45 protein-coding genes and 1 tRNA gene (2 of these 46 only partly in view) are annotated in these 57671 nt (G+C 43.3%); 5 read left to right on the top strand and 41 right to left on the bottom strand.

Features of this window, described 5'->3' with window-relative positions:
* The 14 genes from ACOOE0_RS09180 to ACOOE0_RS09115 all read right to left on the bottom strand — a co-directional run.
* Positions 1 to 320, bottom strand: the start of a protein-coding gene (locus tag ACOOE0_RS09180; RefSeq protein ID WP_420402169.1) for an ABC transporter permease. The gene continues 910 nt to the left of window position 1, outside the view; the window shows 320 of its 1230 coding nt (coding positions 1-320); the start codon lies at positions 318 to 320; the stop codon falls past the left edge of the window.
* Positions 313 to 1014 carry an ABC transporter ATP-binding protein gene (locus ACOOE0_RS09175; protein WP_420402168.1) on the bottom strand — a complete coding sequence of 234 codons (702 nt, stop codon included), beginning with the start codon at positions 1012 to 1014 and terminating at the stop codon, positions 313 to 315. Before ACOOE0_RS09175 ends, ACOOE0_RS09180 begins: the two co-directional genes overlap by 8 nt.
* Before the next feature lie 97 nt (positions 1015 to 1111).
* Positions 1112 to 2224, bottom strand: coding sequence for an efflux RND transporter periplasmic adaptor subunit (locus tag ACOOE0_RS09170; RefSeq protein WP_420402167.1), 1113 nt, complete (start codon positions 2222 to 2224; stop codon positions 1112 to 1114).
* A 37-nt stretch (positions 2225 to 2261) separates the two neighbouring features.
* A complete protein-coding gene (locus tag ACOOE0_RS09165) occupies positions 2262 to 3521 on the bottom strand; it encodes an ABC transporter permease (RefSeq protein ID WP_420402166.1) in 1260 nt (419 codons plus the stop codon).
* 17 nt (positions 3522 to 3538) lie between these two features.
* On the bottom strand, positions 3539 to 4783 hold the full coding sequence (locus ACOOE0_RS09160) for an ABC transporter permease (protein WP_420402165.1): 1245 nt from the start codon (positions 4781 to 4783) through the stop codon (positions 3539 to 3541).
* Between the two features lie 114 nt (positions 4784 to 4897).
* Complete coding sequence (locus tag ACOOE0_RS09155; RefSeq protein ID WP_420402164.1) at positions 4898 to 5080, bottom strand: hypothetical protein; 183 nt, start codon at positions 5078 to 5080, stop codon at positions 4898 to 4900.
* 85 nt (positions 5081 to 5165) lie between these two features.
* Positions 5166 to 5699: a DUF420 domain-containing protein gene (locus ACOOE0_RS09150; RefSeq protein WP_420402163.1), complete on the bottom strand. Its 534-nt coding sequence runs from the start codon at positions 5697 to 5699 to the stop codon at positions 5166 to 5168.
* A complete protein-coding gene (locus ACOOE0_RS09145; protein ID WP_420402162.1) occupies positions 5699 to 6445 on the bottom strand; it encodes an SCO family protein in 747 nt (248 codons plus the stop codon). Before ACOOE0_RS09145 ends, ACOOE0_RS09150 begins: the two co-directional genes overlap by 1 nt.
* Positions 6426 to 7058, bottom strand: a complete 633-nt coding sequence (locus tag ACOOE0_RS09140) for a hypothetical protein (protein ID WP_420402161.1) — start codon at positions 7056 to 7058, stop codon at positions 6426 to 6428. Before ACOOE0_RS09140 ends, ACOOE0_RS09145 begins: the two co-directional genes overlap by 20 nt.
* Positions 7059 to 7129: 71 nt before the next feature.
* The gene (locus ACOOE0_RS09135; protein WP_420402160.1) at positions 7130 to 7513 is read right to left on the bottom strand and encodes a cytochrome C oxidase subunit IV family protein; all 384 of its coding nucleotides are present in this window, start codon (positions 7511 to 7513) and stop codon (positions 7130 to 7132) included.
* A 54-nt stretch (positions 7514 to 7567) separates the two neighbouring features.
* Complete coding sequence (locus tag ACOOE0_RS09130; RefSeq protein WP_420402159.1) at positions 7568 to 8542, bottom strand: cytochrome c oxidase subunit 3; 975 nt, start codon at positions 8540 to 8542, stop codon at positions 7568 to 7570.
* Between the two features lie 93 nt (positions 8543 to 8635).
* Positions 8636 to 9217: a cytochrome c oxidase subunit 3 gene (locus ACOOE0_RS09125; RefSeq protein WP_420402158.1), complete on the bottom strand. Its 582-nt coding sequence runs from the start codon at positions 9215 to 9217 to the stop codon at positions 8636 to 8638.
* A gap of 4 nt (positions 9218 to 9221) precedes the next feature.
* Complete coding sequence (gene cyoE, locus ACOOE0_RS09120; protein ID WP_420402157.1) at positions 9222 to 10124, bottom strand: heme o synthase; 903 nt, start codon at positions 10122 to 10124, stop codon at positions 9222 to 9224.
* A gap of 248 nt (positions 10125 to 10372) precedes the next feature.
* Entirely contained in the window at positions 10373 to 10612 is a 240-nt protein-coding gene (locus ACOOE0_RS09115; protein WP_420402156.1) for a helix-turn-helix domain-containing protein, read from the bottom strand.
* Positions 10613 to 10935: 323 nt separating this feature from the next.
* Between ACOOE0_RS09115 and ACOOE0_RS09110 the strand changes: the two genes are divergently transcribed.
* Complete coding sequence (locus ACOOE0_RS09110; protein ID WP_420402155.1) at positions 10936 to 11307, top strand: SnoaL-like domain-containing protein; 372 nt, start codon at positions 10936 to 10938, stop codon at positions 11305 to 11307.
* A gap of 111 nt (positions 11308 to 11418) precedes the next feature.
* Here ACOOE0_RS09110 and ACOOE0_RS09105 read toward each other — a convergent pair whose 3' ends face one another.
* The 19 genes from ACOOE0_RS09105 to ACOOE0_RS09015 all read right to left on the bottom strand — a co-directional run bounded on the left by ACOOE0_RS09105 (position 11419) and on the right by ACOOE0_RS09015 (position 40635).
* The gene (locus ACOOE0_RS09105; RefSeq protein ID WP_420402154.1) at positions 11419 to 12123 is read right to left on the bottom strand and encodes an energy transducer TonB; all 705 of its coding nucleotides are present in this window, start codon (positions 12121 to 12123) and stop codon (positions 11419 to 11421) included.
* Between the two features lie 52 nt (positions 12124 to 12175).
* Complete coding sequence (locus tag ACOOE0_RS09100) at positions 12176 to 12577, bottom strand: VanZ family protein (protein WP_420402153.1); 402 nt, start codon at positions 12575 to 12577, stop codon at positions 12176 to 12178.
* Positions 12570 to 12950, bottom strand: coding sequence for a glycine cleavage system protein GcvH (gcvH, locus tag ACOOE0_RS09095; protein WP_420402152.1), 381 nt, complete (start codon positions 12948 to 12950; stop codon positions 12570 to 12572). Before gcvH ends, ACOOE0_RS09100 begins: the two co-directional genes overlap by 8 nt.
* 110 nt (positions 12951 to 13060) lie before the next feature.
* Positions 13061 to 20107 carry a cell surface protein SprA gene (sprA, locus tag ACOOE0_RS09090; RefSeq protein WP_420402151.1) on the bottom strand — a complete coding sequence of 2349 codons (7047 nt, stop codon included), beginning with the start codon at positions 20105 to 20107 and terminating at the stop codon, positions 13061 to 13063.
* Between the two features lie 77 nt (positions 20108 to 20184).
* Positions 20185 to 20766: a Holliday junction branch migration protein RuvA gene (ruvA, locus tag ACOOE0_RS09085; RefSeq protein WP_420402150.1), complete on the bottom strand. Its 582-nt coding sequence runs from the start codon at positions 20764 to 20766 to the stop codon at positions 20185 to 20187.
* Between the two features lie 133 nt (positions 20767 to 20899).
* Positions 20900 to 23200, bottom strand: coding sequence for an NADP-dependent malic enzyme (locus tag ACOOE0_RS09080; RefSeq protein WP_420402149.1), 2301 nt, complete (start codon positions 23198 to 23200; stop codon positions 20900 to 20902).
* A gap of 108 nt (positions 23201 to 23308) precedes the next feature.
* Complete coding sequence (locus ACOOE0_RS09075; protein WP_420402208.1) at positions 23309 to 24607, bottom strand: MFS transporter; 1299 nt, start codon at positions 24605 to 24607, stop codon at positions 23309 to 23311.
* A gap of 147 nt (positions 24608 to 24754) precedes the next feature.
* Positions 24755 to 25672, bottom strand: coding sequence for a tRNA epoxyqueuosine(34) reductase QueG (gene queG / locus ACOOE0_RS09070; RefSeq protein WP_420402148.1), 918 nt, complete (start codon positions 25670 to 25672; stop codon positions 24755 to 24757).
* Entirely contained in the window at positions 25672 to 27000 is a 1329-nt protein-coding gene (locus tag ACOOE0_RS09065) for a cytochrome P450 (protein WP_420402147.1), read from the bottom strand. The genes queG and ACOOE0_RS09065 overlap by 1 nt, the downstream gene beginning before the upstream one ends.
* A complete protein-coding gene (gene ruvB / locus ACOOE0_RS09060; protein WP_420402146.1) occupies positions 26997 to 28022 on the bottom strand; it encodes a Holliday junction branch migration DNA helicase RuvB in 1026 nt (341 codons plus the stop codon). Before ruvB ends, ACOOE0_RS09065 begins: the two co-directional genes overlap by 4 nt.
* A 7-nt stretch (positions 28023 to 28029) precedes the next feature.
* On the bottom strand, positions 28030 to 28869 hold the full coding sequence (locus ACOOE0_RS09055; RefSeq protein ID WP_420402145.1) for a GIN domain-containing protein: 840 nt from the start codon (positions 28867 to 28869) through the stop codon (positions 28030 to 28032).
* Positions 28870 to 28973: 104 nt separating this feature from the next.
* Positions 28974 to 30791 carry a cytochrome c oxidase subunit I gene (locus ACOOE0_RS09050; RefSeq protein WP_420402144.1) on the bottom strand — a complete coding sequence of 606 codons (1818 nt, stop codon included), beginning with the start codon at positions 30789 to 30791 and terminating at the stop codon, positions 28974 to 28976.
* A 41-nt stretch (positions 30792 to 30832) separates the two neighbouring features.
* Positions 30833 to 31891, bottom strand: a complete 1059-nt coding sequence (locus ACOOE0_RS09045) for a cytochrome c oxidase subunit II (RefSeq protein ID WP_420402143.1) — start codon at positions 31889 to 31891, stop codon at positions 30833 to 30835.
* A gap of 27 nt (positions 31892 to 31918) precedes the next feature.
* The gene (locus ACOOE0_RS09040; protein WP_420402142.1) at positions 31919 to 33259 is read right to left on the bottom strand and encodes a quinol:cytochrome C oxidoreductase; all 1341 of its coding nucleotides are present in this window, start codon (positions 33257 to 33259) and stop codon (positions 31919 to 31921) included.
* 15 nt (positions 33260 to 33274) lie between these two features.
* Positions 33275 to 33844: a c-type cytochrome gene (locus tag ACOOE0_RS09035; RefSeq protein ID WP_420402141.1), complete on the bottom strand. Its 570-nt coding sequence runs from the start codon at positions 33842 to 33844 to the stop codon at positions 33275 to 33277.
* Positions 33845 to 33848: 4 nt separating this feature from the next.
* The gene (locus ACOOE0_RS09030; RefSeq protein ID WP_420402140.1) at positions 33849 to 34376 is read right to left on the bottom strand and encodes a DUF3341 domain-containing protein; all 528 of its coding nucleotides are present in this window, start codon (positions 34374 to 34376) and stop codon (positions 33849 to 33851) included.
* A 2-nt stretch (positions 34377 to 34378) separates the two neighbouring features.
* Complete coding sequence (gene nrfD, locus ACOOE0_RS09025; protein WP_420402139.1) at positions 34379 to 36103, bottom strand: NrfD/PsrC family molybdoenzyme membrane anchor subunit; 1725 nt, start codon at positions 36101 to 36103, stop codon at positions 34379 to 34381.
* Positions 36104 to 36136: 33 nt separating this feature from the next.
* Positions 36137 to 39262, bottom strand: a complete 3126-nt coding sequence (locus ACOOE0_RS09020; protein ID WP_420402138.1) for a TAT-variant-translocated molybdopterin oxidoreductase — start codon at positions 39260 to 39262, stop codon at positions 36137 to 36139.
* 32 nt (positions 39263 to 39294) lie between these two features.
* Positions 39295 to 40635 carry a cytochrome c3 family protein gene (locus tag ACOOE0_RS09015; RefSeq protein WP_420402137.1) on the bottom strand — a complete coding sequence of 447 codons (1341 nt, stop codon included), beginning with the start codon at positions 40633 to 40635 and terminating at the stop codon, positions 39295 to 39297.
* A gap of 235 nt (positions 40636 to 40870) precedes the next feature.
* Between ACOOE0_RS09015 and ACOOE0_RS09010 the strand changes: the two genes are divergently transcribed.
* Complete coding sequence (locus ACOOE0_RS09010; protein ID WP_420402136.1) at positions 40871 to 41242, top strand: SPOR domain-containing protein; 372 nt, start codon at positions 40871 to 40873, stop codon at positions 41240 to 41242.
* 524 nt (positions 41243 to 41766) lie between these two features.
* Here ACOOE0_RS09010 and infB read toward each other — a convergent pair.
* From infB to ACOOE0_RS08985, 5 genes are all read right to left on the bottom strand, one after another.
* Complete coding sequence (infB, locus tag ACOOE0_RS09005; RefSeq protein ID WP_420402135.1) at positions 41767 to 44454, bottom strand: translation initiation factor IF-2; 2688 nt, start codon at positions 44452 to 44454, stop codon at positions 41767 to 41769.
* A gap of 43 nt (positions 44455 to 44497) precedes the next feature.
* Positions 44498 to 45730: a transcription termination factor NusA gene (gene nusA, locus ACOOE0_RS09000; RefSeq protein WP_420402134.1), complete on the bottom strand. Its 1233-nt coding sequence runs from the start codon at positions 45728 to 45730 to the stop codon at positions 44498 to 44500.
* Between the two features lie 13 nt (positions 45731 to 45743).
* Complete coding sequence (gene rimP / locus ACOOE0_RS08995; RefSeq protein ID WP_420402133.1) at positions 45744 to 46205, bottom strand: ribosome assembly cofactor RimP; 462 nt, start codon at positions 46203 to 46205, stop codon at positions 45744 to 45746.
* Positions 46206 to 46333: 128 nt separating this feature from the next.
* Positions 46334 to 47917, bottom strand: a complete 1584-nt coding sequence (locus ACOOE0_RS08990; protein WP_420402132.1) for a sulfatase family protein — start codon at positions 47915 to 47917, stop codon at positions 46334 to 46336.
* A gap of 225 nt (positions 47918 to 48142) precedes the next feature.
* A tRNA-Gln gene (locus ACOOE0_RS08985) sits at positions 48143 to 48214 on the bottom strand.
* Positions 48215 to 48422: 208 nt separating this feature from the next.
* On the opposite strand from ACOOE0_RS08985, the gene ACOOE0_RS08980 reads away from it, so the two are divergent.
* Positions 48423 to 51752 carry a DUF2723 domain-containing protein gene (locus ACOOE0_RS08980; protein WP_420402131.1) on the top strand — a complete coding sequence of 1110 codons (3330 nt, stop codon included), beginning with the start codon at positions 48423 to 48425 and terminating at the stop codon, positions 51750 to 51752.
* 24 nt (positions 51753 to 51776) lie between these two features.
* Here the strand turns inward: ACOOE0_RS08980 and ACOOE0_RS08975 are convergent, their stop codons facing one another.
* The 3 genes from ACOOE0_RS08975 to ACOOE0_RS08965 all read right to left on the bottom strand — a co-directional run bounded on the left by ACOOE0_RS08975 (position 51777) and on the right by ACOOE0_RS08965 (position 54176).
* A complete protein-coding gene (locus ACOOE0_RS08975; RefSeq protein WP_036382448.1) occupies positions 51777 to 52073 on the bottom strand; it encodes a thioredoxin family protein in 297 nt (98 codons plus the stop codon).
* Positions 52074 to 52162: 89 nt separating this feature from the next.
* Positions 52163 to 53398, bottom strand: coding sequence for a metallophosphoesterase (locus ACOOE0_RS08970; protein ID WP_420402130.1), 1236 nt, complete (start codon positions 53396 to 53398; stop codon positions 52163 to 52165).
* 55 nt (positions 53399 to 53453) lie between these two features.
* On the bottom strand, positions 53454 to 54176 hold the full coding sequence (locus ACOOE0_RS08965) for a copper homeostasis protein CutC (RefSeq protein WP_420402129.1): 723 nt from the start codon (positions 54174 to 54176) through the stop codon (positions 53454 to 53456).
* A 109-nt stretch (positions 54177 to 54285) separates the two neighbouring features.
* Between ACOOE0_RS08965 and ACOOE0_RS08960 the strand changes: the two genes are divergently transcribed.
* Together ACOOE0_RS08960 and polA are read left to right on the top strand one after the other, a co-directional pair.
* Positions 54286 to 55278, top strand: a complete 993-nt coding sequence (locus tag ACOOE0_RS08960; protein ID WP_420402128.1) for an isoaspartyl peptidase/L-asparaginase family protein — start codon at positions 54286 to 54288, stop codon at positions 55276 to 55278.
* Between the two features lie 152 nt (positions 55279 to 55430).
* A protein-coding gene (polA, locus tag ACOOE0_RS08955) for a DNA polymerase I (RefSeq protein ID WP_420402127.1) crosses the window boundary here: on the top strand, positions 55431 to 57671 show its 5' portion. It continues 600 nt past the right edge of the window; 2241 of the gene's 2841 nt are visible here — the first part of the coding sequence; it begins with the start codon at positions 55431 to 55433; the stop codon falls past the right edge of the window.

The following is a 57671-nucleotide window of genomic DNA, read 5'->3' as shown; positions in this document are numbered from 1 at the left end:
AAATAACGGGTACTGATGTATTCAACATCCTTGGGAAAGCTCTCTTTTATGTATTGGTAATCGTCATTTTTTAGCTGAATCCTTCTTCCTGCTTCAAAACCTCCATAGGCTTGGGCGGTAGTGCCAGGCCTAATAAAAATGGAGTTGGTGGCATCATCATTAAATTGGCTTGTAAATCCGTTCTGCATTCCGTTTACGGAAGCCAACAGCATCACCAAAATAAAGATGGCCCATCCCACAGAAAAACCGGTCAAGAACGTTCTGAGTTTGTTGTTCTTGAGGGTGTGAAAGATTTCTTGCCAAATATCCCGATCAAACATATTGTTGTGCTCTTACCTGCTCTATTTTCTTGTCTTCTACAATAACACCGTCCTTAAGGTGTACAATTCGCTTGCACATATGTGCAATATCCTCTTCGTGGGTCACCACCAAAATGGTATTCCCTTCGTCATTGATTTTTTGGATAAGGTCCATAACCTCGTAGGAAGTGGTACTGTCCAAGGCTCCTGTAGGCTCATCTGCCAACAATACTTTTGGTTCAGCAGCCATGGCTCTGGCAATGGCCACCCTTTGCTTTTGCCCCCCTGAAAGTTCGCTTGGTAAATGGCTTGCCCATTCTTTAAGACCCACTTTTTCCAAATAGCTCATGGCTTTTTCCTGTCGTTCTTTCCTGCCCACTTTTTGATAATACAAGGGCAAGGCAACATTTTCCAATGCCGACTTATAATTGATCAGGTTAAACGATTGGAAGATGAATCCCAAGAACTTATTCCTGTATTGGGCCGCTTTGGTCTCACTTAAGTCCTTGATGGGCACATTATCCAATGTATATTCCCCTGAATCGGCCACATCCAACATTCCCAAAATATTCAACAAGGTAGATTTACCGGAACCCGAGGATCCCATTATGGCCACTAGTTCTCCTGATTCTGCCTTAAAATTGATTCCTTTGAGTACATGAAGGGAATTGCTTCCCACTCTATAGGATTTGTGAAGGTCCTTGATTTCTATCATGATTGGTGCTATTAGCTATCTGGCATTTTAACCTCTGTAATATGACTTACAAGTTGTTAAAATGTTACAAGATTATTTGAAAATTTTTGTTAAATGATTAATTGACAGATTCTTCCTCCTCAACGGCGTTCCATATTTTCACCTTATCCTCGGAATTGAGGCCGGATTTCACCTCCACAAAAATGCCGTCGCTAATACCCAACTCCACATCCTTGCGCTCAAATTGTTGTTCTGAAGTTTCTATTTCCACATAGGGTTCCTTGGTCTCACGATCAAACTGTACCAAAGCTTCCTTTAGCGCCAAAACACTATCTGCGCGAGCCAAAATAATGGATGCATTGGCACTCAAGCCAGCCCTAATAAATACAGAGTCCCTTTTCTTGAGTGTCCCTTTGATTTCAAATTGAATGGCACCATTCTCCTCTTTTCCCTTGGGCGCGATATAATCCAAAACGGCATCAAAAACCTCGTTTTCTATGGCTCCCACGGTAATTTCCAGAGGTAGGTCTTCCGTAATTTTTCCCACTTCGGACTCGTCCACTTTCCCTTCAAAAATCATTTTTTCCACATCTGCGACAGCGGCGATGGTTGTACCCTCATTGAAATTATTGCTTTCAATCACCTGGTTCCCCACTTCCACAGGCACCTCCAATACCATTCCACTCACGGTGGATCGAATCAAGGTGTTGGCTGCATTGCTCAATCCCCGTGTAGTTCCTGTTTTCACAATATCATAGCGTTTATTGGCCGCACCATAAGCTTGTTTGGCCTGATCATAGGTTACTTGGGCACGTTCCAAATCGGCTTTGGATATTACCCCTTTATTGAACAGGGACAGTTGTCTTTCGTAATTTCTTTTTTGATCATCCAAATTGATTTTGGACTCATCAATGGCATTTCGGGCATCGTTAAGTGCATTTAAATTGGGTACAACCTTGATTTTTGCCAAAAGGTCGCCCGATTTAACGTAATCGCCCCCTTCCACATAAATCTCTTCGATGACTCCAGAGATATTGGGTTTGATCAGCACTTCTTCCAAAGGAAGGATGCTTCCAGTGGCCACAGCTTTTTTAACGATATTTTGTTTGGAGGGCTTTTCCGTTTCATAGACTACGGGGTCCTCAGAATTTTTTTGATACAAGTAATACATGGAGCCACCGAATACCACAACGATGAGCAACAAGATGATAATGGTTACTGACTTTTTCATTTTAATTCCTATAGTTATTTGATCGATTCAATTTATTTTAATCTGTTCGAAGCGCTTCAATGGGCCTCACTTTGGTGGCACTATTAGCGGGGATGAATCCAGCCAAAAGTCCAGATACCATGAGAATGACCAGCGCTCCGCTTACCACCCCAACGCTGACACTGGGATTGATAAACATGTCCACAGGCCCTACACTGTCCAAAAGTGAATTGATTCCATAAATGACCAGTGACCCAAAAATAATACCTGCCATTCCCGAAATAATGGTAAGGAAAATGGACTCCATCAGGATTTGTTTTTTAATGGACCAAGGTTGTTCCCCCAATGCTCTGCGAATCCCAATTTCCTTGGTGCGTTCCTTCACCACAATGAGCATAATATTGCTCACACCAATAATTCCGGAAAGCAACACCATAATTCCTACCAGGTAGGCAATGGCCTTTAATCCCACAAACAAGCTCTCTACCCTATTGAACTGCTCGTATAGATCAAAATGACCTATGGCCCGGTTATCCTCTGGATGTACCTTATGCCGTTCCTTCATCACTCTGATAATATCCTCCTTTAAACGGGAAATGGAACTGCCATCGTGAGCCGTTATCGCCATCCAACCCACATCTTCACCTTGGTTAAAGGCTTGTGCAAAAGATGTAAAGGGCACATAAATTTCCTTTTGTGCCTCTTCCCCATCCCCATCGTTATTTTTCTTTTTATAGGTGCCTATGACCATAAAATTGACCCCTTGGATTTTGATATAACTACCAAGTACCTCCTCGCCCTTCTCGTACAATTCGGATTTAACCCCTTGCCCAATCACGGCCACCTTTCTTTTCTCCCGTAGGTCATTATGGTTGATAAACCGCCCAGAGGTCACGGTCATGGGATCTTGGTTGATGATTTCCGGATAGTCCCCATAAACATTATAGGCTCCCACACGAATGCCCCTGATGACATTTCCGCCACCACGGAACCCACCTAATTGATTCCTTGGGGAGACAAACCGAAGGTTGGGCACATTATCCCAAATGGCCTGGACATCACTTACTTTGAATTCAAATCTTCTGTCTTTGGGAAGTCCTTCATAAGGTTTTGTGGTTCTACGGGTCCACATAAACATGGTATTGGTGGCAATATCGCCAAAATCCGCTCGGATTCCATTTTCAAAGCCCTTCCCAGCGGCCAGTAGCACAATTAGGATGAAAATACCCCAACACACCCCGAAAGCTGTAAGAATGGTTCGGCCCACATTACTGGTGAGCACTTCCAAAATTTCCCGCCATCTATCTCGGTTAAACATAGTATTTGGTTTTGAGGTTATTCATCCCGTAACGATTCTATCACTTGAACCCTAGCAGCGCGCAGTGCTGGTACAAGCCCGGCAAGAGCTCCTGCAAAAATGAGCACCATGACCGTAGAAAATGCCACCGTAAAATTCACGGACGGATTCTTTACATATTCAATTTGGACATGGGGGCCTAAAAACTCCAGTATCAACATGCTAAAAATCAAACCTGAAAAACCGGAAATTGCTGTAACAAAAATGGATTCATGCAAAATCATGCCCACAATAGACCAAGGTTTGGCCCCCAAAGCTTTCCGAATTCCAATTTCACGGGTACGTTCCTTGACCACAATCAGCATAATATTGCTGACCCCAACCACACCTGCAATAATGGTACAGACCCCTACAAACCAGAAAAATAGCTTCATGTTATTGGTGATGCCATAGTAGCGCTTGGCCTCCTCCATGGCACTCCAAACCCTCACTCCCGATTCATCTTCAGGGGCTACCAGATGCTCCTCTTTCAAAAATTTTCTGAGGTTATCCTTAAACGCTACCGCTTGGGCTACGGCTTGATCAAAATTTTCAACAGGTGGTAAGGTATAGGTAAGCGTATTCAATTTGTCATCCCCATTGAACACTCTTTGGCCGGTAGTCAGAGGTATGTAAATGCGCTCTTCTTCCCTTTCGTTTTGTTCTTTAAAGACACCGATAATTGTAAACTGGATTCCCGCGATTTCAATCCGCTCTCCAATGGGCGTCACCACATCTTTGAAAACATCGCCCCGAATTTTCTTTCCAATAACGGCCACCTTGCCAAGGGACACTTCGTCCTTGTAGTTGATAAACCGCCCTTCTATAGTGGAAAAACCTTCTATAAACTGAAATTCGGAAGATACCCCTTGAATACCATAGACCAAGGATTCGCTTCCGTAGTTGATGTTGACGTTGCGCACAAAAACACGCGGGGATTCATATTCAATATCCTCCTTGAACATTCTACCAGCGGTTTCATAATCCGCATTTTTGAAACGGATGACCCTTCCCGGGTTGAGTCCTTTGTAGGCTTTTGAAGTCGCCTCGGGCCAAGCCCATACGCTAGTGGTTGCATCCTGTTTGAACTCGTGTTCAATACCATTTTGCATCCCTTGGCCAAAACCCAATAATATGACAAGAATAAATATACCGGAGGCCACGGAAAGCCCGGTCAAAAAAGTACGCAGTTTGTTCTTCCGTATGGTGTCAAATATTTCTTGCCACCTTTCAATGTCGAACATGATGGTTGGTGTTTGATGATTGATGAAATACGCAAACGTATATTCAATAAGACAAAGCTACCATCAAAATGTTACACCTTTTTGCAAAAATTATGTGAAAATTTTAGATTTTTCTTAAGTGCGAAGCTTTTTATACACGAAATAGAACAATCCTCCTATCAAAATATAGGGGATTGCCATTAAATAGACGATGCCGTTGTTGATCCCTTCGGCGGTTTTGCCATCGGCTTCGCTTTCCACCACAGCCCTACACATGGCACATTGGGCTTCGGTGAGTTGAGGGAAAAGGAAAAACATTATTAGGAGAAGCCAAACACCCCATTGCCCCGACCTTAATTTCGGAACATTCCCCGCACTAGACGAGGAGTTAGATTTAATAGGTTTAATGCGCATAGTAGGGTGATATCATGAGATAAACAACAACTCCCGTTACCGCTACATACAACCAAATGGGAAAGGTGAATTTGGCCCATTTTCTATGGCCTTGAAAATCCCCTAGATATCCCTTGGAATAGGTGACCAATACCAATGGAATTACAGCAATAGAGAGGGCAATATGCGTGATCAGAATAAAGAAATACAGGTATTGAATTGCACCGTCACCTCCAAACTTAGTACTGTCCGATGTCATGTGATAGGCCACATACATCACCAAAAAGAGCGCTGAGAGTACAATACAGGTGGTCATCAATTTTTGATGCAAGTCCCTTTTTCCATTTTTGATGGCAATGACGGCCCAAACCAAAAGTATGGCAGTCAATCCATTAATGGAAGCATAAATTGGTGGTAAAAAAGAAAGTGGTTTGGCATTTGGAATCTTATACCCGAACAATAGGGCAACCACTACCGGTATAGCGATTGAAATTATGGTAATCCAACGCTTAAATCTTTTTTCCTTGGCTAAATCATGTTCCATTAGTCCTCGAGCAATAATTTTTGAATGTCTTCCTTGAGCATGGTAATCTGTTGTGCCTCTCCTTCCTTATTTACCCCTTGCTTTTCGGTGATGGTTCCCCGATAATATATCATGGGATTTCCAAATTCGTCATCCCGCGAGCGGATGTAGCCTTCCTTGTCCACCAAAGCAAACATACCCGAATGCTCAAAACCACCTGGAGCATCCTCTGTTTCACTGGCCACAATATAGAAGCCTTCTTGGGCCAAGGTATAAATGGAATCCCTATCCCCTGTCAACAAATGCCAATCTTGATTGGTAATCCCGTACTTGCTTGCATATTTCTTCAACACGGTAGGGGTATCATATCTTGGGTTAATTGTAAACGAAGCCACGCCAAACTCGGGATGCTCGCTAAACGTATCTTGCAATTCCACCAAGTTCTGGGTCATGATTGGGCAAATGGTGGGGCAGGTGGTAAAAAAGAAGTCAACCAGATAGACTTTCCCCAAATAATCCTTGTTGGAAACCAGTACACTATCCTGATTCAAAAAGGAAAAGTTGGGTACCTTCCTCTTCTTGCCATTGCTGATCACATATCCCAGTTTGGATTGTTGGGCAACCCCACTCATCCGATCCGTTTCCACTACAGTTCCCTTTTTTAGGGTTTTTGTAATCTCACTCACCGCGAATATCCCAAAGATCAGGATTATGGCGGATACCCAAACGTAGTTGTACTTTTTCTTCTTAGTTGCTCCTGTCGGCATTGTTTTTCTTTAAAGAAAGGCGATATTCAGCAAGAATGATCTTTACATCATCTTCCATCTTGTTGTTCAGATCCGCTACGGATGTAGTATTGAATCCATATTTGGTTCCCTCATCCTCATCATCTGTTCTTCCCCTTAGGTTACGGTCTTTGTCCACAATAAACACATAGGAAGTACCCAAATCTTCATCCAGGGTTAAATTGGTTTTCAAGCTTCCAAACAGGGATTTTATGTCTCCTTCTGTGCCATACACAAAATTCCATCTGTCGGTTTCGGAAAGTTTGCCCAAATCCTTTCTAAGCACCTCCACCTTTTCCTCTTCACCCTCGGGCACCACCATGATGATCTGAAAATCGGTGAACTTACCAAAGCGCTTATAAATCTTTTGGTTCAGATTAAAGGCATTTCCTTTTTTGTAGTCGATATTGTTCCCCAGAAAGCCTAGAATGGTAATCTTGTTGTTGAGTCTTGCACTTCCATCAAAATTATCCAGTTCAGGTACATTTTGGGTCAAAATGGGCAATCTCCCAAAGTTGTTTACGCCTGAGGCAAAAAACAAATAGGCCACTAGGGGAAAGACGAAGAGAACGATTAGAACAGAGGCCTTTTTCATGATGAATTTGCTGAGTGCAAAAATAAAAAAAGACGGTCAAGAAACCGCCTTTTCATATTGTTAATCCTTTACTAGAAATTCCAGGACATATACCCATCCTTGAACACGTTGTAAATATAATCCGCTTCAAAGAGCAATATAAATATCAGGTAGCAAATCAAGAATATCGGTGTCCAAACAATAGCCCTACGCAAAGAACTTTTCTCATCCCTAAGGTGCATGAAATCCCAAGCAATATAATAGGCTTTCACCAAGGTGAGGATAATAAATATCCAGTTGAGGAGTTTCATTCCAAGGAAGAAGTTCCCTGTCAAAGACGCTGGTTTGGCAATACCCAAGCCTACTTCAACTGCGGTTACCAAGGTTAAAAAAATCAGTACTCCCCAAATCTTTTGGACGTTGGACTTGAACTTTACCAGTCCTCTAAAAATTTCAAGTTTATGTTCGTGCGCCATAATGTGCTTTTATTTTTTCAAAGATTCCTGCTTTCGCAGGAATGACATGTTGCGTTATACCAAATAGAAGAATGTAAATACGAATACCCACACCAAATCTACAAAGTGCCAGTATAGTCCAACCTTCTCCACCATTTCATAATGACCTCTTCTTTCGTAGGTTCCTAAAATGATATTGAAAAAGATAATGATGTTGATCACTACTCCGGAAAATACGTGGAACCCGTGGAATCCAGTAATGAAAAAGAAGAAATCAGCAAAAAGACGGCTTCCGTATTCGTTATGGATAAGGTTTGCACCTTCCACCACTTGAGAGGCATCTGCCAATTTTGCCAACGAACCAGCTCGATCCAAAACCGTCTTTTCGCCATGTTCGTTAATGGTCTCGGTACGAATCAAAATATTTGGCGAAGCCTTGAATCCTTCAATAACTTCATTTAAGGAATAGCTGGTTTTGTAGCCTTCTTGCATAAACCAAACACCCTCGCTCTTTACATGCTTAATCCGATCTTCAGGTAAAGTTTTGGAAAAATCTGCCAAGGCAGCCCTTTCACCAGTTTCGGCATTTACAAATTGAAGTATTCTACCTCCTTTGGTCTCAATAGCCCCAAAGTCCCCTTTTATAAAAGTAGCCCATTCCCAAGCCTGTGAGCCAACGAAGATGGCACCACCGATAATGGTAAGGAACATATAAAGGATAACCTTCTTTTGCATCATTTTATGTCCTGCATCCACGGCCAATACCATGGTAACGGAAGACATGATCAGAATAAAGGTCATAAAGGCCACATAGTACATGGGATAATTACCGTGGAAGAAAGGAACGTGTGTAAATACCTCATCGGCAATGGGCCAGGTTTCAATGAACTTGAACCTGGAAAAACCGTAAGAAACCAAGAATCCAGAGAAGGTCAAGGCATCCGAGACGATGAAAAACCACATCATCATTTTTCCATAACTCGCATTTAGGGGCCTGTTTCCGCCTCCCCAAGTGCTTTCTTCTGTACCGGTAGTCACCGTTGTATCCATATAAAAAGGTCGTTTTAATAAAACTTTAGCAAAAATACATCTTTTGCTGTATTGAAAAAGACAAAGTTGAATGAAAACTACTTCATCAAAAATTTATTTCACGAAATACATAAAAAGTATGAGATAAACCCAAAGGAAATCCAAGAAATGCCAGAAGGTAGCCCCCAATTCCAAGCCCAACAAATTGTCCGGTGAGTATTTCCCCCTAAGCTGCTGAACCAAAACAGTCAACAATGAAATAAGCCCTGCCACCACATGGACAATGTGTACCGCAGCAATCAAAAATACATAGGACATTTTAATGTTACTGGTTGGCCCCGTAAAGTAATAGCCATTCTCCAGCATTTGGGAAAATCCAATAAACTGCAACACAATAAAAGATACGCCCAGCACCAAGGTTCCCAACAACAGGAGCGTTCCTCTTTTTGGGTTGCCAGTGGCTACCGCCTGTTTGGCCATAAAATAAGTGATGCTACTCAATATGATGATCGCCGTGCTCACAAAAAAGGCCTGGGGCAATTCCAGATCACTGATCCAATCCTCCCGTTTGCTGCTCACAATATAGGCACTCGTCCATCCTGCAAAACCCATGATCAGGCTCACAATTCCAAACCAGAGCAACATTTTTTTGGCTCTTTTGTTCTTTACTTCAATATCCACTTCGGTGAAATCCATAGGCTTAACCAATAAACTTATCTATTACGTAAATAATCTGAATCAATGAGATGTAGGTAACGCTGGCCAGCATCAACTTTCTTGCGGCTGGGTTATCCCTTTTTTCGTACAGTTTGAAAGCAAAAACCAGCATCACCAGCCCTGCCAACAACACCAGTACCGCTGCTGGAATGGATAAATACAATCTTCCGGTAAACCCAAATGCGGGCATAATGGAAATTACAATCATCCAAATGGTGTACAGTATAATTTGAAGGGCGGTACCTGCATCTTTTTTTCCTGTGGGCAACATTTTAAAGCCGCCTTTTTTGTAATCTTCGTCCAACATCCAGCCCAATGCCCAGAAATGGGGGAATTGCCAAAAAAACTGGATCATGAACAAGGTTCCCGGCTCAATGCCGAAATCGTTGGTTGCCGCTACCCATCCCAACATAAAGGGAATGGCCCCTGGCAGTGCCCCAACAAATACCGAAAGCGGAGTTTTGGTCTTAAGAGGCGTATAGGCGCTGGTGTACAAGAAAATGGAAATGGCCCCGAACATGGCCGTTTTGGGGCTTAAAATATATAGGGCAATTACGCCAAGGATGGTCATTACGATGGCGATGGTCATCGCTGTGGCCACGGTCATACGCCCAGATGGGATAGGTCGGTTTTTGGTGCGGTTCATGAGCGCATCCAAATCCTTTTCTATCACCTGATTGTACGCATTGGAAGCTCCAACCATGCAATAGCCACCAAAGGCAAGGAGCAACAAAGAGACCAAATCAATTTGATAAGCTCCCAGAAAATAACCCGCAATGGACGAAAACACCACACTTATGGCCAGCTTGGCCTTGGTGATTTCCTTAAAATCGGTAAAAATCAAGGAAAGGGAAGTGCTTTTTACAGAACCTACGGCAGATTTCATCCTCATTTTTTAGTGGCAGGCAAAGATACGGTCGTACTATCTCTTTTCCAACCTATTGTGGGGGTTTTGTTGGAGGGTTGGATTTTTGGATTGAAGGTTGCTTGATGCCCAATGTTGGATGCTGGATGTTAGAAATCAGATATCTGAAGTCTGAAGTCTGAAGTCTGAAATCTGAAGACCCAAGAAACAAGACAAAAGATAAAAGACCCTTGCACCTGAACTTGAGTTTGAACTTGAACTTGAAAAGCCTAATCGTCCAAAAGAAACAAACTGCTCAATGGGATTTCAAGGGCATCTGCTATGCGGCTTAAGGTGACTACACTAGTGTTGCGTTCCGCGCGTTCTATTCTTCCAATTTGGTTGTTGTTTAAATCCGCATCAACACAAAGCTGAAATTGAGACAATCCTTTTTGAATCCTAAGTTGTCTGACCCTCTCACCTAATTTTTTAATAATTTGCCTGTCTCTTTCCGTATAACTAACGTGCATACCCAAAATACTTTTGCTCCCAAAACGGGAAAATTAAACTTAGTTTACAGGGTTATGCTGATGAGATTGAAATGGTTCACTTAGCTGGTAAAATCAAAGCAACAACTAGTCCTTTTGATTTTAGTTTTACTTCAGCAAATCGAGCAGTTGTGATTCCCTCCGTTGCCGCAAGATTCCATCTCGTGACCACCAAAGTAAATAAAAACTACACATTTCACCCAATTAGGGAAATCCATAAAAGTATTCGGGAAAGATCAACAATGAAGTAGGCATCAGCCGCACCTACTTTTGTTTCCAGTTATTAACATCTTAAACATACAGTTATGGAAACTACAATACAAGAGCAAGAATTACTTGCCAAAGCAAACGAGGTAACAGCCCTATTGGCCGAAGGTAAATTCATTGAGGCCATGGAAAATTATCTGGACGACAACGTGCAACTTTTTGAAGGAAACAATCCCGCCAAAGTGGGCAAGGATTTCTGCTTGGCCGAAGAAAAGAAACTATTGGATACGGTAACCGCTTTTCACGGATACACCGTAATTTCCGGGCCAGCCGTAAAAGGAGACACCACTTTTTATGAAGCCGTAATGGAATTTACCACCGATGATGGCACCGACCACAGATTTGAACAAGTGGTACGAACGCAATGGAAAGATGGCAAAATCATCAACGAGCGCTATTATCACGCTTAACCCAGCTACCGCAAGATTGCATCTTTTGGTAACCAAAATGACCAAAAAAAGCCCTGACGTTTCCATCAGGGCTTTTTCATTCCTGCCTCGACAGGAATTGTAAATCTTCTTTTACTGTAGCTTAAAGGTAATTGGAATACTGAAAGGAACCTTTACAGCTCTACCTCTCTGCTTTCCAGGAGTCATTTTAGGAAGCTTTTGGATAATTCTCATCGCTTCTTTCTCCAAGTTTTTGTCCGGCCCACGCATTCTGATGTTTCCGATACTTCCATCCTTTTGGATAACGAAAATTACGTTTACCCTTCCTTGAACTCCCATTTCTTGGGCAATTTCCGGGTAACGGAAGTTTTTACGGATGTGCTTCTGCATCATATCCTGGAAACACTGCTTTTTATTGCTGGCTCCCTCACAACCAGGGAACACCGGTACGTCTTCAATTACGGCAAATGGAACGGAGATATCTTCCTCTACTTCTTCCACTTCAACCTCTTCCACTTCCATAACTTCCTCTTCCTGGCTGGTTTCTGTAGACTCGATTACGGTTTCTTCAACTTCCTCCTCATCTTCAACAACCTCGATAACTTCAGGTGCAGCTGGTGGCGGTGGTGGTGGCGGTGTCTTGATCTGCTCCGTCATGGGCACTTCCTCGTCCAACTGATCTTCAACGTTCATAGAAACGTCATATTCGTTGGATTTGTCATATTTCTTCCACTCCATGGCTCCATAAACCAACCCCAAAACAGCGGCCAACCCTATCACAAAATAGAGTGAACTGTTTTTTCCTACGTCTGCTTTTGGATTCTTTTTTAGTTCCATCGTTCTGAATTTAGTGTTTGCTAATTTAATTATTAATTGATGAAATAAACAATTAAAATTTCCATTTTAACGGCCTTTCTTTGGAAAAATACCATTTAATTAAGAGAACTCCTGCAAATGCTCCCAATGTATTGGCTACTACATCTCCCAATTCGGCCATGCGATCTTGTGTTAGTGCGTACTGTAATACCTCAATAATTATACCGTAAGTTATGGCAGCGATCAATGCCCACTGCATGGCCTTTCCCAGCTCCATTCGGCCTTGGGTTTTCTCGCGTAGCATTAGGCAGGCAAGTACCCCAAAAATCAAATAAAAAATAAAATGGGTAATCTTATCTGCATACGGTATGCGAATGGAACCCGTATCCAGCCCCGAAAAAGAAAATAAGCTGAGTGTTGTTAAAAACAAGACCCAGCCTATAAAAAGTACGGTATAAATATTTTTTTTAAGCACCAATCAATGCTTTGTAATCCGTATCGCTCATTAAATCATCAACTTCAGCAGCAGCACTGATTTTGATCTTGATCATCCACCCTTCACCATATGGATCTGTGTTTACTTTCTCGGGCTCATCCTCCAAAGCTTCGTTGAACTCGATGATTTCCCCACTCAAGGGCAAAAACAAATCAGACACGGTTTTTACAGCTTCAACCGTTCCAAAAACCTCTTCCCTGTCCAAGGTTTCATCCACAGTTTCCACTTCCACATAAACAATGTCCCCAAGTTCCCCTTGGGCAAAATCCGTGATTCCCACAGTGGCAACATCGCCGTCAATCTTGATCCATTCGTGGTCTTTGGTGTACTTTAATTCTGCTGGTATGTTCATTATCAATTTGTATTAGTCCAGTGACAAATGTAACGGATCGGATATAGCTTTTCAAGTAAACTTTGCAACAAAAATATTGGCCTTATAAACAGGCTCAAATTCCGTTGTTTTTAGTTCCCGAAATTGTACCTAAGCGTGAATCCTGCGTTGATGGTAGTCTGTGGAAACGCCGTGGAAACCGCAAATTTGGAGAAGGAATGATCGTAGAAGAACAGGGCATTTAAACTTTTGCTAAGCGCATAATCTGCCGAAAACTTGAAAGAAACCAGTTTTTGACCCGAGGTTATCTGATTGTTGTCAATATCCAGATTTCTGATGATGGTAATATTATCCCGGATTGAGAGATCGCCCTTTAAATTCAAATCGCCCTTAAGTCGAGTTCTTTCACCCCCAATATTGGTCACAAATTTTACGTCCTTGAATCGATACCCCAATCCCAAGGTGTACTTTTTCCCATTGATTTCGGTCATCAAGTTGTTGTCAAAACTTAGGGTCAACACCCTATCTGTTTCCACTTCGGCCAAGAAGCTAAAGGAGTTTTTCATTTCAAAATCAACACGAAGAAGTGGATTAAACTGGTCTGTCAATACCACATTGTTGATGATATTTTCCGGTAACAGGTCTTCAGTCTCTGGATCAAATTGACCGTTTTGGCGTTCCAAATTGCTCTGGATAGAATTGACACTATAAGATGCCCTATAGCCATGGCTTAATGAGAATCGCTTGAATTTCTTTTTGAACCAACGGTTTTTCATCAAACCTGTGTATTTGATGTTCCAATTGGGTATTGGAATTTCGCGATAGGTATCCAAATTCACCCGGTTTACATCCTGACCTGTGTAGGCTGCAAAGAAGGCAGGCAACAACACTTCTTGCTGCGTTTTTCCATAACGTTGCGGGAAACCATCATCATCCAAAGGCCCTGGGGTTTGTCCCCTGTCCGAAACCAGTCTATTGGCAATGGTAATACGATTGGCCTTGAACTGCTCAAAAGTTTTGGAATCAAACTCGTCACTTTTATTAAAAATGGTTCCGATCATGATGGTGGAAATACTGAAATTCCCCAACTCATTGATCAGCCCATCCTGTTGATTGATCCATTCTTCAGGACTATAATTTTCCTGGGAACTACTGGTCAACAAACGATCAGCGGTTAAATCTATGGTAAGGTCTTGTGTAGGTTGTGCGGTCGCTGTAATGTTCAATTGTCGATTGGTGTTTCGCATGTACTGCGAATTAAATTCCGGGAAAGTGGTCAACCACCCATTTCGAGCAGCTTCGTATCTAACATCGGACTGGCTTCCAAAAACAAAGCCTAAACTGGGTCTTGCCGTTCCAATGAATCCAATGGACTGGGTATACCCAGGCAATACGGTTCCGCTATTTCTGCTGTAATTTACATTCACCCGTTTCACCATGGTCAATACATCCACCAAAGTATTGAAACCTTTGCTGGTCTTCTTAATAGGTTTTTCATCCGTTCCCGAAGCTGGGTTCCCAGCCTTATCCCTTCGCTGACGAGCTTGGGCTGCGGTGACTTTGCCATCCCGTTTTTTCAATCCTAAGTAGTCGTAAAAACGTTGCATGGTCAAATTGGCCGTTAAATTATGGGTGCTGGCATTCTGAACCGTGTTGATGTTTTCACCAGCTACCTCAAGAAGGGCATCCCCGCCTCGTTGCCAATCAAAATTACTGGTGTAGCTGTATTGGGCATTGATAAAATTCAAAAACGGAATCTTAGCTGTTGGAAGATCATAGTTCAACTGCATATTCTGCTGATGACGATTGGGTTCCCCAATATCAAAAAATCCATCCCAAAGATCAAGGGCTTCGTTGATTCCTGAATCCGGGTCTGCATCCACATTAAAGTAATTGCGGACAATATTGTTGTTGGAAGCGGTCAGATTCAATCGTAAAGACTTGCTGATACTATAGTTTAATGTGTACTGCCAATTAAAGAGGTAATTACGCTGTTGCAACAAGGGCAATTCCAAAGCATCCACTCCAGGTTCCAACACATCCCTAAAGCGCTGCTGGTTAAAAGAGCGATTGTAATTGGCATTTACCGAAAGACTGGTTGGCAGCAAATTGAAATTCAAATCCTTGAGCCACTGCCAGTACTTGCCCGTCAACAAAGAATCATTTTTGGCGAAGGGTGCCACGGGCGCAGGCTTAAAATTGTGATTGTACACAAAACCAGTGGTGACATTCTGATCACGAAGGTCAGCCACTTCAAAATCCCTGTGGTTGGTTTCGTTATAGGAGTAGTTAAAGGTAAAGTTCTCAACGTCAAAGAAATTCTCCTTGGCCTCGGCTCCACGATTTTTTCGAACCCCGATCAAGTTTATACTCCTTCTTTTGGTATAGTCTTCAGCTTGTTCCTTAATGGTTTCTGCCTCTTCTGCGGTAGTTGCAGCGGCAATTCTATCATCCAATTTAAGGTCGTCGTACACGGGATCAAATTCCGGGGTAATCAAGGTTTCTGAAATTCCATAGTTGAACGGAACCTGGATGCCCCATTTTTTAGGGAGCAATTGGCCCACGTTCACATTGGTGACCACATCATAGGAAATGGCGTCCTCCCTAGATCGCTCGTTGGGCATTTGATCTATGGAACCAAAGCCAGAGGTACTTCTGCTTCCTGTTGCCGTAACATTGGCAAAGTCGGCCATATTGGCATCCATAGCGGCTATGGCAGCCCAACCTCCATTGTTATCCAAACCTGCCAAACGCAGTTCGTTGAACCAAACTTCTCCTCGTGCAGGCAAGTCATCAATATTTTTTATCCCAACCATCATCCCCCGTATACTTCCCAAGGATGGGTTTCCTCGGATACCAATTCGTAACCTGCCCAATGTTCGCGGGGCAAATTCATCTACTGGAACAGCTTCGCCATCCACAATTTCATAATAGTTGATTTGATTTAGGGTCTGTTCCGCAATTCCTCTCGACTTCACCTTGTTCAAATCACTCAGGGCAATATTGATTTGGTTTACATCGGGCCAAATCTCATCTGCAGAGGTCACATTGAACGACGTAAACTGTAGCGGAAGTTCTATTTGGTAGAAGTTTTCCGAAAAGTCCGTTCCAATCCGAAGGAAACCAACCAAAGGCGTATCGTCATCCGAATAATCCCCATTTAAAATCTTTTCGGCGTGCATGAACATTTTGATTCGCTCATATTGTCTCACATCAATGTTGACATTTTTAAACACCCCCCTGGAATCCTGGGATTCCAAATTCTCCACTACAAATGAAAGCGATTGCTCATTTTGGCGAATGATGGTGTTATTGTTGTTCAACTGCTCCCGAACAACGCCCGGAGGCAACACATAAGGAATGGGTTGACGTCCAAAATTCTCTTCAATATTAACAGTGTTCACATCCGTTACGGTACCATCGTCTGAAGGGTCATTATCGATATCGGGCTGCAAGGAATTGGTATAGGTTCTCCAATCCCCCCTTACCAAATCCAAGGTGGCAAAACGCAGGACCATGTCATCTTGAAAACCGGTCATATACATTCGCATAAAACTAATCGAACGGAAATCGGTGATTCCCCCAACGGCTTCTGTAAAATCGCTCAAAGGAATTTTATACTGAATCCATCTTCGGTTCAATTGGGTTCCATTGGGAAGGTCTGGTGTGAGTCCCTCTCTAATATCAGTAACATATTGATCGTTGATATCGGTGTTGGGCCTGATCTGGATACGATATTCGTAATAACTGTTTACCGTGTTCATGGTAAGGTCACGGTCTATATCCTCTACATCGGGCAAGGTGGTCGAACCTCTATTGGTATTGGTCACGGCCACTGGCGAGTTGCCATCTGGGTTGTTAAAATCAAAATAGCGCTCCAAAATACCCCCCTCGCGGTTCAGATAGTATTGATAGTTATCCAAAGCAGGGTCTTCACTGGGGCCATTGTAGATGGCAGCTTCCTCAGCATCATTCAAACCATCAAAACCAACATCCTGTAAAGTTCGATTACTTTCATCAGCATCAAAGGCATAGACCAAAGATTGAGTAGAGGGTACCTGTCCCCAGATAGTGGCTCTTGGGATTTCGTTATTGGTGCTTGCCGGCAATCCATTTTCATATTGTTTGCGGCCATCCTTTAAAATATCTTCAGAAATATTCCCGAGATTGAGCACCAGCTCTCCAGAATTGGCAGGGTTGGCTTGCCCTCCTATATAGGGATCCAACACCCAAAACTGGACAAATTCCACGTTGGATTGCTCAAAATTGGTACTGCTCAAGGGACGCATAATACCTGCCCATTTATCCTGAGGGGTCTCAGCGGCAAAATTGGGATTCGCGTTATATGGCCCTTTATCGTTGGGGTAGTAAACCATATCCAAGGTTCCCTGCACCTGGGTCTGTCCTTGGGCTATATCGGTTTCCGTAAAGACCTCATTGATAAAAACCCTACGGGTTTCGTTTAGGGAAATATCATTATCTGAAATTCCAGAAGGTCTTTGATTGGTATAGAATATGGGGTCGATGGTATACCAAGCCATTTTGGCCCGTTCGTATCCCACGTCAATATCCGTCCTGTCCTGCAAGAATTCCACAGGTGGACTAGCCAGGGACCAACCCAAGCTGGAGCGGATATCAATAAGTGCCTGCGCCCCTTCAAAGTCATCCAAATAGGTGGTTGTTTCACCCTGAAAATCAGCATTTTTAGGTGAATTTGGCTTTAAAAAGGCCACTTCTCCCCGAAGGGATAAATTGGAAGGCACATCCGTATCAATATTGGGCAATTTATTGGCCAAACGGGTCAAGAAAGGTATCTCTGTACTGAAGTTTCCGTTTAAACCAAAAATAGTATTGTTGACTGGCTCTACACCAAAATTGGATTTTTGGGTCAGGGGCCTTTCATTCAGATTGAGAATGGTTCCGCCCAAAACAAACTTGTCATTGAACTTGTGTTCCACATTTACCCCTGTAAATCTTCGGGTCTGCTGCCCAAACACCGCATTGTTCTCAACCGAAATGTTGATCGGCGTATTGGAAGCTGCCAAGCTGGGATCCAAAATCTGAACGGTTCCTGCCTGATAATTCACGGTGTAATCAATTCCTTCTTGAAGCTGTCTCCCTCCAGCGGTGACCCGTACAGAACCTCGTGGAACGTTAAAGGCTCCAATCGGGATACCATTGTTTCCTTCGGATTTGTATCGCCCCTTAATTTGGAAACGGTTCTTTTCGGCATCCTGTAAGGAAGCCGCCTTGGTCTTGGCATACATGTTACGGAACACATACCGCTGCTGATTGGGATTATATCCCTGATCGTTTTCAACATCATAATTCCCTCCTCCCAATTCGTCGAAAAGGAATTCCCCAAAAGGTTCCACCTTGGTAAATATGATTCGTCCACTTTGCGTATCCACGGTGATACCGGGAACGTAATCAAAGAAACCATCCCCACCGGGCTGCACATCGTTGTAGATGTTCAATCGGTCCAGATTAAAGACATCAATCAATATTCTTTCCTCTAACCCAGTAGGCCATCCTTGATTGGGGTCAACAGGTGTGATATAGTTTCGTGGCGTAGGGTCTGAATACAGGATATTTAATTTGAAATCTTCCTGACTCAACTGAAAAGCTCCTGTAGCATAGATGTTTTTCATCATCAAATCCCAAATAGGATCATCCACATTGGTGATATTACTCTTGAGCAATTTCAAGATCAGCGTATTGTTTTCTATAATGGGATTAACCCCTCCAGATACCGTTGTAGCATCTACTCCGCCATTGGCAAATTCCCCTACTTGGTACACTTGGTCCCCAATGGTGTATTGGAAGGCCACCCCGAGCACCTCATCATTGCTCAATCTTTGGTTCAGGGAGATGTACCCTAGTTGGGTATCGAATTGATAATCCCTTCCCTGCTCCAATTTTCTTGCGTTTTCAAGAATGGCATAATCAAATCCTTGGTTTACCGAATAGCCTGGAACATTGAATCCCTGTTCCACGGTAGCAATATCCCTAATGGATTCGGTAAGCGCTCCAGTTCCTATTTGATTGGGGTCAAAATCGTTGGCACCATTCTGTGGAGGTACATCATTTCCAAAAACATTGAAAAAGCCCGCAGGGGCACCCCCCGCAATCCCAATTCTGGTTTTGGGGTTTCCATTTTGTCCCAACTCTGCTTCTCCCAAATCCTGAATGGCCACAACATTACGCACATTCAAGGTTTGTTGGTTTCGGTTGGTGACCCACACCTCCAAACGGGTAATCTGTACTTCGCTCCTAATAAATGGATAGTTGGACAAGGCACGGTCATAATTGTCCCTAAAGTATTGGGCCAAGAAGAAGTGTTTGTCCTCGTCATAATCCAAAGCGGTGAGGGAAAATTCGTTGAGTGTGCCCCCTCCTTGGGCCACAACGGTATTGTTTTGGGATCGCTGTTCGGAGAAAACGGCAGTAACCGTAGTTTTTCCAAATTGCAGTTGCGTCTTGACCCCAAACAGACTTTGGGCACCGGTAATCAGGGAACTATTAAGGGGCATGTTCACATTACCGATCTCAATTTTTTTAAGAATATCATCCTCTGTGGGAGTATAATCCAGTTTGACCAGGTTTTGAAAGTCAAAAGTGGCCTCGGTGTCGTAATTGGCCGTCACTTGGAGCCGCTCTCCTACTTTACCCAAAAGACTTAAGCTAATCCGTTGGTCAAAATCGAAAGACAAATTGGTTCTGTTTCTAGGTGAAAGAGCCGGATTGTCATTTTTCTGCCATAAGATTCCCAAATCCATGGCAACAGAACCTTGCGGAATGACTTCAATGGTGTTTCCTCCAAAAATGGATTCGAAAAAGCTGCTGTTCACATAAAAATTGGGCAATAGGTTTTTACGCGCTTCCTCACTTCCTTCCTTTTTTCCTGTAAACGCATCTATTTTTTCCTTGAAATAGGATTTCATCTGCTCCTTTCGAACCAAATCAAAATATTGGTCGGGAGTCAAAATAATGGGATGGGTTATATCAAAATCCCCGATACTTTCGGTGTAGACATACCTATCTAGTTTGGGATCGTAAGTGTATTTTGCAATTATACTATTGGGGTTTTCCAATATCAACTTACCAAGGGCAACACCTGTTTTAACAGAGTCCTGAACCTGCTCGGTAGTTTCCTGGCCCGTTAAGGTAGTGGCCATCAGAAAACATATATAAAAGAAAAAGTACTTAAATCTCAACGATTTAAGCATCGGTTTTGCCCCTCTTTTCAAACTAGTTACAAATTTTTCAGCGCCAGTTTAATAATGTCCTCAACGCTTAGTGAAGGATCTTCGGTCAGCACCTTGTCCACAACCTTTTCAGATTGTCTCCTAACGAAACCAAGAACCTCTAAAGCAGATAACGCTTCTTCTTTGCTAGTATTGTTTGATTGAAGGGAAACTTCGCCCATATCATAGACTTTTAAAATCTTGTCTTTAAGATCTAAAATTACCCGCTGGGCCGTTTTGGCTCCTATCCCCTTGATTGCCTGTATGGAAGGGACATCTCCATTGGCAATGGCATCCCTTACCTGGGTAGGGGATAAAGAGGATAACATAGTACGTGCGGTGCTTGATCCAATCCCGGAAACGGAAATTAAAAGTCTAAAAATTTCACGTTCCGCCTTCTCCACAAATCCAAACAGGGTATGCGAGTCCTCCTTAACCTGCAAATGGGTAAAAAGTCTGATGTTTTCCTCATCCTTTAAAAGTGAAAAAGTGTGTAGGGATATATTCAAAAAATAACCTACCCCGTTGCATTCAATAATTACATAGGTGGGATTTTTTTCGACCAGTTTTCCGGATAGATGGGTAATCATATTTGGATTGTTGGATTATTGGATTGTTAGCTTTTTAGATGTTTCAATTTAAGTGGCAATACGGATGAATTATAGGGTTAGCGATTGGTTATTGATTATTGATTATTGATTATTGATTATTGAAATATAAGGTTTAATCTTCCCCCTGCATATGAGCCATTCTTCGTTTTTCCCGCTCTTGGGCGTCAATAACGGCAACTGCTGCCATGTTCACCATTTCATCCACGCTGGCACCCAATTGTAAAATATGGGCAGACCTGCGCAGACCCACCATAATGGGCCCAATGGATTCTGCATTATGCAATCCCTTTAAAAGTTTGTATGTAATGTTTGCCGAATCCAAATTTGGGAATATCAAGGTGTTCACTTTTTTTCCCGCCAATTTGGAAAATGGGAAATTGTTATGGCATAAATCCTGATCTAGGGCAAAATCGGTTTGGATTTCCCCATCCACAACCAAATCTGGGTTACGCTCATGTAACATGCGCACTGCTTCCCTAACTTTTCGGGCATTGGGATGACTGGATGAGCCATAATTGGCATAGGACAATAGTGCCATTACCGGATTAAATCCAAAGGTACTGGCCACATTAGCAGTCATTTGAGCAATTTCTGCCAATTCTTCGGCATTTGGATCCACATTGATGGAGGTATCTGCCAAAAACAAGGGACCTCTGTCCGTAATCATAATATTGACCGTGGACGCATTGGTAACCCCTTTGGCTCTACCCAAAACCTCAAAAACAGGTCGTAATACCTTAGGATAAGATCGTGAATAGCCAGAAATCATTCCGTCAGCATCACCTTCCAATACCATCATGGCACCAAAGTAATTTCGTTTGCCCATATTGATTCGGGCACTGTATTGGGTCTCCCCTTTTCTTTTTCTGGATTCCCAAAGTTTCATTGCATATTTGGTCCGGATCTCCTTTGATTCGTCCGATCTAGGGTCTATAATTTCCACCTCAGCTTCAAATTCCAGTTCCTTTTTAAGGTCCTCAATGATTTCCCTATTCCCCAGGAGAATGGGTATGGCTATCCCTTCCTCATGAACTATCTGGGCAGCCTTCATCACATCCAGGAGCTCTGCTTCGGCAAAAACAATCCGCTTGGGATTCATTCTGGCCCTATTGTGCATTAACCGCACTACTTTATTATCGTTCCCTGACCGCTGGTACAGTTCCTCTTCATACTTTTTCCAATCCTGAATGGGTGCCTTTGCAACTCCACTATCCATTGCCGCCTTGGCCACAGCAGGTGGAATTTTGGTAATCAAACGGGGATCAAAAGGTTTGGGAATGATATATTCCTTGCCAAATGCCAATCTAGTGGTATCGTAAGCTATGTTGACCTGTTCTGGTACCGGTTCACGGGTCAAATCGGCCAAAGCCCTAACCGCGGCCATTTTCATTTCTTCATTGATTTTGGTAGCCCTAACGTCCAAGGCTCCCCTAAAAATAAACGGAAACCCTAGCACATTGTTTACCTGATTGGGATGGTCAGACCTTCCTGTAGCCATAATAACATCTTTCCTTGTTTTGCAGGCAAGACCGTACTCAATTTCCGGGTCTGGATTGGCCATGGCAAACACAATAGGATCTTTGGCCATGGACAGCAGCATTTCTGGAGTCATTATATTGGCGATGGACAGTCCAATAAACACATCTGCATCTTTCACTGCTTCTTCCAGTGTATCTATTTTCCTATCTGAAGCAAATTCCATTTTTTCCTGGGAAAGGTTTTCCCGATCCTTTCGTATAACGCCTTTACTATCCAGCATTACAATGTTCTCTGCTTTGGCTCCGAATGCTTTGTACAATCGGGTACAAGATACGGCGGCCGCTCCCGCTCCGCTGACCACAATCTTCACCTTCTCAATTTTCTTTTGGGCTATTTCAAGGGCATTGATCAATGCGGCAGCCGAGATAATGGCCGTTCCGTGCTGATCATCGTGCATTACCGGAATGTCCAGTTCCTCTTTTAGGCGTCTTTCTATCTCGAAAGCTTCAGGGGCCTTAATGTCTTCCAAGTTTATCCCACCAAAAGTTGGTGCGATGGTCTTGACAGTTTCTATGAATTTATCAACATCCGTAGTGTCCAACTCAATGTCCATTCCGTCGATATCAGCAAAGATCTTGAAGAGCAAACTTTTCCCTTCCATCACGGGTTTGGATGCTTCCGGGCCAATGTTCCCCAAGCCCAAAACAGCCGTTCCATTGGAAATTACGGCAACTATGTTTCCTTTAGCTGTATAGCGATAGACGTCCTCCTTGTTTTTTTCAATTTCCAAACAAGGTTCCGCCACGCCTGGAGAATATGCCAAGGCCAGATCGCGCTGGGTGGCATAGGGTTTGGTGGGAACTATTTTTATCTTACCGGGTTGGGGTTTGGCATGATACAATAATGCCTCCCGTCGTTGTTTCTTTTTGCTCATACCTAAAGTTTGAAGGGGTAAATTTATGGCATTCCATTAGAAAACCTATATAAGTTAGGTCTTCTTTTCCCGAGAGTTGAATTGTGGTGGTGCTTTATAGGAAAAACTTTAGTCCTTCTTGACGTTAAGTCGCATAGCCAGTATGGCCGCGATCACAAAACAAGTGCCTGCAAAGAACATGGCGTTCACAGAATTCGCCCCTAACAAATTCTTGAAAATGGGGCCAAAGCTCAGGGTTTGGATTCCCATGGGAATCACAATCATCATATTAAGAATTCCCATATACACCCCTCTTCTTTCCTGAGGTACAATTTTGGAAACCATGCTATAGGGAATCCCCATCATGGCCGCCCAACCGATTCCAAACAAGATCATGGGAAAAAGCACCATGACCGGATCCGATATGTTCGGAATGGCGAATAGTGCCAATCCAGTACCCACTAGACTTAAGGCGTATATTTTTTTACCCCCATACTTTACAGTTAGGGGCACCAAAATTAAAGCGACGACGGCAGTCACAATGTTGTAGGTAGTACTCATTTTGGCAGCCTGTGCCGCCGCTTGGGAGGTATCATATCCCATTGTGGCCCTGAATAAGGGTGTTATAAACTGCCAGTATACAAATAGCGCATACCATTGAAACAGGTATACCGCAGAAAGTCTCCACATAAATTTGGGCATATCCTTGACGGCTTCCGCAATTTCTTTAAATGGCATTTTAAACCGTTCAATAAAAGGTAATCCTTTATGGGCATTTATTTCTTGTAATTCTTCATCTGAAGGAGGTATTTCCGGAGTCTTCAAAACAGACCATAAGATGGTAGCAATGGATAGGAAAGAGCCTATAAAAAAGGAATAGTACAGCCATGTTGGAATGGAGCCAGAGGTTTCTTCCCCGCCGCCAAACCACGACTGAAACAGAAAGATGGAAGCATTCGCCAACAAAATTCCAGCTCCAACAAATAAGCTCTGCATTTGATAACCAATGCTCAATTGACTATCAGGTAATTTGTCTCCAACAAAGGCACGGTAAGGCTCCATGGCCATGTTGTTTCCCACATCAAGAATCCAAAGTAACCCAACAGCAAACCAAAGTGCTGGACTCAAAGGGAATGCGAAAAGACATAAACTTCCCATAATGGCACCTATCAGGAAAAAAGGTTTTCTCCTACCCCACCGAGGTGACCAAGTTTTATCAGAAATTGCCCCAATGATTGGCTGTACTATCAACCCAGTGACAGGACCAGCAATGTTGAGAATCGGCAGTAATTCTTCCGCTGCTCCCAAAAACAGGAAAATAGGATTTATTGCTGTTTGCTGTAAACCGAAACTATATTGGATCCCTAAAAATCCAACGTTCATATTCCAAATTTGCCAAAAACTCAATCGGGGTTTTGTGATCTTCATCATATCTGAGGGAGATTTAATCCAAGGCCAGGTATCGCCTATTGTCTTTAAGTCCCTTCAATATAGTGTTTTCCCTAGAGGATTTATAAAATAACACCACTGAAATCAAGATATCAGCAACGAAAACGTTTGAAATTTTGCAATTCCCTATTTCAGAAATTTAATATTTCGGTTCAAACCTTGAAATTTGGTCCTTTTTACCGCTGATTTTTTGAACACTTTTCTAAAAACCTCCTCTGTAATTTCCTCCCAATCTTGCTTTTCCATCGACAATAATTGCGGATGCGGATTAAACAAAGGTTCCTGATGCGGTTTAGAGAATCGGTTCCAAGGACAAACATCTTGGCATACATCGCAGCCAAACATCCAGTCGTCAAATTGACCCTTGAACTCGGTTGGAATCTCATTTTTAAGCTCTATTGTAAAATAGGAAATACACTTACTTCCATCCACCACATAAGGCTCCACAATGGCCTCCGTTGGACAGGCATCCATACAAGCCGTGCAGGTACCACAATGGTCTGTGGTTGGTGCATCGTACTCCAAATCCAAATCAATAATCAACTCGGCAATAAAGTAAAAAGACCCCACTTGTTGGGTTAATAAATTACTATGTTTACCAATCCACCCCAGGCCACTTTTGGCCGCCCAAGCCTTATCCAAAACGGGAGCCGAATCCACAAAGGCCCTTCCGTGAACTTCTCCAATTTGTTCCTGGATAAACTGTAAAAGGGATTTGAGCTTATCTTTAATCACAAAGTGATAGTCCGTTCCATAGGCATATTTGGAAATCTTGTACGTATCCCCTATTTGATGCTGTTCGGGAAAATAGTTCAGCAACAATGAAACCACAGATTTGGACCCTTCCACCAATTTGGTGGGATCCAAACGTTTATCAAAATGGTTTTCCATGTATTGCATCTCCCCATGCATGCCCTGCTTGAGCCATTTCTCAAGACGTGGGGCTTCCTCCTCCAAAAACTTTGCTTTGGAGATACCACAAGACAAAAAACCGAGGCGATTGGCCTCTGCTTTAATTCGTTTAGTGTTTTTAGCAGCTCCCATTAGCTATTTCTTCTTTCAAAATTCACCTGAATATCCAATGGCTTTAAGGTAATCAAAGGATTTATTTCAACCTTTTCCATTTTGGTGGACAATTTGAAGTTTTTAACGATTTCTGCCACGGTAAGAATCATTTCATAGGTGGCCATGGCATTGCCAATACACATTCTTGGCCCAGCTCCAAAGGGATAAAAATAGTTGCCATACGCTTTGCTGTCCAAGCCCACAAAACGATCCACTTGATATGCATAGGGATTTTCCCAAAATGATGGGTGTCGATGCAATTCGAAAATGGAGAGCAGGATCATACCCCCTTTTTTGATCCTGATCCCATTTAGATCCGTGTTTTCCGTGGCCACCCTATCCATAAAATAAGCTGGAGGGTACAGACGCATAGCTTCTTTAATGCTCGAAGATGTCAGGGGCAGCTTGGCAAAGTCTTCCCACTCCAATTGCGTTTTGCCCAAATTGGTAACCTCTCCCAATATTTTTTCCTGTGCCAATTGATTCTTTGCCAAAAAGAACAAAGTAAAGGAAAGGGCACTGGCTGTGGTTTCATATCCTGCTGTGAACAAGATCATCAATTCGTCCAATAATTGCTTTCTGGGCATGTGCGTTCCATCTTCGTAAGTGGCCTTCAGGAGCATGTCCAACAAATCATCCCTGTCCACATCTTGAGACAGTCTATTTTCCACTAGGCCATTAAGAATATCCCTTGCACGATTACTGAATCCTATGTGTTTGGTGATTTCTCCTGTAAGACGATACCACCATCTGAAATACGGCCTACGCATTTCGGTCACCAACATATTCTGATTGACTTCGGTGATCTGCTTAAGCTCCGTCATGGGTTGCCTAATATCATTGTGGCTAAACAAGGTTTTTGCCACCACTTGAAACGCCAAATCCCCCATCAAGGGGATAACATTCAAGTCTGAACCAGGCTTAATTCTGTCCAGCTCTTCCTGAATGGCAGATCTCATAATTCCAAGAAGTCCCTTGAGTTTTTTCTGATGAAAGGCTGGCTGTATCATTCGTCTATGGGTACGCCAATGTTCCCCGTTCGAGGTCAACAAACCATGCCCAATATATTTGGCCAGATCTCTGGTCTGCAACTTTGATTTTTCAAAGCTTCTATGCTTTTTCTGAAGTACTTGCTTCACCAATTCAGGATCTCGGGTAAAGATTACCCTTCCTTCGGCGGGGATTGATACACTAAAAGTATCCCCCAATTTCTTAAAATTCCTGTGATGGAAGTTTAGCGGGTTTTTCTGGATGGTACGTCGATTGGCAAAAACCTTAAAAGTGGAAATGGAAGGTACCTTCTTCATTCAAAAAGACCGCCTTGAGTTCCTCCTTTGATCTTCCCCAAGTGTTTATAGGCCAATTCCGTGACTTCCCTGCCCCTTGGGGTTCGCATGATAAAACCCTGTTGGATGAGAAAAGGTTCATAAACCTCTTCAATAGTCTCGGCACTTTCCGAAACCGCAGTGGCCAAAGTGGTTATACCAACGGGTCCTCCCTTGAATTTATCAATAATGGTAGAAAGGATTTTATTGTCCATCTCGTCCAAGCCATGGGCATCCACATTCAGGGCTTTCAAACCAAATTTGGAAATATCCATATCAATGTTTCCATTCCCTTTGATTTGGGCAAAATCCCTCACTCTCCTTAAAAGGGCATTGCAAATTCTGGGTGTTCCCCTGCTTCTTCCCGCAATTTCAATGGCTGCTTCGTTGGTAATGGGAACTTTGAGAATATCAGCACTTCGTTGCACAATGGTAGAGAGCAATTCGGTGTGGTAATACTGCAATCGGCTTTGAATACCAAAACGCGCTCGCATGGGGGCGGTCAACAAACCTGAACGGGTGGTGGCGCCTACAAGGGTAAACGGACTTAAATTGATCTGCACCGTTCTGGCATTGGGGCCCGTTTCGATCATAATGTCAATCTTATAGTCCTCCATGGCCGAATACAGATATTCTTCCACAATGGGACTCAGGCGATGGATCTCATCTATAAACAATACGTCCCGCTCCTCCAGGTTGGTCAAAAGTCCAGCCAGATCACCCGGTTTGTCCAAAACTGGACCAGAGGTAACCTTAATCCCAACTCCCAATTCATTGGCCAAAATATGGGCCAGGGTGGTCTTCCCCAATCCAGGCGGGCCATGAAACAAGGTATGGTCCAATGCCTCGCCCCTAAGGTTTGCAGCCTGCACAAAAACCTTAAGGTTTTCCAACACCTGTTCCTGACCTGTAAAATCATCAAAAGTTATGGGTCTCAAAGCCCTTTCAATGTCCAGCTCTTCTTGGGAGTAATTTTCGGATGTTGGATCCAAGTTTTCGTTCATAGGATAGCTATTGTTCCTCCTTTTTTAAAAGTTGTGCGGTATTCAAGAACTCAAGAAGAGTGATGCGGGGATTCCCATAGAGATAGGTCCTCGTATTATCTATTGCGCTGAGCTCCAGTTCACGATATACATTCAAGCGGGCCACGGCACTGTTTTCCAACTTTGCATTGACAGCTGCTGCTTCCAATCTTTCAGCCTTTAATCTGGAGTTGTCCGTTAGATTGGCCTCAATCCTGTCCGAGGTACCTTCCAAGGTTAAAGAACCATTCTGCTCCAATTCTATCAAACCCACTTCATTTACGGCATACACATAGGCTTCTGCCCGTTGATTTACGGAAATGTTGAGAGAGTCCACATCCACATTAAAATCGCCACGACTGGTTTCTTCCATGCGAATATCCATAACGGCGGCGCTGGCCTGAAGGTTCAACCTTGTGTTTGCGAAAGCATCCACAAAAAGTTCATCGCTGTTGATGATATCTTCTGAGGTAATACTGCCTTCCTTGACCACTATGGCCTGTAACTCGGTAAATTCTATAGTTATATCCAATTTCTTCTTGGAAGTAACATCGTAGAAGGAGCTTATGATCAAGGTGCCGTCCACAACATTGAACTTGAGGATATCAATCAAGTTATCGTCTGCTTCTATTTTATATCCCGGTCCAAATGACTTTTTCAGGACAATATCCAAATCGTCATTGAGCTGTACGGCATTGAACATGGGAAGTTCGCCGTTGACTTCCGTTACAATCCTACTTCCCTTTATTTTGGGCTTGCGCTGTGCCAATGCAGTCAGATTAAACAGCAGTAAAAGAACTATGGCAAGATTTTTCAAAAGTGTTCGCATTATGGATTATTAAAGATATTACAATTAGCAATAACAATTGCCGTACCAAACCCTGGAAACAAAAAACCCATCCTAATGGGATGGGCCTTGTTTTATCTTTTTCGCTAATGATTCAGCTCTTCTTCATTATCCTGCAGTGGTATGGTCTGCGGGACAAAATCCTGTCCTGCTATGATATACTCCCCATTTTCATAGGTTTTGCTGTAATCATACGCCCAACGATGTACATGTGGGATAGCTCCAGGCCAGTTTCCATGGATATGCTCCTGGGGAGCAGTCCATTCCAAAGTAGTAGCCTTCCAAGGATTCAATGACCCTCTCTTTCCATAGTAAATGCTGTACACAAAATTGAATGCAAATACAAGCTGTGCTCCTGCCGTAATGATGGCAAAGACGGTCATCAACACCTGAACATTGGTCAATTCGTCAAACATTGGGAAAGCCGTATTCTCATAATATCTTCGTGGTACTCCCGCCATTCCAACAAAATGCATGGGGAAGAAAATACCGTAAGACCCTATGGCCGTGATCCAGAAATGGACATAGCCCAAATTCTTGTTCATCATTCTTCCTTGGAAGAGTTTTGGGAACCAGTGGTACACCCCAGCGAACAATCCATAAAGTGCTGAGATACCCATTACCAAGTGGAAGTGGGCCACAACAAAATAAGTGTCGTGCACATTGATGTCCAGGGCACTGTCCCCTAGAATAATACCTGTTAGACCCCCTGTGATGAAGGTAGATACCATTCCAATGGAAAAGAGCATGCCCGGATTGAGCTGCAGATTTCCTTTCCAAAGTGTGGTTATCCAGTTAAATGCTTTTACTGCGGATGGAATTGCGATCAACAAGGTGGTAAAGGTAAATACCGAACCAAGGAACGGATTCATTCCTGAAATGAACATATGGTGTCCCCAAACAATTGTTGACAAAAAGGCAATAGCCAAGATAGATGCAATCATAGCCCTATATCCAAAAATTGGCTTACGGGCATTTACTGCCATCACTTCGGATACAAGACCCATAGCCGGCAGGATTACGATATATACCTCTGGGTGACCCAGGAACCAGAACAAATGCTCAAACAGTACAGGGGAACCTCCTTGATAATGCAATACCTCACCTTGGATAAAGATATCCGAAAGGAAAAAGGACGTTCCAAAACTTCTGTCCATAATCAGCAACAAAGCTGCTGAAAGAAGAACTGGGAACGAAATTACCCCGATAACCGCTGTTACAAAGAAAGCCCAAATGGTTAAAGGAAGACGTGTCATGGACATCCCTTTGGTTCTTAGATTCAGTACGGTAACAATATAGTTCAAGGATCCCAATAGCGATGATGCGATGAATATGGCCATGGAAACCAACCACAGAGTCATCCCTGCACCTGAACCGGCTTGCGCCATAGGCAGGGCGCTCAAGGGAGGATAAATGGTCCATCCAGCTGCTGCTGGACCTGCTTCCACGAAAAGTGAAATCACCATGATTACAGCAGACAAAAAGAACATCCAGAAAGAGAGCATGTTCAAGAATCCGGAAGCCATATCCCTGGCCCCAATCTGCAAAGGAATCAAAAGGTTACTAAAGGTACCACTCAAGCCAGCTGTCAACACAAAGAATACCATAATGGTACCGTGCATGGTCACCAAGCCCAAATAAATGTCAGCATCCATTACACCATCAGGTGCCCATTTGCCCAACAATCCTTCAAAAACGGAAAAAGATTCACCTGGCCATGCCAATTGCATTCTGAAAAGCAAAGACATGGCAATACCAATAAAGCCCATGATCAACACCCCAGTAATAAGATATTGCTTGGCAATCATCTTATGGTCTTGACTAAAGATGTACTTGGTTACAAAGGTTTCCTTATGATGATGTCCGTGATCTTCGTGTCCGTGTTCGTGTCCAGTAGCTGACATAATCTTCTTTAAATTTTGTTTTTATTTTTTGATGGCCTTTCTTACTCGGCAGAGGCTACAGTTTCCTTAAAAGTAGCTTGTTCTGCAATCCACTTGTTATATTCTTCCTCGGTTTCCACTATGATTTTCATCTGCATATTGTAGTGGGATTTTCCACAAATCTTATTACAAAGCAATACATAATCGAATTCCCAAGGATCGGAGTTGGGTTTGCCCTCGGCAGCCCATTTGGCCCTTAATGTGTTTGTTCTTTTCACCTTGTCCACTACATCCGGGTTACGTCTCATTTCCTCAGTAGTAATGGTCGGCGTAAAGGAAAACTGTGTAATCATACCTGGCACACAGTTCATTTGCGCTCTAAAGTGAGGCATATATGCGGAATGCAATACATCTTGTGAACGCATCATAAAATTCACTTTGCGCCCTACCGGTAAATGCAATTCCTTAACCAAAATATCGTCAGCTGAATTGGGGTCGGATTCATCCAATCCCAAAACGTTGGCCCTATCAATATCAATAAGTCTTACACTGGCATCTCCCAAGACATTGTCCGCCCCACCGTAGCGAGCGGTCCAGTTAAACTGCTGTGCATACAATTCCACAATAAGGGGGTCGTCCTCATCATTCACATCCATGATGTTGGTCCAGGTGTATAATCCCCAAAGAATCAAACCTGCCAAAACGATAACTGGAATGATGGTCCAAATGAACTCCAAACGGTCATTGTCCGCAAAGAAGAGGGCCTTTTTCCCTTTTTCACCTCTGTATTTGTATGCGAAATAGTGCAAAAGAGCCTGGGTAATGGTCTGCACCACAAAAATGATGGCGAAGGAAACCCACATCAATTGGTCGTATCCACCTCCGTGCGCTGAAGACGCTTCTGGCAACAATACCTTGGAGTACTTCGCAAAGCTAAAGATGGTGATACCGTAAATGAAGAATAAAAATGCAAACATTAGATAACCATTGTACTTGTTATCCTTGTCCGTTGCTACTCCAGTTTCTTCCGCTTTAAGTTGGGACAATTCAAAAATCTTGGTCATTTGCCAGATTGCAATTGCCACCAGTACTAAAACAGTCAATGTTAATAATGCAGTCATTGTATATTGCTCTAAGACTTAATCGTATTAATAATGAAATTGTCTACTTTCCTCAACAAATGGATTTCGCTTGGGCTGTAAAGGATGCTTGGTCAAGGTGTTGAACACCCAGAAAACAAACAATCCACCAAAGAACAGTATTCCACCAATTTCAGGAATTCCAAAGTGCCATTGATCACCCACTGTTGCAGGCATTACCATGTTGTACACATCCAAATAGTGACCAAACAACACCACAATACCAGCCATGATCACAAACCAGTTTATTCTCTTGTAATCACTATTCATCAATACCAATAATGGGAATACGAAATTCATAACCAGCATGGTAAAGAAAGGTAATTTGTAATCTTGGAATCTTGCTATGTAGTAGGTTACTTCTTCCGGAATGTTCGCATACCAAATCAACATGAACTGCGAGAACCAAAGGTAGGTCCAGAAAATGCTAATGGCGAACATAAACTTGGCCAAATCATGAATATGGCTGTCGTTAACATTTTCCAAATAGCCTTTGGACTTCAAGTAGATGCTTACAATAGCTATTACCGTGATACCTGAAACAAACATACTGGCAAATACGTACCAGCCAAACAGTGTGCTAAACCAGTGAGGGTCCAAACTCATGATCCAATCCCATGACATCATGGACTCGGTTACCAAGTAGAATACCAAGAAACCGGCAGACCATCTAAAGTTCTTTACAAAGTTGGTATTATCATCAGATTCATCCTGGGCCAAGGAAAGTTTTCTGGAAATCTCCCTGTAGAAGATCCAACCCCCCAAGAAAATGGCAGCTCTTACCAAAAAGAACGTTGGGTTAAGATATCCTGCTTTGCCCTGCAACAACTTATCATGGGCCACTACATCCGCATCCATCCATACAAACATATGGTTCATGTGCAATACGGAAAGTACCAAAATCACAAATACGATAATACCACCTGGAACCAGATAGGCCGTAATTCCTTCCATTACCCTAAACAATAGTGGGGACCATCCTGCCTGCGAAGCTCTTTGAATGGCATAGAACGCCAAAACCCCAAGGGCAATCATAAAGAAAAAGAATGCGGCTACATATAACGCAGACCAAGGTCTGTTTTGCAATTGGTGCAACAAATGCTCATCGTGGGATGCATCATGACCTTCTTCATGTGCAGCTTCCTGTCCGTGACCAGCTGCCTCACCATGCGCATCTTCTGCTGCCTCAGCATGACCACCACCATGATCATCGTGATGGGCAGATGCCACAATTGCCTTAGCTTCTTCCACAGTGCTTGGGGCAGAGGTAAAACCGATCACTAAAAAAATCAGTCCTACTGCCATGGCAATGAAAGATCCTATTTTAAGTCTGTTTGAAAACGTGTACATAGTATACTTATCCAATTATTTTGTTAGGTCTTCCTTTAACTTCATCACGTACTCGGACACTTGCCACATTTCTTCCTCATTGGCAAGTTGAGCGGCATATGAACCCATGGAGTTCAAACCATAATATATGGTATGATAGGTACTTCCCACGGTAATATTACGGGCCACATCATCATAGCTGGGCACACCCAATATTTTTTCACGCTTTACCAAAGTACCCTGTCCTTTTCCTTTTGGTCCGTGACAAATGGCACAATAGATGTCGTACAATTCCTTTCCTTTTGCCAAATTGGCCTCACTTTGAAGTGAATCCAACGGGCTTGGCTCCAATCTGGCCAAATCCTTTCCTTCCAAGGTGTTCTCAAACTTATAGGGCATATAGCCTCTAGAAATCGTATTTTCCGGTGGAAGAAGGGCTTCTGTTCCTTGAGGGAACAAACCATTATCCACTCCTTGATAGGTTTCATACCCAACCGGTTCGTACATGTTTGGCATATACTGGTAGTTTGGGCTATTCTTATCCGCGCACGAAGTCATGGACAGAACCAAAACTAAAACAACACCTATTTTACCTAAATGCTTCATATTATTACGACTCCTTTTCTGTAACTTTAAGTTCCACAGCTCCAGTATCCCACAACAAGGCGGTCAACTCATCTTCGTTATCATGTAGTCCAATTTCCATTAAAAAATGGTCGTCGGTTGTTCTTACATCCGGATTTTCAGCTTTCTTAAAAGGCCACATTCTACTTCTAAGGTAAAATGTGATCACCATCAAGTGAGCGGCAAAGAAAACGGTCATCTCAAACATGATGGGAACGAAGGCCGGCATGTTTTCCAAGTAGCTAAAGCTAGGCTTACCACCAATGTCCTGAGGCCAATCATCTATCATGATATAGTTCATCATGGTAATGGCCACCGCAAGACCCAAACATCCGTACATAAAAGATGTGATTGCAATCCGTGTATCCGCAAGTCCCATGGCCTTGTCCAGACCGTGTACAGGAAAAGGGGTATACACTTCCTCAATATGATGATGTTCCGCCCTCACCTTTTTGACAGCTTGCATCAACACATCGTCATCATTATAAAGTGCTTGTATAACTTTTGAAGCCATAACTACTTTTTATCGTTTAATTTTTTAGCTTGTCCGGCCCAATCATCCCGCTGTGCCCTACCTGGGAACGAGCCTGTGATTGAATCCAACAAATCATATTCTTTCTCGGTCATTTTACTTACCTGTGCGAAGGTGTAAATCCCGATTTGGTTCAAGGTTTCCTCCATTTGAGGTCCAATCCCCTTAACTTTTTTCAAATCGTCTGCCTGATCTGTTTCAGCATCAAAGGTTCCGATAGCTCCCAATAGGGATGCTACTTGCTTCTCATCTGCCTCAGGTTTTGCTTCTGTTACAGCTGCTTTTTCCACTTTACCTCCTTTTGAAGGTTTTTCATATAGCGGCTTTCCAGCCTCACGAAGATTCTTGAATCGTTCTCCTGAAGATTTCAATATGGATTTCACCTCCGCTTGCGCAATTACAGGGAAGGTTCTGGAATACAACAGGAACAATACAAAGAAGAATCCGATGGTTCCGATAAAGATTCCAACATCCACAAAAGTTGGGGAGAACATAGTCCAAGAAGAAGGCAAGTAATCTCTGTGCAAAGAGGTTACAATGATCACAAAACGCTCAAACCACATTCCTATGTTTACTACAATGGAAATAAAGAATGAGAACATGATGCTGGTACGCAATTTCTTGAACCACATAAACTGCGGCGAGAACACATTACAGGTCATCATAGACCAGTATGCCCACCAGTAAGGTCCTGTAGCCCTGTTTAGGAATGCGTACTGTTCATACTCTACTCCTGAATACCAGGCAATGAACAATTCCGTGATATAAGCACAACCCACAATGGATCCCGTGATCATGATCACAATGTTCATCAACTCTATATGCTGAACGGTAATATACGCCTCCAGGTTACATACTTTACGCATGATGATCAAGAGGGTGTTTACCATGGCGAATCCTGAGAAGATAGCTCCCGCAACAAAGTAAGGTGGGAAGATGGTGGTGTGCCATCCAGGAATTACCGAGGTGGCAAAGTCAAAGGATACAATAGTGTGTACCGAAAGTACAAGTGGTGTGGCCAAACCTGCCAATACCAAGGAAACTTCTTCAAATCGTTGCCAATCTTTTGCTCTACCCGTCCAACCGAAGCTTAACAGGCTGTATATTTTCTTTTGGAATGGCTTAATCGCCCTATCCCTGATCATCGCAAAGTCAGGTAATAGACCTGTCCACCAGAACACCAAGGATACCGATAAATAAGTAGAGATCGCAAATACGTCCCAAAGCAAGGGCGAATTAAAGTTTACCCACAACGAACCAAATTGGTTTGGAATAGGCAATACCCAATAGGCCAACCATGGACGTCCCATGTGAATAATTGGGAACAACCCGGCCTGTATAACAGAGAATATGGTCATTGCTTCTGCAGAACGGTTGATCGCCATTCTCCATTTCTGTCTAAACAACAGCAATACTGCAGAAATCAGGGTTCCTGCGTGACCAATACCTACCCACCAAACGAAGTTTGTAATATCCCAGGCCCAGTTTACGGTCTTGTTCAGACCCCAAACCCCGATACCTGTGGAAATGGTGTAAATAATACATCCTATACCCCAAAGTAATGCAACCAAGGCAATGGAAAATACAATCCACCACTGCTTATTGGCCTTTCCCTCCACTGGAGCGGCAATATCCACGGTAACATCATGGTATCCTTTATCTCCAAGTACTAAGGGCTTTCGAATAGGTGCTTCGTAATGCGACGCCATAATTTATCTTCTAGTTACTTCTTTATTAATTGATTAAGCCTCGTTGGTATTTCTTACCTTAACATGATAGAACACGTTGGGTTTGGTTCCCACATGCTCCAGCAAGTGGTACATTCTATCGTCCTCCTTCAATTCGGCAATCTTGCTGTGCTCATCGTTAATGTCTCCAAACACCATGGCTCCACTGCTACAAGCAGCTGAACAAGCCGTTTGGAACTCCCCATCCTTAATCTCACGACCATCCCTTTTGGCATCCAAAATGGTCTTTTGGGTCATTTGGATACACATGGAACATTTTTCCATAACTCCTCTGGAACGTACATTAACATCAGGGTTAATTACCATCTTCCCAAGGTCGTTGTTCATGTTGAAATCAAACTCGTCATTGTCATAGTACAAGAACCAGTTGAATCGACGAACTTTATAAGGACAGTTGTTGGCACAATATCTTGTACCCACACAACGGTTATAAGCCATTTGGTTTTGCCCTTGTCTGCCGTGAGAAGTAGCAGCTACTGGACAAACAGTTTCACAAGGTGCATGGTTACAGTGCTGGCACATTACCGGCTGGAATGCAACCTGAGGATTTGCAGAGGCATCTTCCATCTGCCCCAATCCGCCCAAGGTTCCTTGATCACCAAACAAGCCTTCTAGACCCTCTTTCTTTTCATTATCCTGCTCAAAGGTCTCTTCTGAAGAATAATATCTATCTATACGCAACCAGTGCATATCCCTGGAACGTCTTATCTCTTCTTTACCCACTACAGGAACATTGTTCTCTGCATGACAGGCAATAACACATGCCCCACAACCTGTACATGCGTTCAGGTCAATGGATAGGTTAAAGTGATGTCCGATGGAACGATCGAACTCTTCCCACAAATCAGCATCTGGAGAAGTAACTGGTATTTCCTGATGGTTTAAGCTTACATGCGGCATTGGGTTCCACTCGTGGTGGTCTTTGGTATTGAAAATCTCCAAGGTAGTTTCCTTGATGATATCCCCTCTTCCCATCAGCGTTTTATGCAACTGAACACAAGCAAACTCGTGATCCCCGGAAGCTTTTTCCAAGCTAACGGATTGAACATCGGAGAAGTTCTTGTACAAAGCATAGGCGTTTACACCAGTGGCCATTTCGGCTTTCATTCCAGCTTCACGACCGTAACCAAAGGAAAGCCCCACAGTACCTGGTGCCTGTCCTGGCTGAATGATCACAGGAACATTATTTAGCACAGCACCATCTACAGTAAGGTTTACATAACTTCCGTTTAAACCTCCATCAGCCACATTATAATTTTCAAGACCCAAGTTTTCCGCATCCGCTTTGGATACCGTTACATAGTTGTCCCAAGAAACTCGGGAAACAGGGTCTGGGAATTCTTGCAACCATGGGTTGTTGGCCTGTTTACCATCTCCCATTCCAACTTTGGAGTACAACACTAGCTCCGTTCCAGAACTTGTACTGTTTACCAAAGAATTTACTGCCGCAAATATTGGAGCAATGCTTTCAGCCTCCTCTCCATCAGTATTTTCAGCAACACTTTCAACAGTGGCCTCGTCTTCTTCAGCCACAGTAGGAACAAAAACACCATCTTGAAGTGCCTGATTCCAATCCCCACCTTGCAATAGTGAAGTATTCCAGTTTTCTTTTATGTATTCGTAGTAGGTTTGATCCTTGCCCAACCAGTTCAACAAAGAAGTTTGGAACTGACGTGTATCAAAAAGTTCACGAATGGCGGGCTGGGTCAAGCTGTATTGTCCTTTTTTGAACTCGGCATCACCCCAAGACTCCAAGTAATGGGAAGCAGCTGCAACGAATTGGGAGGACTGTGCGGTTTCATCATTATTAAATGAAAAACTAACCGAAACATCCACTTTTCCAAGACCTTCAATGAACTCTGCAGCGTTTGGCAAAGAATAGGCTGGGTTTACCCCGTCCATAATCAAAATTCCAACACGACCGGCATTCATATCAGTGACCAACTTGTTCACTTTGGCCGAATCCCCTTGACGAATATATCTCGGGTTTTCCGCATCAAAAGCTTCACTGGCCAACAACTTATTGATGGCCAACACCACTGTTTGTGCATGAATATCATTCAATCCTGTTACCACCACAGCCTTGCTACCAGCTTTTTTGATTTGCGCAGCAACACTTTCCACAGCAGCATCCACATCAGAAGTTCCTCCACCCAAGTTGCTACCGTTTAGCTTACTATACAGTTTGGCCAAGGCTATTTTCTGTTGCGTCGGTGTCATTGGGTAACGCTTGTCCGCATTGGCACCGGTCAACGACATATTAGCCTCCAACTGTACATGCTTGGACATTTTACCGTGATTTGGCACACGACCTTTGGCGTATCCACTGTCGTATCCACCACCTTGCCAATCTCCCAAAAAGTCAGCACCGAAAGAAACAATCAGGTCTGCCTTTTCAAAATTGTAATCTGCCAAGGCACGCTCTCCGTAAGCTGCATTAAATGCATTTAGGGCAGCATCCTCAGAAATGGCATCATAAACCACATGGTTTACATTGTCACCATACTCCGCCTTGAACTCGGCAATTAATTTATCTGTGGATGGACTTGCATAGGTTTGGGTCAACAAAACAATTTGTCTGTTGGAACCTTTCAGGTTACCCAATTTAGCCTTTACATTGGCATCCAATATCTTCCATTCAATAGGCTCCCCACCTTGGGATGGTCCTTGAACTCTCTTGCTATCATATAAGGATAGAACAGAAGCTTGCACTCTGGCATTGGCACTTCCATTTACCTTGGCATCTGTATTGTTCTCAATCTTGATAGGTCGCCCTTCACGGGTTTTGACCAAAATACTGGCAAAATCAAATCCATCCGCTATAGTAGTTGCGTAGTAGTTGGCAACACCGGGAACAATATTGTCCGGCTGCACCACATAAGGAATGGATTTATGCACAGGCCCCTCACAGGCTGCAACAGTAGCTGCCGCCGTACTGAAACCAACATATTTCAAGAAGTCCCTTCTGTTGGTAGTTGTGGCCGACAGATTTTCTTTGTCGCCCAAAAACTCATCCACAGGGATTTGTTCCATGAATTCGTTTTGTCTTAGCGTCTCAACAATGGAATCGTTCGGATTTAGCTCCGCTTCGCTCTTCCAATATTTTTTGTTTGATGCCATACGATATATCTGAGATTATCTTCTTTTAATTCTTAATAGTGACACTTACCACATTCCAAACCACCCATCATTGCAGCGGTCAATTCCTCAACGCCATACTTTTTGGAAAGCTCGGCATGGATGGCAGCATAGTACTCGTTGCCTTCCATTTTCACGTTGGTTTCCCTGTGACAGTTGACACACCAACCCATAGTCAATGGCGCATACTGCTCCATTATTTCCATTTCCTCTACCGGACCGTGGCAGGTTTGACACTCAATACCCGCAACGGAAACGTGCTGGGAGTGGTTGAAATAGGCAAAGTCAGGAAGGTTATGAATTCTAACCCATTCCACTGGCTGACTTTCCCCAGTATATCTTTGCTCTTCCTCATCCCATCCTACGGCCTTGTATAATTTCTTGATTTCGCCGGTGTAGAACTCATTGGTATAACCGTTTGCCAAATCCTCTGCACTAGGCCCTTCTGGATTGCCTTTGTACTCATAAATGGATTTGTGACAGTTCATACATACATTTAAGGAAGGAATTCCCGAAGTCTTGGAAACCCTAGCTGATGAGTGACAATACTTACATTCAATTTTATTGTCTCCTGCGTGAATTTTATGGGAATAGTGTATAGGCTGAACAGGTGCATATCCTTGATCAACACCAACCTGCATCATCCATCCGTAAGCGAAATAACCACTGGCCAACAACAAGAAAATAGCACTGACCAAAACCAAGAACTGGTTTTTCACGAAAGCTTTCCAGATAGGAAGTCCCTTTTCAGCTTTGTCTTTTTCCAAATCAACCCCATTGGCCGCTGCGATTCTTCTCAAGGTATTGTTTACCAAAATCAACATAACCACCAATAGACCAAAGACTAGAGCCAACGCCCCAAGAATCATTTCATTGGAAATACCACCTTCAGATTCCCCGGTTCCCGTAGCCGCGGCAGCAGTCGCTGGTGCAGCAGGAGCAGGTGGGGGAGCTGCGGTATAGGCCAAAATATCATCAATATCTTGATTGGACAGGGTAGGGAAAGCGGTCATCGCCGCCTGATTGTACTCTGCATAAATCTTATTGGCGTATGCATCTCCGGCTTTGATCATTCCCGGACTGTTCTTGATCCACGTGTAAAGCCACTCCTTATCCAAACCTTCATCTTCGGACAGCCTACTTTCCACATTGGCCAAGGCAGGCCCTGTCATTTTACGATCCAAGGCATGACATGCTGCACAATTCTGATTGAACAGCTGCTTTCCCTTCACAGGATCACCTCCAGCTGCGGCATCAGCGGAAGCTTCCTCTTGCGCATAAATTGAAACGGAAAAAAGTAGGAGAGAGAAACCTAAAACTTTTGAAAATAGATGGCGGTATAAAACCTTTTTCATACTAACAGAATTTCTATCGAAATCTTTGGCACGATTATTCCAATTGATACTGAGAACAATAGCATTTGGGTGGCCTAAAATCGCAGACAAAAGTACGGAATAAGGTCATTTTTCAAAATGTTAAGGGATCTATAATTTCTAATTTATAACTATTCTAAATAAGTTGAAAGTAGATGGAATAATCCCTAAAAAATTACATTTGTACAAGGACGAATCCGATAAGCTTGAAAATAACATGAAAACTTATGCTTTAGCACTGATTTTGATTGGTTTGACTTACAACCTATCTGCCCAAGAAGGACAAGTTGTGATTGATCAGGATCCAAGGATTGACGAATTGATGAAACTTTACGCCCAAGTAAATTCCAAAGCCGATTATTATCAAATCCAAGTGGGTTTTGGAAGCTATCAAAAGGCACAAAACCTCAAGTCAAAAATAGATATTGATTTTCCGGGGTGGTACTCCAAAATTGAGTTTGAAAGCCCAACTTATCGTGTACGACTGGGAAAGTTTAAAACCAAACTGGAAGCCGAGCGCAAATATCTGGAAGTTCGGAAAAAGTACCCGGATGCGATGCTGCTTAAACCGGAGAGCAATTCTAGGTAAGTTCAAGTTCAAAACTCAAGTTCAAGTTCAAGACTCAAGACTTGGACTAAAGGCTATAAAAATTCCAAATCACAAGCGCCAAATTCCAACTCACCGGTCAGGATAGTTAAGTTCAAGCTAAAATTCAAGTTCAAGTTCAAAACTCAAGTTCAAAACTCAAGTTCAAAACTCAGGAACCAAGACTAAAGACTAAAGACTTGGACTAAAGGCTATAAAAATTCCAAATTACAAGCGCCAAATTCCAACTCGCTGGGCAGATTAGGTTAGTTCAAGTTCAAAACTCAGGAACCAAGACTAAAGACTCAAGACTTAAAGATTCCAAGTTCTAAATTACCAGTACCAAGCTCCAAATTCCAAATCCCAACTTACCATAATCAATTTTTCATTTTCAATTTTTAATTCCTTCAACACACCAAGCACCAAGCACCAAGCACCAAGCACCAAGCACCAAGCACCAAGCACCAAGCACCAAGCATTAAAACAAAAAAAACCCCGCCGAAGCGGGAGTGTGATTATTTTCGAAATTACAGTTTCTTCTTCACTGCCACCTCTTGGAAGGCTTCCACTATGTCCCCTTCCTTAATATCATTGTAGTTTTTGATCTGAAGACCACAATCGTATCCTTTGGACACTTCCTTAACATCATCCTTGAATCGTTTTAACGATGCCAGCTCACCTGTAAAGATGACCACCCCATCCCTGATCAAACGAATTTGGGAATTTCTAAAGACCTTACCTGTGGTCACCATACAACCAGCAATGGTTCCAATCTTCGAAATCTTGAAGGTCTCCCTGATTTCTGCATTTCCGGTAATCTCCTCCTTCATTTCCGGAGACAACATACCTTCCATAGCATCCTTCAAATCATTGATGGCGTCGTAGATAATAGAGTACATTCTGATATCGATTTCCTCCTTATCTGCAACCGCACGGGCATTACCCATCGGTCTAACGTTAAACCCGATAATAATGGCATCCGAAGCACTGGCCAACAACACATCGGATTCTGTAATGGCTCCTACACCCTTATGGATAATATTCACCTGAATCTCATCCGTGGATAGTTTCTGGAAGGAGTCTGTCAAGGCTTCCACCGAACCGTCCACATCCCCTTTCAGGATAATGTTCAATTCTTGGAAATCGCCCAGAGCGATTCGTCTTCCAATCTCATCCAAAGTAATATGTCGCTGCGTCCTAACGGATTGCTCGCGTTGCAATTGGGAACGCTTGGTCGCGATTTGCTTCGCCTCACGTTCATCCTGCAATACATTGAATTTATCTCCTGCCTGGGGCGCTCCATCCAATCCCAAAATGGAAATAGGCGTTGCCGGCCCAGCTTTTTTGATATTCTTCCCTCGCTCATCCTGCATGGCCTTTACTTTACCACTACAGGTTCCTGCCAAAACGTAATCTCCAATCTCCAAGGTTCCTGACTGCACCAAAATCGTGGACACATAGCCTCGACCTTTATCCAAGAATGCTTCAACCACAGTTCCAGAAGCCAATTTTTCAGGGTTGGCCTTCAGTTCAAGCAGTTCCGCTTCCAACAACACCTTCTCCAACAACTCATTTACCCCTTGACCTGTTTTGGCCGAAATATCATGGGATTGGATTTTACCTCCCCAATCTTCCACCAAAAGGTTCATGGCTGCAAGTCCTTCCTTAATTTTATCTGGATTGGCCGTAGGCCTATCAATCTTGTTTATGGCGAAAACAATAGGAACATTGGCCGCTTGGGCATGACTTATCGCCTCCTTGGTTTGCGGCATAATATCGTCATCCGCAGCAACTACGATAATAGCAATATCCGTTACCTGGGCTCCCCTGGCACGCATGGCCGTAAAGGCTTCGTGACCTGGAGTATCCAAGAAGGTTATCTTTTGCCCTCCTTCCAAGGTTACACCATAAGCACCAATGTGCTGGGTAATCCCACCACTTTCACCTGCAATTACATTTTCTTCCCTGATGTAATCCAGCAAAGAGGTTTTACCGTGGTCCACATGACCCATTACGGTAACGATCGGTGCTCTTGGATGCAAGTCTTCAGGAGCGTCCACCTCCTCTTCAATGGCTTCTTCAATTTCTGCTGTGACAAACTCCACCTCAAAGCCAAATTCCTCAGCAACAATGGAAAGCGTTTCCGCATCCAAACGCTGGTTCATGGTTACCATGATTCCCAAGGACATACAGGCAGATATAATTTGGGTAGTGGACACATTCATCATGGTAGCAACTTCATTCACGGTAACAAATTCTGTTACTTTAAGAATCTTGCTTTCCAGTTCTTGTTGTTCCAGATCTTTCTCTGTCTGCTGACGATGCTGATCTCTTTTCTCCCTTCTATACTTGGCTCCTTTTCCTTTGCTCGATTTGCCTTGAAGTTTTTCAAGGGTTTCCCGTACCTGTTTTTGTACTTCTTCTTCCGTTGGCTCAACTTTAGGAACCGACGAACGTTGCCCTCTTCTACCTGGACTGTTGTTTCCTCTTTGGTTTGGACGACCGTTTCCAGATTGCGGGTTGTTCTTGCTTATTATTCGCTTACGCCTTTTCTTTCTGTCTGCGCTTGAATCGGAAGCATCTCCTGTTTTGGCCTTGGCCTCCTCTTTCTTCTTCTTAGGCTTATTGAATTGGGACAAGTCAATTTTATCCCCAGTGATTTTGGGACCGGATAGCTTTTTGTATTGTGTTTGAATGGCCTCTGGCTCCTTGGGCTGTTCGGCCTCCTCTTTTTTGGCCTCTACCGGTTTGTCGGCTTCCTCAACCTTGGGCTCAGCAGGTTTTTTCTCCACCTCAACCTTGGGCTGTTCTTCAACAACTGGCTTCTCCTCTTCCTTGGGTGCCTCCGGCTTATTGTCCAGATCAATCTTCCCAACAGTTTTAGGTCCCGAAAGTTCCGCTTTGGCCTTAATGACCTGATCGGCATTTCTTCGTTCCCTGGCAAGCCTTCTTTCTTCCTGCTCCTGCTCCATTTGGATCCTGAGCGCTTCCTTCTCCTTCCTTTTCTCCTCGCCTACTTCTTTGGAAGCAACTTTTTTGCTCTTATCCGTTTGGAATTCATCCAACAGCACTTGATACACCTCATCTGTAATCTTGGTAGTAGGACGTGCTTCAACCTCGTGTCCTGCGGACGCAAGATATTCCACGGCCCTATCCAGTGAAATGTTCAACTCCCTGAGAACTTTATTAAGCCTTATTGTTGGGTTTCCTGCCATAAATTGTTTTTCCTAGCCCTTAAATTTGCTGCTAATATATAGTTTAATCTTCAAATTCCTCCTTAAGAATTCGTACCACTTCAACAACCGTTTCCTCTTCCAAATCTGTACGTTTGATCAAATCGGCTACGTCTTGTTCCAAAACGCTTCGGGCTGTGTCCAATCCAATTTTCTTGAACTCTTCAATCACCCAACCTTCAATTTCATCTGAGAATTCGGTCAACTCTACATCTTCCTCGACACCTTCACGGAATACATCAATCTCATAACCAGTCAATTGACCAGCCAAACGAATATTGTGCCCTCCTCTACCAATTGCCTTGGAAACTTCCTCTGGCTTCAAATAAACCTGGGCCGTTTTCTTCTCATCATTCAACTTAACGGAAGAAACCCTAGCCGGACTCAAGGCCCTTGTTACCATCAATTGGGAATTGTTGGTCCAGTTGATCACGTCAATATTTTCATTGCCCAATTCCCGAACAATTCCATGGATTCTTGAACCTTTCATCCCCACACAAGCTCCAACAGGGTCTATTCTATCATCATAGGAGTCCACCGCAACCTTAGCTTTTTCTCCAGGAATACGCACCGCTTTTTTAATGGTGATCAAGCCGTCAAACACCTCTGGTATCTCTTGGAAGAACAATTGCTCCAAGAATATAGGCGAAGTTCTGGACATGATAATGGCGGGCTTGTTCCCTTTGAGCTCCACACTTTCAATCACTCCTCTTACGTTATCTCCTTTTCGGAAGAAATCCGAAGGAATTTGCTTTTCCTTGGGTAAGATGATCTCATTACCCTCATCATCCAATAAGATGATGGCCTTATGGCGAATGTGGTGCACCTCTGCTGTGTAAATTTCACCTTCCAAGTCTTTAAACTGCTTGTAGATGGTGGTATTATCGTGCTCGTGAATCTTGGAAATCAGGTTTTGGCGCAAGGCCAAGATGGCTCTTCTTCCCAAATCCATTAGCTTCACTTCTTCGGAAACATCTTCACCTACCTCAAAATCGGGCTCAATTTTTCTCGCTTCGGAAAGCGATATTTCCTCATTGGGTTCTTCCACCTCTCCGTCTTCTACAACTATACGGTTTCTCCAAATCTCCAAATCCCCTTTATCAGGGTTGATAATGATATCGAAGTTCTCGTCAGAACCAAATTTCTTCTTCAGGGCATTTCGGAAAACATCTTCCAAAATTGCCATAAGGGTTACCCTATCTATAAACTTATCGTCCTTAAATTCCGAAAAGGATTCGATGAGCGCTAGGTTTTCCATTTTTGAATTACGATTAAAATTTTAAAATAACTTTTGCTTGATGGATATCAGAAAAGGCAATCACCTCTTTCTTCTGAACCGTAACTTTTCCCTTACCCACAGGTTTGGGCTCTCTCGCCTTCCACTCCAGGGTAATATGATCATCATTGGCCTGGGTTAGCGTACCTTCCCATTCGTTGTCGCTGGTCCTGACCTTTAATTTTCTTCCCACATTTTTTCTGAACTGACGCGGTAATTGAAGTGGGGAAGTGGCTCCTGCGGAGGTTACCTCCAAAGAAAAATCCTCTTCTTCCCGATCCAGGTTGTGCTCTATGGCCCTGCTAACGTCCATACAATCCTGAAGATTGACACCCTGATCACCATCCAGTACCACACGGATTGTATTGTCACTTCCTATCGTGAAATCTATCAAAAACAAGGAAGGTCGTTCTTCCAAAGCCTTGCCCAGTAGCTGTTCCACTTTTTCCCTCAACATAAAATCAAGTAATAAAAGAGGGGACTCGAAGTCCCCTCATGAATACAATTATATCCGTTCAGTGGTGCAAAGATACAATAATTTAAGAGTCTGCAAAATTGCGGGCAACAGCCTACTGGGCAATTCCATTAGTTGGCCTCATCCATCCACCATAATTGTTCCCAATTCTTGTCCTCCCCATCATTTTGCTGTGCCAAACCGGGAGTACTCCTACCCTCCTGAATGTATTTGGTCAACAAGGTTTTTAGCTCCTCCACCTTTTCAGGATTTGAAGCTTGTAGATTAGCAGCTTCTGCTGGGTCATTATTAAGATCGTAAAGCTGAATCCTGGGTAAGTCCTCCAAAGCTTCTTTGTTGTTAGGTGTTGGAAAACTCCATCCCCCAGAACCTGGACACATGATCAATTTCCAATTTCCTTTTCGGATGGCAAAGCTTCCATTAATGGAATGATGCACCGTGGCCTCCCTAAAATCCCCTTCAATTGCTTCTTGGGTTAAAAGGGGTAGTATGTTATAGCTGTCCTCTCCTTCGTTATCCTTTAATTGATATCCTGCTATGGCGGCCGAAGTAGCCATAAAGTCAGTAGTACAAATGGTCTGATCCATTATAGAACCCTTTTGCACTTTGGCGGGCCATTTTACGATATAGGGCACCCTATGTCCACCCTCAAAAATGTCGGCTTTATGGCCTCGGTATACATAACTTGGATAATGTCCCTTTTCCGTCATCTCATCAATTTTGGCCGCTGGCGAACACCCATTATCGCTTGTAAACACAATTAAGGTGTTTTCTTCCACACCTGTTTCCTTGATTGCCGCATTCAGTTGTCCCATATAATCATCTACCATCATCATAAAATCCCCATACGGATTAAGCTCACTTTTCCCCTGCCATTCTTCCGTGGGAAGGATAGGTGTATGCGGTGAGGGCAGTGCCAAATACAGGAAGAAGGGTTTTTCCTTATTGGCTTGTTCTTTTACATATTTAATACCTCTTCGAAAAAAGTTCGGGGTCACATCATCATGGATAAAATCTTTGGAAGTGGGCCCTTTTCGCCACCAAGAGTATTTCCCAGTGTTTACCGTGGTGGAATCCGGTACTTGGGTGGCCATTCCATTTTCTACATAAACATAAGGTGCCATATCCAAGGAGCCGCTATGTCCATATGCATAGTCAAATCCAAGATCATTGGGGGTGTTTGTAACAGGCTTGGTGTAATCAATATTGACAAAGGTGGTGTCTTGCCAACCTGTGGTAGGTTCCTGATTTGGATCCTTTAAAGCCCAATCCCATCCCAAATGCCATTTACCAATAAAGGCGGTGTTGTAGCCACTTTGCTTTAAGACAGAGGCCACGGTTGTCCTTGTATTTGGAATCAATGCCTTGGAGGCTCCAATAAGTACGCCTTGTTTTAGTTCGCTTCGCCAATTGTATCTCCCCGTAAGAATCCCATATCGGGTAGGAGTACAAACGGCAGAGGAGGTATGCGCATCCGTGAATCGCATTCCTTCTTGGGCCAGCATGTCCAAATGTGGGGTTTTGATTTTACTGTTTTCATTGAAAGCAGTAATATCCCCGTAGCCTAAATCATCGGCCAAAACGAAAATAATGTTCGGTTTTTGCTCTGGTTTTTTCGGTTCGGTTTTTTCATTGCAACTGAAAAGTATTATCAGTAAAAAAAGGCACAAAAGGAGGTTTGGTTGATTCTTCATTTCCCTAGGTTGGTTTAAGGGATGAATGTACCCAAAATAGGTCAAACAAAAAATCCCAATTTCCTTAGAAATCGGGATTTTATTTAATTTTCCCTTGGCCCACTAGGACTCCCTTCGTCTGCGCTCAGGATAAACCTGTCTGCCGACAGGCAGGCTTCTCGTCCCGCCTCTGCATAAAATAGAAAACCCGACATCCTGAAGACATCGGGTTTGTTTACTATTCTGTTGGCCCACTAGGACTCGAACCTAGAACGACTGGACCAAAACCAGCTGTGTTGCCAATTACACCATGGGCCACTACCAAACTTGCATCGAAATGCAAATTATCAAATACATGTTCCAGTATTTGAGCGTGCAAATTTATAACAAACTTTTGTTTGCACAAATAATTTCAAAAGAATCCGAAGGATTTTTCCAGAGCCATCCATGTTAAAGCTTTTCCAAAATTCGCCAGACGTCTCTACTATATTTACTAAATTCGCCCCAACTGGTTAAGACCATCTTTATGTTTGCAGCAAACTTCAGAAAATGGGATACCATCCTAGGGTGGATTTCCTTCTCCATAGCTTTTATTGTTTACGCCCTTACCATTGAACCTACCGGGAGTTTTTGGGATGCCGGTGAATACATTACCACCTCTGCCAAACTTCAAGTAGGGCATCCGCCTGGTGCACCTCTATTGCAAATGATAGGTGCCTTTTTTGCCATGTTTGCCTTTGGCGACCCTTCCAAGATTGCCCTTATGGTGAATGCCGTATCCGTGGTGTCCAGTGCGTTTGCAGTCCTGTTCACGTTTTGGACCATCACCAACCTAACCCGCAAACTGATTGTAAAGAAGAAGGCCCTTAGCAACAGTAAGGCCATTGCTGTTTTTGGAAGTGGGCTTGTTGGTGCCTTGACCTTTACTTTTTCGGATAGTTTTTGGTTTAACGCCGTGGAGACCGAAGTATATGCCATGGCCAGTCTGATCATGGCCCTTTTGTTGTGGCTGGGACTTAAGTGGGTGGACAACCTTGACGAACCTAGAGGCCATCGTTGGTTATTGCTCATTTGCTTTGTGATCGGTCTTACCTTCGGAATCCAATTCATGGGCTTTTTGGCCATTCCATCCATAGGTTTATTGTTCTATTTCAAGAGGTATAAAGAAACCAACATCAAGAATTTTCTGTTGGCCAATATATCGGTGATTGCCGTATTGATGTTGGTCTACAAATTTTCCCTTACATACGTGCTAAAACTCTTTGGATGGAGTGAAGTGTTTTTCATTAATAGCATTGGGTTGCCATTCAACTCTGGAACCATCATCATGGGACTGCTTTTTGTGGCTGCTTTTTATTTTGCGCTTCGCTATACACGGAAAAATGATTTTCGCACAGGAAACCTCATTGTGCTCTGTTTGATGTTCCTGATTCTAGGGTTTTCATCTTGGTTAATGTTGCCTATTCGGGCCAATGCCAAGACTGTGGTCAACGAAAATGACCCTTCTGATGCCCGTTCGCTGTTGGCCTATTACAACCGGGAACAGTATCCCGGGGTTGAAAGTCCATTTTACGGAGCCTACTATTCAGACACCTTTGCACCTGCTGGGGAAGACAAGGACGACCGCCCAAAATATGAAAAGGATGAAACCTTGGGCAAATATGTGATTGTCAACAATTATAAAGGGGCCATGCAAGGGCCCAATGAAAAGCATGTGGGTCTTTTGCCCAGACTTTGGAGCGACCAGCATGCTGAAAATTACATGCGCTATTTTGGAGTGCTTGACTTTAGGATTAAATCAGAATACATTTCCCGAAATGACCTGAGGGAGGCCGTTTCGCAATTTAAAGCGGCCTATGACCGAGGGGAACTGGATGCCGAGCAATATGTCAGGTTCCTTCGTGAGTTTGGCGAGTACATTGAGGTGGAACCTCCCACTTTAGGGCAAAATATTCAATACATGATTGAATTCCAGTTTGGATACATGTACATGCGCTATTTTATGTGGAATTTTGCAGGTCGACAAAACGATGTCCAAGGGCGATATGACGAAAATGGGAATTGGTTGAGTGGAATAGGTTTTATAGACAGCCTAAGATTGGGAAGTCAGGATAATTTACCTAGTGACTGGAAAAACAACAAAGCCCGAAACACCTATTTCTTCCTGCCCTTGCTTTTAGGGATTATTGGACTGGTCTTCCAGATTTCCAAAAACCCGAAACAGTTTTGGGTGCTGTTTGTCTTTTTCATGTTTACTGGAATAGCCATTCAATTCTATACCAATCCATACATTTTTCAGCCTAGGGAACGGGATTATTCCTTGGTGGGATCGTTCTATGTCTTTAGCATGTGGGTAGGTATGGGCGTCTATGGCCTGTTTGATGAATTCAGAAAGCTCATTTCCGCTAAAATTGCTGCGCCAGCGCTAACCACGATATGTTTGCTTTCTGTTCCACTCTTGATGGCATTTCAAAATTGGGATGATCACGACCGATCAAACCGCTATACAGCCAATTCCACGGCCAAAGCTTATTTGGATTCTTGCCAAGAAGATTCAGGCGCCATTCTCTTTACCATTGGGGACAATGATACCTTCCCGTTGTGGTATGCACAAGAAATTGAAGGCCATAGAACTGATGTACGTATTGTAAACACCAGTTTGTTCGCAACAGATTGGTATATAGATCAAATGAAACGAAAGGCTTATGAAAGTGAGCCCATTCCTTCGCAGCTTACCCATGATAAATACCGATATGGTTCAAGGGATGCTGTCTATTATCAAGCCATTACCGATAGCAGATGGGATATCAAGGATTTTGTGAACTGGATTGACAGCGACAAGCCACAGAACAAATACCGCTATTTATTGGAAAAACAGGGTGTGGATATCAGCGAAATTCCAGAGGGTACGCTAAACGTTATTTACTATCCCACCAATAAAATCCGTATTCCCGTCAATAAGCAAAATGTATTGGAGAGCGGATTGGTTAAGCCAGAGGATGCCGACCAGATATTGGATTATATTGATATTGATCTGCCTCAAGGGGCTTTACCCAAAAACCGCATTCTAATGTTGGATTTGATTGCCAACAATGATTGGAAACGACCCATTTACTTTTCAGGGGGAAGTTTTGATAGAGCGGAATACATCTGGATGAAAGATTATCTTCAGTTGGATGGTTTGATTTATAAATTGGTACCCATCAAGACAAAAAATGAAAGCTCTTTTGAAATGGGTAGAATTGACTCCGATCTTATGTACGACATTGTCAAAAAATGGGATTGGGGAAATTCCGGGGATACGGAAATCTATCATGACCCTCAAACCCGTTCCCAAGGACTGTCCTTTAGAAGCAATCTGGCGCGTTTAATGGAGAAATTATTGGAAGAGGGAAAAGTGGATAAGGCAAAGGACATCATTGATATCGCTATAACCAATATGCCGGTTGAAGAGTTTGGGTTTTACGCCTTTGTGGAACCTTATGTGGATGGATATTATAAAGTAGGCGAAACCGAGAAGGCCCACGCTCTTTTTGAAAAACTTAAAAAGGTGTATCAAGAGCGCTTGGAATACTATTCTGCGGTACCGTTGGATGAGCAGTACGACAGGATTGATGATATTTTAGCCGACATGCAGGCTTACCGAAGAAACATCGATATCCTGATTGAAAACCAAGATCGCGAGAAGGCCGAATCAGAGACCGTAATATTCAATGAATACATTGATAAGTTTTCTCAGTTTGTAGGGGACGATGAGGAAATGTTTGAAGAACCCACACCTGATCCAGATATGAGGGATTCCATTCCATTGGATACGATTGAATCAGTTCAGGACTCTTCGGAAAGCTTGGAATAAAAAAGCGAGGTTAAACCTTGCGCTTTAAATATATTCATTTAAGATCCCAATCAGTGTATTGGCATCTTGCTCTCCACTTTGTCGCCATACCATTTCACCCTTTTTGTAGATCATAAGGGTAGGTAAACCTTTGATTCGAAGCGCCTGCGATAGCTCCTTGTTTTTATCAACATCAATCTTAATCACTTTGCCCTTATCACCCAAAGCCGCAGCAACATCCCGCAGCACCGGGTGCATAGAAGTGGATTGTTCGTTCCATTCCGCATAAAAGTCCAATAACACTGGTACTTTTAAATCGATAAGTTCGCCGAATTTTGACATGTATTATCTGGGTTTACCAACCAAAAGTAAGAAAATTTGTTAAAATCTTGACGAAGCCCTTATATAACCGAGAAAAGACAACGTTAATTTCACGTTAAACCTTTCTTTTTTAAGGTAATCACAGTAATCTCCGGCCAGATACCCACACGCCCAGGATAACCAATAAATCCAAACCCTCGGTTCACGTTTATAAATTGATTGAGTTCTTCGTATACCCCAGCCCAATACTTGTATCGCCATTTTACGGGACTCCATTTTACCCATCCTGGTATCTCAACCCCAAACTGCATTCCGTGCGTATGTCCACTAAGGGTCAAATGAAAATGATAATCGTCATGAATCACCACATCTTCCCAATGCGAGGGGTCATGGCTCATCAAAATTTTAAAGTCATCCTTGGACACACCGGCCTTGGCTTTTTCCAAATCACCTGCTTTTTTAAATCCGCCCCTACCCCAGTTCTCAACACCAAGAAGAGCAATGCGTTGGCCATCCTTTTCCAAATAGCGATGCGTATCCAAAAGCAGGTCAAAGCCCATCTCTTTTTGAAGGTCTTTTAAATCCTGAAGATTTTGGGCCTTTGCCTCATCCGAAGGCCATTCCGTGTAATCTCCATAATCATGGTTCCCCAAAATGGAATACTTGCCGTCTTTTGCCTCCAATGTAGAAAAAAGGTCTGCCCAAGGTTCCATCTCTACCGCCTTATCGTTGACCATGTCCCCTGTAAAGAGAATCACGTCACTTTGTTGCTTATTGATGAGGTCAATACCATAGGCCACCTTGTTTCGGTTATCAAAACTCCCGCTATGCACATCGGAGATTTGCGTTATCTGATAGCCATCAAAGGCGTCAGGAAGATCATCAAATTCCATTACATAAGTGAGCACCTTATAATTGTATTTGCCCCTATACATTCCATATAGCAAAGCACCAAATGGCAAGGCTGCAATACCCAAGCCAATCGCACTTATAAACTTTCTTCGGGATGGAAAAAACTTGGCCTGTGGTTCTGTCAATCCCGCAATTTTGTTATATCCAAAGACAAAAAGTCGCACCACATCCTCCAATAAGAGAATGATTCCCAAAACAAGACCCAGCATCAGAAACGAAAAGAAAATTCCACCTGCGGTTGCTATCTGACCGCGAACCCCATCCCCAGGGGTGTAATTGAGCACCCTTATGATAAAATTGAGCAAGGCCGCTAAAAAAAGTACACCATAGAGAATTTGAATCCAGGTACTCTTAAAAAGGGTCTTAAAGCCTTGAAAACCATAAATGGCCAGTACTATATAGACAATGGATAAAATGATTAGAAACCTTGGCATGCAAACTTTTTTATAAAGATATTTCTTTCCTTAACGAACAATTGGCTTTTTGCGTTTATTTAACGCGCCGTACAATCTGACGAACGGTTTCCAAATTTGTTACGGCCACTTGATTTTCTCTAAGATGGGTATTGGAATTCATCGAAATTTTGCTTTCCATCGCAATGGTGTTTCCAAAAGAGGTTCCGGACAAATGAATGGCTGTTAAACCTGCTGACTTAAACTGCTCCGCATTCTCCAATTTAATCCCGCCTCCTGCCATAACGTTTACCTCCTTGGAAATGGAATTCAGCTCTTTTAAAAGTCCCAACCCTGCTTCGGAGGAGTTTTCTTGACCTGAAGTCAATAAATAATCCACTCCCATAGCCCCCAATTGCTCGAAGGATTTTTGGGGGTCAGGCACCCAATCAAAGGCGCGGTGAAATGTGAATCGCATGGGCCTTGAGATATTGATCAGTTCTTGGGTACGATCAACATCCAGTTCAAAATCTGGATGCAAAACCCCTGAAACAATACCTTCTACACCATAGTCCTTGCATATTTCTATATCCTGGATCATGGTCTTGAATTCCCCATCGGTATACGTAAAATGACCTCCACGGGGTCTAATAAGCACGTGCACCGGGATTTTCAAGGCTTTTTTCACCAATGCAATCAGTCCGGCGGAAGGGGTGATTCCCCCTACCCCCAACTCGGAACAAAGTTCAATTCTATCTGCCCCAGCTTCTTGGGCATTCAGTGCAGATTCCAGTGAATTGGCGCAAACTTCTACCAGCATATTCCTATATTTATGAACTCAAAATAACAACAAAAATAGTGACTTCCGATGATGCAAAATTCGGAACGGGAAAAGCATCAGGAACAAACCATCCAAACCTTTACTATCCATGCAAAGAAGAAAGTTTCTAAAAAAATCCAGCTTGACCACGGCGGGATTATTGTCCGCCCCTGTTTTGGCTTCTTGTAAAACCGAAACCGTAAAGGCACCCGTTTTATCCGAAACCCAAGCCATAAAACCCATAGTTATTTGCACTTGGAACTTTCAAAATGCCTCTGCAAAGGCTTGGGAAGTATTGAGCAATTCGGGCAGCTCCCTTGATGCCGTGGAAGCGGGAGTCAAAGTGGAAGAAGCTGATACCAGTAATCAAACCGTGGGCGTAGGGGGAAGACCTGATCGTGAAGGCCGGGTTACTTTGGATGCTTGCATTATGGACAAAGACGCCAATTGCGGTGCAGTCTTATGCATGGAAAACATAGCCCACCCTATTTCTGTAGCCAGAAAGGTCATGGAGGAAACACCCCATGTAATGTTGGCTGGATTGGGTGCCGAACTTTTTGCGTATGAACAGGGGTTTGAAAAAAGCAACCTGCTCACCGAGCAATCCAAAAAAGAATGGGAGGAATGGAAAAAAACTTCCAAGTACGAGACCATTATCAATATTGAAAATCACGATACCATTGGGATGTTGGCCATTGATGAAAATGGGGATATTGCCGGAGCCTGCACCACAAGTGGAATGGGCTACAAAATGGCTGGCCGTGTAGGGGACTCGCCTATTATTGGGGCCGGATTATTTGTGGACAATGAAGTTGGAGGAGCCACAGCAACCGGAGTTGGAGAGGAAGTAGTACGGACCGTGGGCAGTTTTCTGATTGTGGAATTCATGCGTCAAGGAAAATCGCCACAAGAAGCTTGTGAGGAAGGGGTTAAACGCATTATGAAAAAAAACGAAGGTCGAAAGGATTTCCAGATTGGCTTTATCGCAGTGAACAAAAAGGGGGAAACAGGGGGTTACTGCGTACATCCTGGATTCACCTATCGGGAATTTTCCGACAAAGGACATGAAAATAAGCAGGTCGAGAGCTTTTATCAAGGTTAGTCAGGAGATGTTGGACCGCTTCGCTTCTGGATGCAAGACTTCTTGGCTCTTGTTTCTTGATTCCAACTTCTTTTTCTACCTTTAAAAACTGTGCGATTACAATGGTGAATACAAGCTTCGCATTTTTAATTTCATATAGCTAACCCAACACTATGTCCGATCAGAAAAGACTCTTCCTTCTGGATGCCTACGCCCTTATTTTCAGGGGATATTATGCCTTGCTAAAAAACCCTAGGATAAACTCCAAAGGCATGGATACTTCAGCCATTATGGGGTTTGTGAATTCCCTTTTTGATGTGATCAAACGAGAAAAGCCGGACCATTTGGCCGTTTGCTTTGATAAAGGGGGCAGTGTGGAACGCACCGAGCTCTTTGAAGATTATAAAGCCAATCGTGATGAGACACCCGACGCGATACGTATAGCGGTTCCCTACATCCAGGATATTTTAAGAGCCATGAACATTCCCGTGGTGGTCTTGGAAGGCTATGAGGCAGATGATATAATCGGCACCTTGGCAAAACAGGCCGAAAAAGAGGACTACAAAGTTTTTATGGTTACCCCAGATAAGGATTTCGGACAATTGGTCTCTGAGAACATCTTCATGTATCGCCCAGCCCGAATGGGTAACGGAATTGAAATTTGGGGCATTCCAGAGGTGCAAAAACGCTTTGGAGTGCAACGTCCTGAACAGGTAATCGATTATTTGGGAATGATGGGTGATGCCAGTGACAATATTCCAGGCCTACCTGGAGTTGGCGATAAAACTGCGAAGAAATTCCTGGCCGAATATGATTCTTTGGAAGGACTTTTGGCCAATACAGACCAGCTCAAAGGAAAAATGAAGGAGAAAGTGGAAGCTAATGCCGAATTGGGCCGATTGTCGCGAAAGCTGGCCGAGATTAAAACGGATTGTGATGTCACCTTCAATGCAGACGATTACGAAATGTCTGAACCCGACGGAAACAAAGTGCAACAGATTTTTGATGAGCTAGAGTTCCGAAGACTAAAAGAGCAATTCATTAAGATATTTTCTGGTGAAGCTGAGGCCCCGGCTTCAGCAGCGCCTACCCAAGGAAAGCCCGCCACTCCCAAACCGCAAGCTGCAGGAAGTGGCCAATTTAGTTTGTTTGGTGCCGATCCCAGTGCGGCTCCGGCCACCATCAAGGATGCCAACAGTAGAAATACAGTATCAGATGTTTCTCATTTGTACCAAAGCATCGTTCCCGGTCTTGGCCTTCAGATATTTATGGAGAAGCTAATGCAACAGACTTCGGTTTGTTTTGATACGGAAACCACCTCCCTCAATCCATTGGAGGCAGAACTTGTGGGAATCGCGTTTAGCTGGGAGGCCAAGAAAGGCTTTTATGTACCAATTCCTGAGGAGCGGGAAAAAGCCATGGAAATTTTGGAAACTCTACGGCCATTTTTCGAATCCGAGGCCATAGAAAAGGTAGGGCAAAACCTAAAATACGACATCAAAGTGATGAAAAATTATGGGATTGAGGTCAAAGGAAAACTCTTTGATACCATGCTGGCCCATTACCTCATCAATCCAGATATGCGTCACAATATGGATGTTTTGGCCGAGACCTACCTCAACTATACCCCAGTTTCCATTACAGAACTTATTGGCAAAAAAGGAAAAAACCAATTGAGTATGCGTCAGGTGCCTTTGGATAAGCAAACGGAGTATGCCTCCGAAGATGCAGATATCACCCTTCAACTGGCGGAACATTTCAGACCCGAATTGGCAGAAGCAAAAACCGACGAGCTTTTCAAAAATATTGAAGTTCCACTGCTCAGGGTTCTAGCTGATATGGAAACCGAGGGCATCAATCTGGACAAAGGTTTTCTCAACAACCTATCCGGAGAACTGGACAAGGATATCAAATCCCTGGAACAAAAAATCTATGAAGCAGCGGGTGAACAATTCAATATAGCATCTCCAAAACAGTTAGGTGAAATCCTGTTTGAAAAAATGAAATTGGTGGACAAGCCCAAGAAAACCAAAACGGGTCAGTATTCCACAGCGGAAGACGTGCTTTCTTATTTGGCCAAAGACCATGAAATCATCCAAAACGTTTTGGATTTTAGAGGTCTAACCAAACTTAAAAGCACTTATGTGGATGCTTTGCCCAATGAAGTTCAGCAACACAGCGGTAGAGTCCATACCGATTATATGCAAACCGTCGCGGCTACAGGCCGTTTGAGCAGTAACAATCCCAATCTGCAGAACATCCCTATCCGAACAGAGCGGGGAAGACAGGTTAGAAAAGCCTTTATCCCAAGGGATGAAAACTACACCCTTCTTGCTGCGGATTACTCCCAGATAGAGCTCCGCATCATTGCGGCTTTGAGTGAGGAGGACACCATGATAGAAGCTTTTAAGAAT

Origin of the sequence: Flagellimonas sp. (assembly GCF_965215805.1) — a bacterium.
In the GTDB taxonomy this organism is placed as follows: domain Bacteria; phylum Bacteroidota; class Bacteroidia; order Flavobacteriales; family Flavobacteriaceae; genus Flagellimonas.
The sequence above is the reverse complement of the archived record's forward strand: the minus strand, read 5'-3'. Positions and strand labels throughout refer to the sequence as shown.

Coding starts and splice junctions, on each gene's coding strand:
- ACOOE0_RS09175 (WP_420402168.1), bottom strand. CDS start 1,014: ATGATAGAAATCAAGGACCTTCACAAATCCTATAGAGTGGGAAGCAAT.
- ACOOE0_RS09170 (WP_420402167.1), bottom strand. CDS start 2,224: ATGAAAAAGTCAGTAACCATTATCATCTTGTTGCTCATCGTTGTGGTA.
- ACOOE0_RS09165 (WP_420402166.1), bottom strand. CDS start 3,521: ATGTTTAACCGAGATAGATGGCGGGAAATTTTGGAAGTGCTCACCAGT.
- ACOOE0_RS09160 (WP_420402165.1), bottom strand. CDS start 4,783: ATGTTCGACATTGAAAGGTGGCAAGAAATATTTGACACCATACGGAAG.
- ACOOE0_RS09155 (WP_420402164.1), bottom strand. CDS start 5,080: ATGTTTTTCCTTTTCCCTCAACTCACCGAAGCCCAATGTGCCATGTGT.
- ACOOE0_RS09150 (WP_420402163.1), bottom strand. CDS start 5,699: ATGGAACATGATTTAGCCAAGGAAAAAAGATTTAAGCGTTGGATTACC.
- ACOOE0_RS09145 (WP_420402162.1), bottom strand. CDS start 6,445: ATGCCGACAGGAGCAACTAAGAAGAAAAAGTACAACTACGTTTGGGTA.
- ACOOE0_RS09140 (WP_420402161.1), bottom strand. CDS start 7,058: ATGAAAAAGGCCTCTGTTCTAATCGTTCTCTTCGTCTTTCCCCTAGTG.
- ACOOE0_RS09135 (WP_420402160.1), bottom strand. CDS start 7,513: ATGGCGCACGAACATAAACTTGAAATTTTTAGAGGACTGGTAAAGTTC.
- ACOOE0_RS09130 (WP_420402159.1), bottom strand. CDS start 8,542: ATGGATACAACGGTGACTACCGGTACAGAAGAAAGCACTTGGGGAGGC.
- ACOOE0_RS09125 (WP_420402158.1), bottom strand. CDS start 9,217: ATGGATTTCACCGAAGTGGATATTGAAGTAAAGAACAAAAGAGCCAAA.
- cyoE (WP_420402157.1), bottom strand. CDS start 10,124: ATGAAATCTGCCGTAGGTTCTGTAAAAAGCACTTCCCTTTCCTTGATT.
- ACOOE0_RS09115 (WP_420402156.1), bottom strand. CDS start 10,612: ATGCACGTTAGTTATACGGAAAGAGACAGGCAAATTATTAAAAAATTA.
- ACOOE0_RS09110 (WP_420402155.1), top strand. CDS start 10,936: ATGGAAACTACAATACAAGAGCAAGAATTACTTGCCAAAGCAAACGAG.
- ACOOE0_RS09105 (WP_420402154.1), bottom strand. CDS start 12,123: ATGGAACTAAAAAAGAATCCAAAAGCAGACGTAGGAAAAAACAGTTCA.
- gcvH (WP_420402152.1), bottom strand. CDS start 12,950: ATGAACATACCAGCAGAATTAAAGTACACCAAAGACCACGAATGGATC.
- sprA (WP_420402151.1), bottom strand. CDS start 20,107: ATGGCCACTACCTTAACGGGCCAGGAAACTACCGAGCAGGTTCAGGAC.
- ruvA (WP_420402150.1), bottom strand. CDS start 20,766: ATGATTACCCATCTATCCGGAAAACTGGTCGAAAAAAATCCCACCTAT.
- ACOOE0_RS09080 (WP_420402149.1), bottom strand. CDS start 23,200: ATGAGCAAAAAGAAACAACGACGGGAGGCATTATTGTATCATGCCAAA.
- ACOOE0_RS09075 (WP_420402208.1), bottom strand. CDS start 24,607: ATGAAGATCACAAAACCCCGATTGAGTTTTTGGCAAATTTGGAATATG.
- queG (WP_420402148.1), bottom strand. CDS start 25,672: ATGGGAGCTGCTAAAAACACTAAACGAATTAAAGCAGAGGCCAATCGC.
- ACOOE0_RS09065 (WP_420402147.1), bottom strand. CDS start 27,000: ATGAAGAAGGTACCTTCCATTTCCACTTTTAAGGTTTTTGCCAATCGA.
- ruvB (WP_420402146.1), bottom strand. CDS start 28,022: ATGAACGAAAACTTGGATCCAACATCCGAAAATTACTCCCAAGAAGAG.
- ACOOE0_RS09055 (WP_420402145.1), bottom strand. CDS start 28,869: ATGCGAACACTTTTGAAAAATCTTGCCATAGTTCTTTTACTGCTGTTT.
- ACOOE0_RS09050 (WP_420402144.1), bottom strand. CDS start 30,791: ATGTCAGCTACTGGACACGAACACGGACACGAAGATCACGGACATCAT.
- ACOOE0_RS09045 (WP_420402143.1), bottom strand. CDS start 31,891: ATGACTGCATTATTAACATTGACTGTTTTAGTACTGGTGGCAATTGCA.
- ACOOE0_RS09040 (WP_420402142.1), bottom strand. CDS start 33,259: ATGTACACGTTTTCAAACAGACTTAAAATAGGATCTTTCATTGCCATG.
- ACOOE0_RS09035 (WP_420402141.1), bottom strand. CDS start 33,844: ATGAAGCATTTAGGTAAAATAGGTGTTGTTTTAGTTTTGGTTCTGTCC.
- ACOOE0_RS09030 (WP_420402140.1), bottom strand. CDS start 34,376: ATGGCTTCAAAAGTTATACAAGCACTTTATAATGATGACGATGTGTTG.
- nrfD (WP_420402139.1), bottom strand. CDS start 36,103: ATGGCGTCGCATTACGAAGCACCTATTCGAAAGCCCTTAGTACTTGGA.
- ACOOE0_RS09020 (WP_420402138.1), bottom strand. CDS start 39,262: ATGGCATCAAACAAAAAATATTGGAAGAGCGAAGCGGAGCTAAATCCG.
- ACOOE0_RS09015 (WP_420402137.1), bottom strand. CDS start 40,635: ATGAAAAAGGTTTTATACCGCCATCTATTTTCAAAAGTTTTAGGTTTC.
- ACOOE0_RS09010 (WP_420402136.1), top strand. CDS start 40,871: ATGAAAACTTATGCTTTAGCACTGATTTTGATTGGTTTGACTTACAAC.
- infB (WP_420402135.1), bottom strand. CDS start 44,454: ATGGCAGGAAACCCAACAATAAGGCTTAATAAAGTTCTCAGGGAGTTG.
- nusA (WP_420402134.1), bottom strand. CDS start 45,730: ATGGAAAACCTAGCGCTCATCGAATCCTTTTCGGAATTTAAGGACGAT.
- rimP (WP_420402133.1), bottom strand. CDS start 46,205: ATGTTGAGGGAAAAAGTGGAACAGCTACTGGGCAAGGCTTTGGAAGAA.
- ACOOE0_RS08990 (WP_420402132.1), bottom strand. CDS start 47,917: ATGAAGAATCAACCAAACCTCCTTTTGTGCCTTTTTTTACTGATAATA.
- ACOOE0_RS08980 (WP_420402131.1), top strand. CDS start 48,423: ATGTTTGCAGCAAACTTCAGAAAATGGGATACCATCCTAGGGTGGATT.
- ACOOE0_RS08975 (WP_036382448.1), bottom strand. CDS start 52,073: ATGTCAAAATTCGGCGAACTTATCGATTTAAAAGTACCAGTGTTATTG.
- ACOOE0_RS08970 (WP_420402130.1), bottom strand. CDS start 53,398: ATGCCAAGGTTTCTAATCATTTTATCCATTGTCTATATAGTACTGGCC.
- ACOOE0_RS08965 (WP_420402129.1), bottom strand. CDS start 54,176: ATGCTGGTAGAAGTTTGCGCCAATTCACTGGAATCTGCACTGAATGCC.
- ACOOE0_RS08960 (WP_420402128.1), top strand. CDS start 54,286: ATGCAAAGAAGAAAGTTTCTAAAAAAATCCAGCTTGACCACGGCGGGA.